Source organism: Bacillus cereus group sp. BceL062, assembly GCF_051780025.1.
Classification (GTDB): domain Bacteria; phylum Bacillota; class Bacilli; order Bacillales; family Bacillaceae_G; genus Bacillus_A; species Bacillus_A toyonensis.
Genome location: NZ_JBPWGY010000017.1, coordinates 1 through 57,671, shown reverse-complemented (window position 1 = coordinate 57,671; position 57,671 = coordinate 1). Strand labels below are relative to the sequence as shown.

Genomic DNA, 57,671 nt, shown 5'->3' with positions numbered 1-57,671 from the left:
AACGTGCTTTTATGACACCTGCAATCTTTTCCCCTTCATTCGGTTCTTTCAAAGCTCTAATCACTTTTGTGTACTTCTTAGCTATACATAACATGCGTTGCACTCCTTCCTATTTTATTTTCCACTTATGACTAGTACTGAAACTAAAAATACTCTCTCTGCTTCTCTAATTTCTCATGTTTTTCTTGCTGCCCAGCTAAAATTCGTAAAAGTGTATTGATTGTGCCTTGCCTTGTTTCTTTTGCTGCTAAGGCTAACACGCTAAAGATTTGATAGGCCGGATGATCTTTCTTCAATAACTCCCTTAACTCTAAAAGATAGTTATCTTTTTCTTTTGCTTGTTGTACAAATTCCCTAACCTTTTCTAAATCTGAATAGTATAAATCTCCATGTCGTTGATTTAAATACAAAATACTTCCTGCCAATAATTTTGTAGCGGATTCTATCCAGAAATCATACCTTTCTTTCGGCTTGATTACCGTTTGAGCGATTGAAATTGCTTGCATCAATTCTTCAGGCAACAAAGCACTCTTGCGCCGCATAACGTCTTCCTCAAGTTTCCCTAAATTCCCCATTTTATCGACATAGATTTCTGACATCTCATATCATCTCCCTCTTGCTTTCTTATCTCTTGCTCCCTATCCAAAAACAACTGTCCAAATGGGAATTACGAGTATACATGCATTTTGAAATCCGATAGTAAAGCTCAGTGGATTTCCATCTACTTCATTGAAATGAGCTTCATATTCTTTCACATCACAATTGAAATTTTTTATGGTTTCTTACTGCAAATACGGCTTCAAATAAACCAAGTATGATACACGCAAGACCAATCCATTTTATGTATGGATTTTCGGCTTTACCTCCTGTTGTTGGAAGAAACGTTTCGATTTTCTTTGGGGTTTGTTCTAGTTGTGGTTTCATAGCAATCTGTTGTGATTTCTCTATTTGTGGAATGACAGGTTTTCCGATTACTTTTGGTTGGTCTGGTACCTGTGATTGCGGTGCTTCTGCTTGTTCTGGTTGTGGTGTCTCTGGTGTAGGCGGTGTCGATTCCTTCTATTCCTTCACTGTATGCTTAATGAATTCAAAGAATATATTTTAAAAAATAATTATAAAATTGTACCTTTTATAGATTGTTCATTTACAATATAAATGTATAATTATTTTTCATGAAAATAATTCATTCCAACTTTGCTCGATAATATGTTGCCAAAAAAAGCTTTTCGACTGGTTCTCCCAAAAAATCCGATATACTTTTTGCCCGACTAGAAATTAAACCCTTTCTACCCGACTCAACATCATACAATGTACTTACTGGAATTTTAGAACCTTTTGAAACCTCATTAATCGTATAACCTTTTGATTCACGAAATTCTCTTAAAACTGTCAAGTGTCTCACCCCCTATATACAGTTTATTAGTCTTTGAGCCTAAAGTCAACACCTTAAGTTCTTATTATCAACACTTTAAGTGTAATTTTTCCGAAAATCTTATGTTACTATGCAAAATTATATAATTGGAGTGATAAATAAAATGAAAATCGATGAAAATATTGTTGGGAAAAATATAAAAAAATTAAGGGCTATAAAAGGAGTAAGCCGAAAAGAAATGGCCGAAGATTTAAATACTACATATAGAACTGTATCTAGTTGGGAAACTGGAGAAAAAACACCACGCTTAAATAAATTAGAGGAAATTGCTACTTATTTAAATGTCAGTGTCTCTTCTTTATTACAAAAAGAAATTCCGGATGAAGACCTCTTAAAAAGTATTAAAGGTGAAGATCCAGTTGAGCGTTTAGCTAGATTACTCTATGAACGATACATGAGTGTACCAGATAAACATAAACCCCGTATTGAAGAAGAACTATTAAAATATGCTAGCCAATTAAAAGCGCAAGTTGAACAAGAGGAATAGGGAATCTCCTATTCCTCTTGTTCATAGCTCGCACATAAATCCACAATTTCACTAAAAGTTTGTAAATCAATTGTTTTCACAATCTCCAATAATTCATTTACGCTTAATCCCATTCTCCGCATTGTTGCCCCTCCCTTTTTTGCTTTTATATTGTGAAAATTAATACATAAATTTCATAATTCCCCGTCTAGGGATTTATAAAACAGTTTATAAAATCACAAAAGACACCGTTCAAAACGATGTCTTTTGTAAAAATATATATTTTAAATAAAATATGAAAAAATTATCCACCACCGCCGGGATCGACCATCATTCTATACACCATATACTGATTCCCAGAACTTTTAGCTTTTTGGGAGTACTGTTGTGTTTCCATTTTACCTAGTGAACTATTCACTATGGTTAATAACAGTATAGCGGCTACTATTAATACATATAACTTTTTCACCATTTTTTCACCATCCCTTGACAACTAAATTATATTTTCTGCATATTCATCATATATTACTTCAGCAAATTTTACATACAGAAAATCATTATTTACTTTAAACATATCAATAGACTGTTTAATTAAATGTATATCTTGTTTAGCCATTCCCAAGTAACACGTTTGAAGTGGTGTTAACATTTTTCTTTTTGATCTAATTTCTTCAAGTATATTTATTGCTTGTTGATATTTTCCCTTTTTAATTAAAAACAAAGCGTATTCAGCTGGGTGTAATCTATCGAAATCAATTTTATTTAGATCTTTCCACCAAAAGATTCTAATAAAGTTAATATCATTTAGAGCTATATTGTATTTTAAACTACCTTTGGCGCCTTTCAATACATTTAACGCTTCTCGAAAGAAATATAAAGATTTTTTATAATCAGAAAACATAAAGTTTTCTCCACTCCTAATGTTCAACAAAGCTTCCATAACAGGGAAGAAATCAATATCCTTATATGTTCTTAATTCACCATTTTCTATTACAAATTGTAGAGAGTTATTTTTTCTTAATATTGAATAACTCCAAAGTTCTTTTACCCAAAATCCGTATAAACTCTTTAAGAAAGTATTGGTTACTAATTTATCATCTCTAATATTCTTCTCGACTCTTTCCTTATACCCTTGCATTAGTCCAAAATCCCCTAAATCACAAAGAATTAACATACTGAGTATATCACAAAAGATTTCTACATCCGCATTAGAATTTCTAGCTTTTTGGATATTCAAGTACACTTCTCTGACATTTTTACCTTTCAAACGATCAATATATAAATTAAATATATCTGCTAATCGTCTCATTTCTAAATCCTTACTCTCTTTACATATTCCAGCGAGATATTCAATTAATAATACGTGATCGTTCAAATGAGCAAGGGCAAATGCAACTTTAACATTTATGTTTAATCTATCCTCTAAAGTACCTAAATAATCAATTATTTTTTGTTCTTGTTTATCTTTATCATTTTCAAAAACGACATAGGCAATTTTTGCAAATGTATATACAGATATTTCTTTATCCCTGTTAATCCAATTAGAGATAGTAGATTTAGCAACTCCAATTTCTTTTGCAAGATCAGTATATGTTTTGTTTTTAGAAGATAAATAATTATCAATTTCCCTAGATAACTTCTTCATGTATTTTCACCTCGTCTTTTTTCGCGAATATCCAGAAACGTACATATAAGTAAGAAAATTATACCACAGTACCTAGAAACACTTTCTTGCTCAATTGTTAAGTGAATATTCTGATATTTAGGTGAAAATAAATGTGAATTACTTCTATATTTTGTACCTATTCTTCAAATATGAACTTAGAGTGTTGATATTATGTACATACAATTGTAAAATAAAAATAAATTACCTATGAACGAAAGTTTTTTAGAAAACAAAAAAAATAAAACCCCACCGCCCAGTTTTTAATTGGCTTCTAGTTTGGCGACCGGAACCAATTAAAAACTTCTAAGATAGGGTTTTAATTCACACTATAAATATATGTGTTTTTCTTTAGTATCATACTTGATATTAAAATTATATCATAATGCATATACAATGTGAATATAAAACCTCTGTTCTTCCTTTTTATTTACGGTGGGAAAAATAGGAGGTTTTTTCAGTGTTGTTGCGAAACTTTTTGCTTAGTCGAGCAAAAGCGGAACTAAGTCCCCACATCCATCACTTACCCAAAACTCCTGGAGCTATCAATCAAGCAATCAAGAAAATAACTTCTTATATTGATAGTGTTGTCCTAGAGTGTGAAGGTGCTACCACTAAAGATTATCTTACCAAAAAGAAATACGAAGCTTTAGAGACTGTTTTATCTTATTTAGTACAAGAAGGCTATAGTCAAGTTAGACAAGAACACATCAGCAAAAAATCTGGAATTTCAAAACCTATTATTAATTACGTTTTTAATTGGCTGCAAGATTTAGGAGTATGCCAACAAATAAAGGTAAGACGGCATGGAAAGATTGCTCCCTCTGTTTACATCTTAACAATACATATTAACTATTTAAAAATCGTTGAATATTTCAAGATAAAATGGGCTGTAGCAATTGATGTTTGTGCTACTTTTACTAGATTTTTAAAGAACAAAATTAGTAAAAATTCTGATGTAACAGATCTTAAATTTATGCAAAAAAACAATTTTAAACCTTCACCTTCCTTAGATTTTTTTGGCATTGAAGAGCAATCAAAACCTGCTGTCAATCATGAGGAACAAGGAAAAAATAATAGATTACAAGACTTAAATGATTATTTGAGTGAAAATCAGAAAAGAGCGTATTACTACATGTTGAGTCAAGGGCTAACATACCTATCTGAAAGTGATGCATACACAATTGCTTTAAGATTGCCACCGGATATTGATCGCTACACAAGATGGGATTTTGAAGAATGTGTGCAATGGTTCCAGTTTAATAAAGCTGAAAACAGTAATCCTGCACATTTCATAAAAATGTTTAAACAAAAATCTAAACAGAATCAAAATCGTAGAAAACGTAATGCACAAAATACAAGCTCACTCTTAGATACAAATAATACTCACACATTTGTTTTCTACAATTTTTTAGAAGAGCACAATTAAAATCAAAAAAATACAGCTACAAATAGCCTGGCTGAAAAAAACATATACAGCAAGGCTATTTGTAATGTCATCCTATAGTTCTCTATCGCCTTATTGATCTTCAATAAAATAACTTCAAAAATCATATGCATTTTCTATGAATTATAATTATTTTTCTTTTAATTCAACCAAAAAAATTACACCTTAAGAATATAGTACATTAAATTGTTTACTAAACTATTTGCTTAGAAATTTACTAAGAATAAATCTCTAATACCTTGATACACTTAGCGTCACGCGCCAAAAATTAATTTTAATGTTTTTATTTATTTTAATTTCTAAAACAAGATTTATTAAATATAGTACTTTACATCTCTTTGTAACTTTTTAGGGAGGCTTAGCATATCTTCTAAAAGATTCCCTAATTTTTTTATTTAATTTGTCATAATTCATAGTTTAAACACTCGGTTAAACTATGATTCTACCAGTTGGGTAAATGCAGTGGCCTTTTGTATTCATCAAACTGTTCAATAGTATCTAATTAATTTGTTCTAAATTATCTATGTGCTTTTAAAGCTTCGTACGCATTGATTTCACTCTTTAAAATGTATAATAACTTGTTTCATACATTTTCTTAACAACTAATTTCATTATACAAGCGTCTTCGTCCCCCTCTTCCACTATTGTACAGTCTACATTTTGTTCCAACATCTGTTCTATTACTTTTAACGAATCTTAAAATCTCTCATCCTAATCATTATTTGGTAAAGTAAAACTAACGAGACGAAATTTCACTTTAATATGTTTATAGTTTATAGTTTTTACTTTTTTTAAAACAGAATTTATTTACTGTAAGCATCAACAAAATAACATTAAATTTTTCCTTATACTTTTTCTTTCAATATGTTTTAATCACAATTATCCTTGTCAAGTTAATAAACGTCTAGATCTATTACCCCCTTTTCCTCTCATTTCATATCAAATTATTGGTGTATATTATTCAGAAATCTGGTCCATACTAATACAAATGAAACCCTAAATTAAGTTTTTTAACTATAACTATTTAATATTCAAACAACACATTTTACCTCCAAATAATCCTCATTACTTTTCACTTATAAAAATAACCCCGTTTGAGATTCAAAATCTAACAAATAATATCAGTACCTTTTTAAAATTCAAGTAATACATACTATGCAAGCTTTTATACAACAGTAAAACGCTACTTTAACGCATAGCGTTCACATATAAATATAGCTTTTTGTTTGCTTTTTAGACATTTGTAATTAAAAAACAGTACTTAATTGCTAATTCTATTAATGAAAGCTTTGATTCTATTGCAAATATCTAGTAAAATTCTTATATCAGCAACAAACTTCTAATATTAATAGTTAGTTTTAAAATAATTTCCTACTTACATTAATGTTGTATAAATACTTGTTTACTTCCAACAATAAACGCTATTAGAACGAATAGCGTTTATTATTGGAAAAACATTAACGCTAGATGTATAGACTGACTTAATATATAAGTATGTATACAAACACACTGATATGAGTACAAATGATTAGGTGGCTGCCTATAAAAATTTTTACTCTTAAAGGAAAGATCTTTTCAAGAACGAATCAATATCTAACACACAAATAATGGAGGTGTGAAGTTTGGAATATGGATATTTTGCACAAGAAGTAGCAAAACAACTAGATATAAACACCAATACACTTCGCAGATGGTCAATTGAACTAGAAAAAATGGAATATATATTTGAAAGAAATGAGCGTAATCAACGCATTTACTATGAGAATGATATAGATATCTTAAAGCAAATGAAAGAATACTTAAATCAAAACTGGAAACTAGAAGAAGCTGCAACAAGAAGCATGGAAAACACTGAAGAGAACGCTCAGAAAACGGATAGCGTTCATAAAGAAAATGAAGTTCAAGTAACGCTCAGAAAACGTTCAGAAACAGATATTTTGATGATTCAAGAAAAATTCTCTTACATGTTTGAGCAACAAGATAAAATTGTACAGCAGAACCAAGATATCATTAAACTATTATTACAGGAACGCTCAGAAAAAGAAGACAAGGATTTACAGATTCAGTTATTACAAGAAAAACTGGATAAAGCAATTGAACTATTGAATGAAGATCGCCAAGAACAGCAAGATAACACCAAAAAAACGTTCATTCAACGTTTTTTTAATCGAAATTAAATCAGATATTCGTTTTTTATCCAATACATATCTAATTGAGTAAAAAGAAGCGGTAGCTACCGCTTTTTTTTTACTCATCCTCACAACATGAATACGTACTTTTGTAAAAAAAATTTTATAATATGTTTTTTATTTCTTGTTTAATTTTGAGAATGTGCTTTTTTATAACTTATGTTATTAACTCTAACTGGAATAAACAGCCCGTGATAATTGCATGAATCTATGATCATGATGCGAGTATAAGGGCTTATTACTTACAGAAACTTTCTACTGAAATCATCAAAAAGCACGATCTCATTGGTAAAGAATACGTACGATTCAGTGGCATGCTCAAAAATAGAAAACTTGCAAAAGCTCATGGTCACAATTTCAAACAATGTTGGCATATAAAGTAAAGTGGTATGGCAAACAATTAGTTGTAGTTCCAATTGGAACTACAAAAACAAAGATGCTAAAAATCTAACCATTCGCGAGTGAGAATGTCCTTATTGTGGCACACATCATAATAGAAATCGTAACACAGTGCTCAATCTTAGAAATAAAGCAATTCGTCTCTTAACCGTAGGAACTCTGGGGATAGGCCTACTAAATTAGAAACCGTTAGGCTTCTGTACATAGGAATCCCTCACTTCAAACAGTCTGTAAAGATGTTAAGTACTGAGTGGTTCAACATATTTTGCTTAAAGGAATTCCAAGATGACCACAGTTACATATCTTATTGGACCTTTCTTATAAATTCCAAAAACACTCTATATTGCTAATATGAACATGTTAATCCTATTTTCTAAAATTATTTAAGTGTATTCTTTGCCGATTTTTAGGGAGGATTGACTAATCCTCTAATTCTTCAATTATACATAATAAATCCATATAGGAAACCACATGCTTTTTCTAGTACTCTTTAATTCATTTTGCCAGATTAGATTTTTTATATAAATTGTCATCAATCACAGCATTCATTATTACTAAATCCTACGCGTTATAAACGCTATTAATAAAGACCATATCTTTACTTCTAAAATTTCTTTAGTTCCTTAAAGGAAAAGTATTATATTAATGCACTGAATCTCTAGTGAATGCTATGCGTTCACCATTTACAAAACGTTAATTTAACGTTTTGTAAGCGCTCATCTCGTTTTTTTCGTATTGTATTAAACTACTTGCCATTTAATATCCTTACAGCTTGTTTCGGGTTCAAAACACTAAACACAGAAAATCTTCCATTCTCTAATTTGTTAGGTCGCTATCACATCGCTCTTATGATTTAAAGATATGTACCACAAGAAGAACACGCCCATTAATGTCTATGTTTCCGTAATCATACTTCGAACATAGTCAGCTAACATCTTCTGTTTTTAAATGTAACAACTACTTTTTTGTCATACCACTTCGCTTTAAATTCTTCATAACATATATATAACATTGTGAAGCTCTATACTTCATTTAGTCAGGATCGTTATTATAACGTTCATTAGTTATTACAACATAGAAACATACAACTTTATTATTGGGCTATTAATTGATACACCTGTTATCAGATTTTATATATTGCTTTAGCATAAATTGCGTCCTTTAAACAACACGGAATATTGATATTAAAGGGATAGACGCTAAAATAACGGGTAGCGTTCACGTTAAAACACTCGATAACATTTAAGTTAAAAACAATTTCAGTATAACCACAACTACATATCTTTTTGTCCTTTCTTATTGATTCCAAAGATACTCCATATATCCCCAGCCTACTTTAATATATTTGTCAGATTGTATTTGTTATATTAAGTGTAGCATTCAATTAAGATACATCTTAAGATCTGTAATAATAAAACAGCATTATACAATCGCAGCATTCATTATTACTAATTCATACGTGTTATGAGCACTGTTAAATAAAACATATCTATTCTAAAATCACATGATACCTTTAGATGTAAATATCTCTAAAAGTATCATATTAATGAACCGAATTCCTTGTAAACGCTATGCGTTCACGTTTCACAAAAGCGTTAAATTAACGTTTCTCAAGCGCTCATCCTATTTTATTTCTTCCTAATGTATTAAACATCTTGCGCCTCAAACATTCTTACAGGCTGTTTGAGGCGCAAGATCACTAAGTAAAATGAAACTCCATTTCTTAATTTGTTAGATGACTATTCTCGTAATTCTTACGCTTTATAAATGAACCACTTCGTTTTTATGATATAAACTTTTGTTAATACCTTTATCATAATGTGTGTTATAAGAAGGAAACTCTCATTAACATCTATAACACGGATAAACTTAGGGAATTTCTTAAAATATACCCTTGGAAGATTACACTTTGCTTCTTGCAAGTTGATTCCTGTTTAAAGAATTTAATACGATATATTTTCACTTCATTTAGTTGAAATTGTTATTATAACATTCAGTACTATTTATAAAACACCTAATATATTTATAGATATATTTTAGATTGTTTTTATCATTTAAATGGAACAAAACATCATTTAAATACTTATTTTATTAATTGATACGTCAGTTATGAGTAACGCTCTTTAAACAACTCCTAACGTTGCAGTTAAAGGATTAGTCGGTGGAATAACGGATAGCGTTCATGTGACAATAAACACTAAAATAACACTTCAATAACGTTTAGATTTTATAAGAATCCTGATCCCTTAAAATATCCACTTAACCTTTATAGATTAAAGTTAGGATTAATATTTTAAATTTATAACGTCTTCGATTTGGTGACATCATTTAAAAGAATAGTTGCTTAAAAATAGCATTCTCAAAATTATTGCATAAGTTTTATCAATTTCTGACAAAGGACTTCTTCCTCAAAAATGTGAAGGTGAGAGATGCATACCGATTGGCTTGTTACGATATACTTGTACAGATTGCTTTTTTACGAATACTTTAGATAGGATGTTGGTTGCAAAAAACTGATTGCAATTGTAAAAGCTTCAACGTTCTATCGTCCCACACTTGACGAAATTACGAAAACCAAGATAAAGCAGGAATCTTATATATTAAATAGGTCGCAACATTGTTAAATGGGCGTAGTTCAATGTTAATAGTATTCTCATATTAAATACATCTTATGCAAAAAATGATTAGTAGTGTTAAAAATATATTTTGATAGCAACATGACCGTTTTTATACCGTTCATGAAACCCACAATGTATGATAGTAACTTTCATTACATTCATAAATATGAATTATACTTTTTTCTATTTCTTTATAACTGTACTGTAAAGTTAAGAAATGAATTGATTTGTTTTTTAGTTAACCTTAGATTAATATATCTATTATGATATAAGAATAAAAAATTCATTCGCAAAACTTCTAAAATAAGTGACTAGAAGCATGCGATCAGATACAACTATAACTTTCTCCTCATTCCATTTTGCTTTGGATTCCAACATTCTTAAAAATTGTATCTAAGATAATTCAAAAATTATTGCCTTCTTTATGCTACATATGCCAGTTCGAAGAATCTTTCGTTCTTCTGAAAAGAATACGCCTTGCTTTTGCTAGCTAGTTTCTACTGTCCGAACGAATTTAGTTTTTTTATAAATAGAAAAATTCTTTAATTCCTAATCACATATCATTTCCAACAGAAGTCCCAACTTTCATTAATTCTTTTATGTACCGTCTAACAGTTATACTAGATCATGACCTTCGCAAACTACGTTCTACTATAGATATTTTTGTTTGGACTAGAGTTATTCAATTCAAAAAAGCATATGCTTACGTCTACCGTACTCCTCTCCGAACTATGTTTGATATTCCACATCTTCATATGTTTAAGAAAAGAAGCTTCTTTTAAATTGCAATCATATTATCTCTTAGCCAAAGTTTCTGCTCTCCCCATCAAAAACATCGAATTAATAACTATATAAATATGCCATTAAAAATTGATTCAAGAACGCCCCATCACCAAATAACAACGCCTAAATAACACTTCTAAAACGTTCATAAAATAAAACTTTTGCATTTACTTCAACTTAAGAAACTTAAATATATACTCCAAGAAGAATATCAGATGATATAAAATTTTTGTTAAAGAATTTAGTATCTTATCATACAATTTTAGAGTTAATTTCAAAAACAAAACAAGAACAATAAAGGTTATTCATTGTCTATTTAAATATCTTACTTTTAAACTTTAAAGCAGCCTTCCCACGATTAGTATAATTGATTCTCCGTGAACGCTATGCGTTCACGGAGAATCAATTACTACATTCCTACTAAAAAACAATAAAAGTATGCAAACCGAACAACACCTTAGATATATACCCAATTCCAAATCTTATTATATTAATTGCTTCAGAAAGAAGTTTTACTTTTAAAAGTATGTTACCAATGGATTTCCTAAAAACACCTTTTCAACATAGCTTTATATTGCCACTATGATCTAAGTATGTAGAAACTATTATGATATCTATGTCATTATTTATATAGAAATATTTCAATTGAATTTCTTTTCAACATATACCAAACTACTTTTTTTAATATCGAACTCGAAAATTAAATTTATAGATTTTATCATTTCGTACACTTTTTTCTCTTTAAAATCCACTTTAAATGTTGCTATTACAATGTTTAACGCTTTGAAAACGCCTAGTGTTCATCTGCTAAGTTCGCCAAGTAAACACCATAATAACGTTTGTTTAGCAAATATATATGAATCTGTAATCAATCCTGTTCAATTTTTATATTCAAATCAAATTTCATAGATTCTCTATTCTTTTAAAGGAGTGCTACAGATACAAATAGAACATATACAACAAAAATACATACTCAAGATATTTTTTCTACATATTACACTTGATATGTAGAGGGTTCATTTGCATACTACTTTTTTAGTCTTTTTGTTATAGATATCATCAAAATAGCCAAAAACAAACTTATATAAAAAAGATCTCAATTTAAAACCGTCTTTCAATGCGTTATTACACAAAAAAACATCTAAACTTCCAATCTCATTTCCTTATCAGCAACTTGTTTATAAAAAACATTAAAAATGTTGATTTAAAGGGGTTTAACGCATTAAAAACGCCTAGCGTTCACACGATATCAAACACCGAAATAACACTTTTATAACGTTTATTGGGCTAACCATTTTTACTATTCAAGTATGTATAAGTCATATTCGCAATTAATCTTATTTGCATTCTAATTTTCTTTCTCTCGATTAAAATGTATACCTCATTCCACTAGATATCCCTTGGATTCCCGAAATATATCATCAATAGTCTATCCATAAATCACAAAAATAACTTGATATTTAAAAAGACATCTTCGACAAATGTATCCCTCCCGCCAATAACACACTTTATATATTCTAGATATATTTAAAATATATCTAGAATATATAAAGTGTCAAAACCGCCCAGAAATAACTCGAATATATTAATTAAACATCTAATTTATATCCAAATTATATTTATTTTATATTTTTATTATATTTATTCTTCAAAAACCTTATAAAATCCTTGTCGATAAGGATTTTATAGGTTATAATATATTTATTAGATATAAATTAGAAATAAAATTCCTAGAGGTGATGTATAATGGCAAGTTTAAAAGGAAAAACTCTTCATATAGACATAGAAGGTGATATTGGAAACGATTCGTTTAAAGGTTACATCAATGGTGAATACATAAAAATGAAAAATGTATATCAAAGTGTCTACTCAATGCCTAATGTTACTGAGACAAACATCCAAAAAAACGTGGTTAATTTAGTAGATAATATGTTCGTGAATATTGCTAGTAAATCAATTCGAAGATCTGGAATGTATTTCATTGGTAATCGTGCGATGTTAACAGGGAAAAACCCTAAAAACATGAACATTAAAGTAGGTCAAAAATATAATGATGATTTACCACTAATTAATATGCTAGGATTAATTGCAAACAAATCTGTTCAACTTGAATGGGAACACACAGAACAACTACCACAATCAATCAATGTGACTGTTGACCTTATTTCAGCTATCCCAGCAAGCCAATGGACACCCGTAAACGCTAAACATTTAGAACAACGTTTTACTAATTCAAATCATGTTGTAGTGGTTTATGTAGGAGAAGAGCAAGTAACAGTTAGCTTAACATTTAATAGTGCTAACATTACACAAGAGGGTGTTCCTCCGTTATTTGCAATTCTTGAAGGGGAAGAGGAGATGTTTACTGATTTCACTAAACTATATGCAAAAAAACTTGAAATCAAAAAAATTGACGGCTCTTTCTTTAAAAACAAAAAGATTTTGCATTCTGATATTGGGGACGGAACAACTGAGTATATCTACACAGTGGGCGTCAATCCAGTAATTGATGCTTGTAGCGGTGAAAGACGAGGTGTCGGTCATGCTACAGAAGAAGCTGTAAAATTATTAAATCAAGAACGCGGAACAAACATTAAACGCCAACAATTCTCTCAAATTCTTCAGGATATAGATCATAAATACCATGAAGAGGCAACAACACACTTTAATATTACAAAAGTGGAACAAGCAGAACTAATCCTAGAAGATACAGATGAAAAATATGTAAACAATACAGCCAGTGAAGCTGAAGTATTATGTGTGTATGGTGGGGGAAGTATTACTTTTAAAGATGAATTATATACTCAATTATTAGAGTATTGTGAGCGAGTTGGAATGTACTTATTATGGATTCCGGAGAAATACGCTGTAGATATGAATGCTAAGGGGATGCAAATTATCAAGAAAATTCTTTCTCGAAAAAAGGTGAAATAGTATGTCCGACAAAAAAAGAGAGTCCTTCTTCTGGAACCTCAAGAAGATTGAGAATGAAGAATTCTTTAAATGGTTCGAGTCACAAAGCAATATAGCCGATTCTTTATATAAACTTGTATGTTATTTTATTGATAAACACGGATTACAAGACGTGGCTGACTATAAGATACAGCAACAAATGCAAAAAGAAATTTTACTTCAAGATAAAGATTTTTTAAATGATGTTAAGCGTATACTATTAAATAATTCAAATCTTACTATTCAAAAAGAAAACCAAGCAAATGAAGAAGAGGCAGCAGATCAAAATAAAATAGTCTCATCTCTTGAAAAAAACTCTACTCCTAAAGATACACATATAGAAAATGAATCAACAACTGAAAAAGCGGTACTAAAAGATGAATATGAAGACCTGGATACAGCCAATTTATTTGGTAACTAGCGTTATGCATCCATAATAAAAAAGAGTCCCTAAAATAGGGACTCTTTTTTATTATGAATGCAAGCTTTTTCTACATCTTATCAATAATAATTTGTCTTTTATACCACTGAGTTAATTTATCTTTAGCCGTGCTTGAAAGGCGTTTTGTTTTCTTATTATAGAACCTAGAAAGGGTAGGTTGTGATATACCTATTTCTTTTGAAAGATCTCGCATTGTTATATTTTTATTCATATGGAAGAATGATATTTTTTCTCTAATTGAATTTTCATACTCATCAACATCTAAATTGTTATTTTCTATTTTCACAGAAGACTCTTCTTGTATGATATCTACTGTTTTTTTCTTCACTATTTTTTCTATCGAATTCATTAATTCTTTCGGCGGTAAAATTATTATACCTAACTGAGCATAATAGTTCTTAAACCAATTCTTCTTTGTTAACATTTCCTCTTTTAAATCTTCACTGTACTCCCAATGTGATATTACCTTTTCCTTCTCTAAATCAATAAGAACATTTTCTAACTGTTCACGAATACGATTTGGCTTTTGATTTTGATTTACACCCATGACTGCCAGTAAACCCTTATCTCCTCCTATAGAGTAAGGCCTTTTTAAACTAGAGAACATTTGACGAATTCTCCATTGCCAAGTTAAATAACGAATCAATCTCTTATGATATTTATGTCTATAACTATTATATTCCAATGCTTTTTTTGATAACAGTGCCGTTGTACTACTAGAACCATATAAATAACTTGATAAGAAGCTCCCTGGCTTAATCCTGCAAGATTCTATCCCCATATATTCGTTAGTGTTATTATCTCTCCAGAGCACCACGGAATCTAATACAAAAAGCCTCTTAATAACTTCTCGCTTTACTTCATAATGTTTACCTGCTTCCGCTCGATCATTTAATACAACTACCTCATTATCATCATTTAAATAGATAAAAATACTTGCTAAGGCAGCAATACGTTTGGCAACCTTTATTTTATCTTCTGCTCGATAATATTCTGTGTTATTAGCCTTTGCTTTCGGTATGCTACACATTTCTAATACCTGATTATATGAAAAGTCTATAAATTCATCAGGGGACTTTGCCTCATTTAACCATTGTATAGTAATTGCATCTAGACAGTCAGCAGTTAAATCATCCATATTACTCATTACACCATCAACCAATGTATTCCAACGAGCGGCTTCTTCAATATTTATTAATCTTAAATCTTCATCTTTATGTGAAGAAAGTTGTGCAACTCCACTACTATCTTTCGTTTCAATTGGATACGATTTCAACTTTGTATTTTCATCTTCTTCAAATTGATTCTTTGCTATACCATCTCTTAATTTATAATAAACCGCAGAATTATTTACTTCATAATAATTCTCGTGCTCTAAACCTGTATTAGATTCCTTTGGTTCCTGCAAGGTTTCATTTTTATATCTTGAAAACTCTTGCTCCACAAATAAGCCTATCGCCACATCAATTTCAGTTTGGTAAGTTTCTATATTAGTGAATATTTCCAAAGAGGAGATTCCCTTTTTTTGCTGCTGTTCAAGCCACTGTACAAGCATTGAAAATGATGGAGATAAATAGTCCGACGTTACGATCCTACTAGTATCTTCCTTAACTTCTAAGTAATAAGCATTCCATTTATGCCACACTTGTTCATTATGCTTATAGATAGGTGCTGATATTACTAATGCATCTTTAAACAATTGTAGAACATTATCCATATACATCCTTCTCCTTATTTAATTTCCATTTGAGAATGATTTAAACTTAAATCTATATAGCCTTATGATGTTCCTATTCATGAAAATAAAAAAGAATACAGTAAGTTCTATCCAACCATCCCTTAGTGATAATCTAGCACGTATGCTTATAACCACCTCTTTTACTGATTATACAAGACTGTATCCATTTGGAAAAGGTATGACGTTATAAGAAACCTAATATTTTTCAAGGCATTAGCTGAAACATGAAATTCTTTTGCTATATCATGTCCCTTTTGAGTAAACATGAAAAAGCTAGGTTATTCATGCTTTAACAGTCCCTTTTTATATATGGTAAAACTCATTAAAGTTTGCATACAAAGTGAAAATCTATAGCGATATCATGTCCCTTTTGACTAAAACATGAAAAAAATCCACTCTTAAATGTTTCATGAGATTAAACTATATTTTTTTTTTGTAATCCTTTCTATCCTTGATACAAAAGGGGGTCTTCTATATTCAAGGTATGAAACAAGAAAATTCATAGCGGTATCATGTCCCTTTCTCGTTTCATAAATCCACTAAAACCCCCTATATACCCTGCATTTATACAACATCTTCTCAAATTTCAGGGATATATGGAACATGAAAAATTCTAGCGGTATCATGTCCCTTTTTATCTGAAAAGATGAAACACTCCTAGCGGTATCACGTTCCTTTTATAAATACTAAATTTCATATAAATCCCTTTAATATCAATGTCTATCAACGATTCCCATGTGAATTCTAATAAATAGAAACATGAAAATTCACAGCCTTATCATGTCCCTTATATTTTTATAAAAATAAGCTTCAAATCCCATTAGAGCAAAGTTTATTAGCGGTTTATAACTCATTTTCTTGTTTATTCAAAACATGAAAATCCATAGTGATATCATGTCCATAAAAAAAATAGAACAAATCCTTAAACCCCTTGATATGAAAGGGATTAACGTACATTTCATTTTTTCATGTTCGCTCTTAAAGGGGCCCATTTCATCCGATTTTGATTTGCTATAATTAAAATCGGTATATTTTATATTGTACGGATATGTATATTTTAATTTGTATAGGAGGTGAAAAAGATGAGCAAATCATTTGTTATTCGTAATCAACGTAGTCTAAATGGACAATCTACTAATGCAGTTATAGTTACATTAAAATCTTGGCAAGCACTTGTTGATGCATTAGAAGGAAAATACTATAGCTATAAAGATACATACCTTGAAGATATTATTAATCAAATGTCGTACGAAGAACGTATTGCGGATATCGATGGATTTGTTGCACAAGCAAAGCCATCTTTTTCACGACATACTATTTCAAAGACAATGGGAAGAAAACATAAATTGTACGGTATTACAAATGCAGATCTTGAAGTATTTCTTTACCTACATAAAAAATGCTATACGAATGGTATTATTCCAAACGTAACAGTACATATGCTTTGGGAAGACTATAAACAATACAAAGAAGAATTGGCATGTATACAGCATTCTCAATTCTATATTGCATTAAGAAAATTAAGCCTACATAACATTATTACGATTGAAAATGAATTAGATAGTCGATACACAATTAAAATAAATCATTTTATGAATGAAGAAACAGAAAAAGCAAATCCTTATGTTTACATTAGTCCTATAGTCTTTACAAAGGCTTTCTTTGAACTTTCAATAGCATCTAAGAAGCTATTCTTAGATATTGCTATGCAACAGCATAGAGAAACTACATTAAAACGTTCTTTAGACAAACAGGATGAAAGGGGTAATCAGACTCACTTTGGTGGGATGTACCGCTTTTTACATAAGAAGTATCCACATCAGATTCGTGCAGTTATGAAAGAACTAACCACTGTATTATCTTGTACAGGGACTCCACTATTCAAAATCTGTAAACTACAAAAAGGGGTTCAAAACAAGAAAAAATACACGACTTTATTTTTATCTATTCATGCAGACTTCTTGTGTGGAAAAGAAGCAGGGGAACTACAGTATCGTGATCCTTTTACTCCAAAGGTTACGTATGCCCGTAAGGCTCGATTTATTGAATCTACACTACAAGAAATGCATATTGGGGAATTTACACGAGACATGAATAAATTTATTCATGTACTTAAAAATACCTGTCATCGACAAATTCGTAGTGTAATACATAGTTTGCGTGACATGATTGATCGCACTGAAAAATATCCAAGTAAATTAGTATATACATTGAAAAAATTACTAAATCAAACATCACAGTATCATATTCTTGATACCGCAGCTAAAGAAGGGATTTATCCTCTTATTACACAGCACGTCCCAGCAAAACAAAAAGAACAAGCTATATTTGATTTCGGATTGCATTTCTCTATGTACTCTCGTCGAAGTATCAAGAAGCTGTTCCGTAAAACATTTGAGTTATTAAAGTACAAATTTGCCGTGCCTGTTACAGAGGAATCTTACCATCGTAATTATCTAAGATATCAAGAAGAAACATTATTTAGAAAATACGCTTATGAACAAGGTGCAAATCTAAATGCTTATATGGCGCTAGAAATAGAAATGCGTGAACTTCTAAAAGCTAAAGGACATAAAGAACGCATTATTCCTAGTGATGTACGTGAATTGTTCATTGAAAAGATAGATAAATTACCAAAAGAAAAGCTACGAGTAATTGAAGTACCTGGTAGCATAAATTTAATTACCTTTATACGTGCCTTGGAACAGTTGCTACGTGCTGGAATTCAAGTAACATCAACTGAACAGGTATTAAAAGTAATGGAAGAAATGTAATCATTTTCAGCTCTCTATATTTGAAAAAAATCAAAGTAGAGGGCTATTCGTGTTGGCTCTATCATTCAAAGTCTTTCTATTAGATACGTTTATATACTTTTCTAAAAGATTCTATTGAAAATAGAATCTTTTTTTATGCACTTCTATACAATAAATGTTATTCATCATTCTTAATTTCCACACTAGTAACTTGAAAATACATCCAATTCTTATATAAATAGAGAATTTATTCTACATAAAATCATAAGAAAAAGAATATTTTTAGTGGATATGTTTATAAAAAGTATCATTTGTGAATAAAAGTATCATACTATTGTTGCTATATAAGGATTCTATAAGTAAATCTACTAAATTTCATCAAGTATTATGTGATTAAATATGAATAACTGAATTAAGTGGATTAAATAGTGATCAATGTGTATAGATTGTGTACAGATGACTATAAATTGGGGACAAATATCGAGAATATCTTCTTATTTACAAATGAATAAATATACTTATTACTGAATTATTTTCCTTCATTTTTTATGTAGGAATAGTGGTATCATTTTATGATTTTATGTAGAAAAGATAGTACAACAAAGTCTATTTTTACACTCCCATTACATACCATTTATGATTTTTTACAGTAGGACATGTTAAAAACATTGTCATAGCAAGCTTTATTCTATATTTTATGAACCTATATAAGTTTTATCTTTATATTTTTAATATATATAAGATATATATTTATATAAGATTTTAAGAAAAAGGAGAATATTTCAGATAGAATGGGGACAACAAATATATTTTTAAATACAAAAATTATTTATATTATATATACTATTGTTCTAAAAATTTATTAATAAAAATTTTAACTACTATACACATTGAATAATACTAGATAAATTACATATAAGTATTAAATATCTTCTTTAGTAGAGTTACCATAACAAAGCGATTTACGTACTATAACAACTTAATATCCCTTTACAAGGAGATGAATTACTGTTACCTTAGGAAATTAATAGTTATAGACTTATAGGCAAAGTCGAGATCATAGTTATAAATTTGTAAAAACAGATTACACATTATTTAATTTTTTATACATGAATAGGAGTGATATTGATGCAACTAAAAAATGTAACACCTATGGGATTAAATGATGAGGTGTTCAAGACAATTATTAATAAAACTGAAAATACATTTCCAACATTTTTTTTATTAACCCATCAGGTAGTGTTGTCATACCAAAATATTTGAACAAGGATATATGTATGCAGTTTTTGGTAAAACAATGGTTATAATTGATAATGAAATCGAGATATTAAGGCATCAACAAATATTGTATTTCAATGCAGAGGTGTACATAGAATTGAGAAATAATACAACTGAGAATGTAAATGTATATATTGATTGCGTAAATAAGTAATTATTGATTATAATCATTATAAATATTTGTGAAACAATTCACAAATATTTAAGCTTTTACTTAATATGCAAGACGAAAACAATAAGTTCCAACATTTTAAATCTATTTTTATAGTGATCTGGAGGCTTTAATATAACAAACAAGACAGATGAAAATGGAAAAGAAGCGCTAAAAGCACTAGAATCTTATACGTAAGAGCAAGTGGATCATATTGTTCATGAAATGGCACTATCTGGATTAAATTAACATATGCCATTAGCCAAAATGGCGGTTGAGAAAACTGGTCGAGGTGTGTATGAGGATAAATGTACAAAAAAATATATGCGACTGAATATATTTGGCATAGCATAAAAAAAGATAAGAATGTAGGAATTACCATGAAGAACCACATGAAGAAGTCATTGAAATTGCTGAACCAGTGGGTGGAGTTGCTGGAATGGTGAAATCAGCATATTCTACAGGGAAACCGGCCTTAGGAGTAGGACCTGGGAATGTAGCTTGTTATTTAGAGAAATCAGCACATTATATTGCATTATTAGTAGGCATTAAGGTAACAGAAGATACAAAAATACTTGTAGCTGAAATTAAGGGAGTGGGTGCAGAATATCCACTATCACGTGAAGAAGGATTTAAATACTGTGAAGAAATGTTAAATTTGGGTGGCTTAGGTCATTCAGCGGTTATTGATTCCACAAATAAAGAAGTACAAAAACAATTTGGTTTAAGAATGAAAGCTTGTCGCCTTATTGTAAATTCACCGTCAGCACAAGGGGGGATTGGTGATATATATAACGCATTTATTCCATCTTTAACATTAGGTTGTGGATCATACGGTAAGAATTCTGTTTCTCAAAACGTAACAACTACACATTTAATAAATGTAAAGCGTTTGGCGAATAAAAAAAATAATATGCAATGGTTCAAATTACCACCTAAGGTTTTTTTAAAAAACATGCGACACAATATTTAGCTAAGATGCCAAACATTTCACGAGCATTCATTGTAACGGATCCAGGAATGGTAGAACTAGGATATGTAGATATAGTTACACATTACTTGCAACAACATTTAAATGATGTAAAAGTAGCTGTTTTCTCAGAGGTAGAACCAGATCCTTCAGATGAAACAGTTTTCAAGGGTGCTGAGATGATGAGAACTTTCAAACCTGATGTAATTATTGCGTTGGGCGGAGGGTCAGAAGTAGCACCATTCGCGGTTATTACAGATAAAAAAATAATATAAAATAGCCACTTGCTGATTATGAATTAACACCAGATGTAGCGAGTATTGACCCACAGTTTGTAATGACAGTGGCACCTCATGTAACAGCAGACACTGGAATGGATGTATTTACACATGCGATTGAAGCATACGTGTCTATTATGGCAAATGACTATACAGATGGATTGGCCTTAAAAGCTATTGATCTAGTATTTAAATATTTACCGAGAGCATATAAAAATGGAAATGATGAAGAAGCACGTGAGAAAATGCATAATGCTTCTGCAATTGCAGGTATGGCTTTTGCAAATGCATTTCTTGGTATTAATCATAGTTTGGCGCATAAGCTTGGACCAGAATTTCACATTCCACATGGACGAGCTAACGCGATCTTAATGCCGCATGTAATTCGATATAATGCTGTTAAGCCGAGAAAACATGCATTGTTCCCAAAATATGAGCATTTTGTGGCAGATGAACGTTATGCACATATTGCAAGAACATTGGGGCTGCTAGCAAGTACAGTAGAAGAAGGTGTAGAATCTCTTGTACAAGCAATTATCAGTCTTGGAAAAGAATTGAATATTAATATGAGTATTGCAGGACAAGGGGTAAAACAAGAAGCATTTGAAGATCAATGTACACCAGCAAATCCGAAACTGCCATTGATTTCAGAATTAAAAGAAGTATATAAACAAGCATATAAAGGTGTGTAATAAGTTAAGTAGATATAACTTTTTAAGTTCATAGATTTTGTATTTGATATTTGTAAATATATTGTATATGGGTGTTAAGGGGAAATACATCTTATAAACAGCTGTGTTCTAAATAGAATATCTAACAAAAGTGCTGCCCAGATGACCTGTATGTAGGTAAGAAGGGAGTGTACAAAAACTATGTCTAATTGTAAGAAGTTAAATCAAGTAATTGAAAAAAATAGAGGAATTAATATCGCTTGTTAAGCAGTATGGATTCACTCACGAAAAGGTACTTTGTTATAGTAGAGAATTAGATTGATTACTATATGATTTGATGAAATCTAATAGAAATAATAAATAAATCAAATTTATATAAAAAAGAAATAAAACGTAAATATTTAAGATATATTTTAAATGTAAAGCACTCTCCTATTTATAGGTGAGCGCTTTATTATCTCCATTTCATCTATGAACCAGTAAGTATCAAGCAAAAAGATTTAGTAGCTTTATGTGTATGGATGAGTCAAAGTGTAGCTATGACTTCTTTAACTCAGTTATTTAGCTGTTTAGAAGCATCAACAGCAGTACTTATCAGTCCTGAGGGACTGAATCAACGATTTAATGAGGCGGCCGTCCAACTTTTACAACGCCTACTAGCCGAACTACTAAACAAAAAAATGGATGAATCTATTCCGATTTCTTCTCCATACACTTCTGTTTTCAAGCGTAATCGTATTTTAGATTCAACAGTATTTCAACTCCAAAATGTATTTTCATCGGTTTATCCAGGTGCAGGAAGATGCAGCCATACAGCTGGGATAAAAATTCAACTTGAGTATGATTTGTTAAGTGGACAGTTCCTACATATTCATACAGACCCAGGTAAACAACATAATCGCACTTACGGCTCTCTGTGTGCCTCAACTGTAACAGCGAGTGGTTTATGTATCCGAGATTTAGGGTGTTTTCATTTAAAAGACCTTCAATATATGTAAGATAAGGAGGCCTACTATATCTCTCGTATCAAGTCGAATACACGTATTTATCAAAAAAATCCTACTCCTGATTATTTTCAAGATGGAAGAATTAAGAAAGGTACAGAGTATATACAGATAGATATGGAGACGGTAATGAACTCCCTTCAACCAGGACAAACATGTGAAATAGCAGATGCTTATGTAGGAATGATTGATAAAGTGTCAACTTGTGTGATTCTTTATCGATTAACAAAACAACAGCAACAAAAACGATTACAAGATCAAGCTGTAAGAGAAAAAAGAAAGAATCTCGCCTAAAATTGATGTATTTGTTCATCTGACTGAATATGAATTATATCTAGTAGTCCCTCTCCTTTTTTTGTCAAAAAGAGAAAGTTTTTTCTGCTGTCTTTTATTGAGCTTCTTTTCTCTATTAATCCTTCCTTCTCAAATCTACGTAAAATTCTGCTCATATAGCTTCTATCAATATTAAGTTCTTGCACAAGATTATTCGCAATACACTCTGTTCTTTCGCTTATTTCAAATAGTATTCGTGTTTCGGTTAATGAATAATCTGTATCTAGAATCTGGTTATTAAATAGACCAAGTACCTTTGTATAAAAACGGTTGAATTGTCCGATGTCATAAGTAATTTTTTTATCCATAGATCCTCCTTTAGTTGACTAAGTCCACATTTAATATTAATATAACTGTCCCCTTAAAATGTGGACTTAGTCAATGTTTTAAGGATGCCATTTTCAAAAATCTGTCGCAATCTTTATTAAAACCTAATTGAAGGAGATCGTATATGATTCTTCGAAAAATGAAAAAAGAAGACAATGCAAAAGTAAAAGAAATTATACAAGATTCATTAAAATCACTTGGATTAGCGCTTCCTGGAACAGCTTATTTTGACCCTCAACTTAATGACCTACATCAATATTATAATAATCTAAAACATGCGAACTATTGGGTAGTAGAAATGGAAGGAGAAGTTGTTGGTTGAATTGGTATAGCACCGTTTAACGAACATGATAAAGTTTGCGAATTACAAAAGCTATACTTAAGTCCAAAAGCACAAGGTTTAGGGATTTCTAAGAAACTAATGGAAACAGCTTTGTCATTTGCCTCTAAACATTATGAAAAGTGCTATTTAGAAACAATGCATGAATTGAAAACTGCATGTCTATTATATAAAAAATTTGGATTTATACTTTAAAATGAACCCCTACCAGGCTCTGAACACTCCACTATGAATGCATGGTATATAAAATCTTTTTAAAATTAGGTGTATTAAACGCATCTATTAAAAGGAAAGTATTGAAGGAGCTTTATTTTGACACAACTACAAACATGAATTTCAACGAAGTAATCAATTGCTTCTCTTAAACTGGCTATTTAAAAGTGATGAAAAAAAGTTCAAATGTAGCGATAAAAGTTTCGATAAGTCTACAGAATGTAGTGATAAAACGAAGGGAAAACCATAAAAAATAGGCGTATCAAGCAAAGTGTTGATACGCCTTAAAACTACATTGTTAAACAACATGTGTCTTTAAATGTGTCGTTGTGTAGTAATAATGATATTTATTTAATTATCTTAGTTTCAGTATTACAAATAATGGCTATCTTCTTTTATAAAACATATATAATTTATTCAATTATTTTTTCGATAACAGGCATAACAGCGATTGGTGGAATAGAGTGAGTCCATCCTACGGAAAATATATTTAGTTTTTCACCTACGCAGTAGTTATCTTTGTTAGTAATAGGAACACGTAAAATTTTATTCTGAGAGGCTAATTCCCACCAATCATTTTGATAAGAGAGTGCCTCCTCTTTTGTATTAGTGTCAGCTACAACTAAATAATTATCATCTGCTGAAATAACATATCCAGTGAAAGGTATCTGTATTCGTACTTGTTCTTCCTTAATAGTAGTAGGGTTACTTATAGAATCTGCCGAAGTAGGAGTTAATCCAAAAGTTAATCCACATCCTAATGTCAAAGTGGTTACCACTGTTACTAATTTTTGTTTTTTTGAAAACATAATATAAATCCTCCTTATATTTTATCCGTACACCATCACCTTTCTATTTTTATATATAGAAAGCCTTTTTTGTATTCCTAAATTTAACAATTATGTCACAATTAATCCATTGTTTTTTCAACTGGGTATTATTTAAAGATAATATGTGTTATAATTCACCAAATTAACTATTAATTGTACCTTTATCTTTTAGTGAATATCTATTTTTGAAGAGAATGATAGCGTTATCTTTTTATGAAATGTTCCTATTTGCATGATTACCTAATTTTTATGTACAATAAAGGAAAGAGAGTTTCTTAGACAGGAAGAGGAAAGTCATGACCATGTCATTAGTAAATTTAAGAATTGATTTTGCTTTTAAACAATTATTTGGGACAAGTGGTAGTGAGGATATTCTTATCACATTTTTAAATGCCATGCTAAAGGATTCATTAGAGTCACCTATTATGTCACTACAATTAGAAGATCCACATTTACATCGAGAACACGAGGATGATAAATTATCAATTTTAGATGTCTCAGCCACATTAGACACAGGTACTAAAGTAAACGTAGAAATTCAGCTGAATAATAATCACGACATGATTAAACGAAGTTTGTATTACTGGGGTAAATTATATACTTCACAGTTACAAAAAGGGATGCCTTACAGCTCTCTTAGTAAAACAATTACTATTAATTTGTTAAACTTCGTACTTTTTCCCGAATATGAGGAATTTCATACAACGGGAAAGCTATGGAATGTACAACAGCAAAAGCAATTTAGTGATGATATAGAGATTCATGTTATAGAACTTCCTAAATTAATGGAACAATGGCGGGAAGAGAAAGTTAATCCGTGGGAAGATTCATTTGTTCGTTGGCTGTTATTACTTCCGGCAAATGAAGATGAACACTTAACTCAAACATTGGAGGACATTGCGATGAATCAAGATCCGATTTTACAAAAAGCAATGAATAAGTGGGAGCGAATGAGTCAAGATTCGACATTCCGACAAGCCTATGAGGCGAGGGAAAAAGCCCTAATGGATGAAGCTGCAAAGTTTGCTCATGCAGAGGAGCAAGGAATCAAAAAAGGTATTGAAAAGGGTATTGAAGAAGGAAAAAAAGCCGAACGTATACAATTGGTATGTGGTATGTATAAAAACGGAATGTCTGTAGAGGATATTGCGAAATTTACGAAGTTACCTATAGAAGAAATAAGAGAAATTATCCAATTATAAATAAAAAAGAACGCCTACAGTATTTGTAGGTGTTCTTTTTTTATGACCAATAATGCCCGAAGTATAATTATTAGTTGATGTATCGTCAGGAAAATAAGAATTTACAACATTAAATATTTTTTTAAGAATTATACATGGATTCTACCTTACATACATGCTTTATATTCCATCATAATATTGTTAATAATTGTTTTGACGGGCAAAATTTCTTTGACTTCATTTACTCGTGCGCCTGCGAAAACAAGGCCGTTTTCACAATCACCATCCATAGAGGTTATCAAAGAATCTAGCGTGCAGAAACGATAAGAACAGTTTTTTAAGCAATTTATACACTTTTTTATTTTTATCTTTTTATCATCAGCTATTAATTTAGTGAAGCTATTCTTAACCGCACGACCTTGGAGACCGACAGTTGTTTTGACTAATATAGTATCTTCTAATCGAGCATTTATATATTTTTCTTTAAAGGATAGTGGTGCGTCACACTCATTACTTGCAACGAATCTTGTACCCATCTGTACACCAGAAGCACCCATTTTTAAGGCATGAGCAATATCTTTTCCGGTCATAATTCCTCCAGCAGCAATTACGGGAATATCCACCGCTGCAACTACTTCCGGTAATATATCGAATAAAGGTCGCTCGGTACCAAGATGTCCCCCTGCTTCATGCCCCTCTACTACAACAGCGGCCGCACCCAAGCGTTCAGATAATCTAGCGAGTTTGGCTGAGGAAACTATTGAAATAACTGGTATACCGGCATTTTTCCCCCAAGTATACATATCTCGTGAAATGCCAGCACCAGATATGATGAAATCAACTTTTTCCTCAATGGCTGCTTTCATTTTTTCAGCAAAATCATTCATTGCAAAAAGAACATTTACTCCAATATAACCAGTATTCCGGATCTTTTCTTTTGCCTTCCTAATATGCATTCTCATTTCATCTATGGAAATACCAGTTCCTGAAATAATCCCAATTCCTCCCGCATTTGCAACTGCAGATGCAAGTTTACTTAATGAAATGCCTACGCCCATTCCTCCCTGAATAATTGGGACCTTTGGCATCATATGACCGATTTTTAATTGTGGAAAGTTCAAGTAAATACCCCATTTCATTAATGTTATTAGAGTAGATCTGTTAAATCAACTCAGTTTAACACAGTGTTTGGAACAAATACTAGGAAATTAATACCTACTACTAGTAGTTTGTAATGTTTTTTGCTAATTTTCACAAAATGTTCGAATAGTGCGCTATAAACTTTATATGTATATTTAGGATTTTGGATAAGAATAACGAAATTTAGATTTGCTAATAAAAATTTTCTTTAAAGAATAGATTTGTAAAAATGAAATGGGATGTATGCATTAATTATTTTGAATAGGGATAGGAACACATCGTCATCAACTTAAAAAATTAATTGTTCCCCAAAATGAAAAAATAAGGTGTTTTTGTATTTATAAAGCTTTTTGTTGAGGAACATAATGAAATCTAGTTAAAATTAACATGACTCAACCACTGAACCACATTAATTATGTTGTTTAACAATGTAGTTTTAAGGTGTATCAGCAATTTAGCTGATACGCCTATGTTTAACAATATACCTGCATGTTCAGGTTTAGCCTTAAACTTCACTTTCCGTGTCTATCAATAAAACTATTGATAGTTACTTTTTACTTTGTTGTATCGTGAATATCATTTTTTTACTTACAGGTGGAAATGGTTCCATGATTAATGTGTTCTAGCAATGGAAGATTGATTCAATTATTGAAGTAGAAGCCATGAGGAAATATGAGATTCAGCGTTCTGTATTTTATAAAATTATTAGACAGTATAAAGGTGATAAAAAAGGGGAATCTAATAAATAATTAATAATGATTAAGGGGGGCAAAATGGAACATATAGCAAAGGTAACAATTGGAGAATACGTTCAATTTTCATATCGTAAAAATCCTAATTTAAAATTGACGGGATATGTAATAAGTGTTTTGCAGAACACAATTGTTGTGGAAATTACAGAGATTATGGGAATTGAAGTAGACGGTGTTAGGCAAGTAGTCAAACATGGTTTTTATAATAAAGTAATTCGTAAACAAATAAAAAATTATGTTTCATAAAAAATGCTCCTAGATTTATCTGGGAGCATTTTTTATGAAAAAGAGCGCATTTTTATATGCACCCTTAGTAAGGTAGGTGAATGTCTCATGAGATATAGAAATTTCAAAAACTCGTAATCAGATTTTCACGAGTAAATTTTTAATATTGTATGCCTTACTTGAAATTATGGAGCCTGTCATAAAAGAATAAAGGTAAGTGGAAAATTTAACGAAATCTTTATTTTGTATTGAAATAAAAAACATGTACAAAAATTGTACATATCTATGTGAAGCTCTAATCAGATGGTGACAAGTTAATAAAAACTTCATTTAGCACAACAAAGCAGCTAGCTGAATTTGCTAACTGCTTTATTGTGAAATTTTAGAAGTTTCACTGGATACAGATATAAGTTGTAACGAAAAGTTACAACTATAGTATAAACAAATATAAAAATGTTATGTAGGAAAGAAAACTAAATAAAAACTTCATAAGGAGAAGCTTAAACAAAGTCGTTTGTTTTATGGCAAGGGTGAGTCCTATGAAAAAATAAAAAACACCTTAAAAGGTGTTTAATGGCTGATACTGAGGTGACTATAATTATTGTATGTATCTTAGTCGATAAAGTTCTCCTGAGAACAAGATTACTCTTGCTGGTAAAAAGTATGTTATATTGTATGCTGTTTTCTTGAAACGTGAAACTTTTTATAAAAATACAATTTTAGTAGTAGAAGTTTTTTAGGGCCTGTTGCGAGGGTAGGCCCTTTTGAGAAAAAATTAATAGTAAAGTTTACGTTGAGATTACTTATATAATACTAAATGAACCTTATTAATTCTATACGTCCAATGTTGAGAAAGAATTTTATGGAAAAAGGAGCAGCTAGCAAAAGCTAACTGCTCAATACAGAGAAGAGAAACTGGGACGGTTTAAATGAGTTTTGGCTTATAGCCTGTGTATAGTATTTGTTTAATATTTAGAAATATTCGGGTGCGTCAAAATAAAAAAGAGCACCTTCGAACAGTGCTCTTTTCCGGAGTGTAATTTGTGTCTTAAAAGATGACTCATATCCTTAAAATAATATATATGATTTTAAAATGAAAGGTGCATAAACAACAAAAGAGCAGCTAGCAAAAGCTAACTACTCAGGTTAAGAAATGGGTATCTATATTATTGACGGAATATTGAATTTTATTCATTCTAAACAAAAAGAGCAGTCAGCTTTTAATAGCTACTCCGTTTTAAATTGGTTGGTTGCTGTTCATTTTGACGATTTACTTGCGTGCTTAGCTTAATTAGCAAAATCGCGGTCTATAAGCAAAACATCGTTAGAGTCAGCTAATTTACGTGCTGGCCTAGTGTAATAGTTATTGGTAACCAACCAGGCATTGATTAGCACTATAGTAGCCTTTTGCTGCGACGATTTCTTGAACCGCTTGGATGCTAACTTAACTTTAGTAGCGCTTTGCTTGCACAATAATCGTTTCATTATTATTTGTTAGAATTAAATAGGCTCTAAAATCACCAGAACTTTTTGTAACTTCTGCTCGGTACCCGAAGGATTGATAAAGAAAACTTAAGTATTCCTCGAATTGTCTGGCATCCATTAGATCAATTTCATGAATGCTAGATTGACGGAGGTCTTCCATAATGTACGTAATTGACTATATTCACTTTTTCTAGAAGAATAAATGAATACGGTACAAATATTATAAAAGATCCTAAACTTTTTGAGAGGGTCTAAAGAATTTCTCGTCATGCTCGTCAGCTTTTGGTTCATTATGTTTCTCATGTATGGAGAACTTCTGTTAAAATAGAATAGAGTCGAAAGTCTAAATACCCTTAGATAGCTCTCATAGGTGTAAGATCTATGGGGCTATTTTAATAAGGTAATGTATAATTTCACGTACCATAATGTTTAATAAAAAAACACCCTAATTATAATTGATTAGGGGATTATCGTCCATCCTTTACGAAAGTACAATAGGCGAAGAAATCTTGTTGGATTACTTATTAAATTTTTTAATCTAACACTTTAAAATCATAAGCATGAATCGATTTCCCTCACCATACATATTTGATAATTTATTCCATGTAACTAATTTCAGTTTCTTTGATTTGCTTACCATTTTTCAAAGAATAAATTTCTATATAATAATTATATTTTCGATTTTTATCATACCTTAAGACATGTAATTGATCTCCTTGGTAGAATATTTGCTCATTATATCTAACTCCATCAGTTTCGTTATAATCGACCTTAAACTTAGCAATTACTGTATGTGTCTGTGTATTAAACGTAATAACATTTCCTAATCCATTTATAAAATATATTTCGTTGTTATGTAGATATGCGGAATTATTTTTGGTAAAAGGTATTGAAGCTGTAGTGTTTTCTTCAGATGACAACAAAACGAATTCCTGTGTTAATGTTGTTTTATTGATACACAACAAATAGACGTTATCTTTAATTGTATTATCATTTTTAACTAAAATCGTATAGTAAGAATTCATATTTATTCGTAAATTTGACACAGCCTTTCATGATATATACATGTTATACTTAATTGCGTAGTAAATAAATTGTATCCCAGTACATTACTTACTATTACTAGTACCCAAATAATTTAATATGATACGGTAAAAAGCCTCTTTTCAACGAGAAAAGAGGCTTTTTTTCATTAATATTTAGTTAAGTATATACTATGAATTAAAAAGGAAACGTTATATTAATTTTGTGAATTTTAAAGTCATAACTACATTAAAAACCTCTAATAATCATAATGTTCACGAGAAAGTTAGCACCAACAATAACCGAATTTCTTTCGCTAAGCCTATAACTAAATTTCTTTATTAGACTCGAGCTTGGTTAAATTAAATTCAAAATATCTTTGGGTGTGTTTAATACATAATCAGCTTTTTCATTCGAATCCATGTCTGATATCTAGTTTTATTTCGCATTAGCACCGTTCCTTTTTATTTTTCACATACGGACTTATTTGTTATAAGATACTTCTATTGATCCTCACCTATAAGATTATTTTTTTAGCTATTAACAAATAATTAGTTATGGGTTTTAAGCAATGCTAAAGCCACCTCAATTCATTTTCATAACTCCAAATGTTGTCCGGGCCTGAGCTCTGCTGAATTTTTTGTATTTTCATAGCATTAAATATTATAAACAATATCATCATAATTTAGATTATTGGAAGATTCAATTCAAAAAAATTTGCAAATTAGCCCTAGGTTGTAACTAAACCTAAGAATCTTTGTACTAGAATTACCTATTTACACAATGGCTGAGTGAATATATATGAAATTGGCTGGTTTCTATTCTAAATATATACTCTATTATATAGATAAACACAAATAGATTAGGGAGTTACTAGTAATATGAAAGAAATAGAAATTATAAAATCAATCGAAAAAATAGCCATTACATGGCAAGGCGCAACAGTTAATATTCCATTAGAAGATATAATTGAGGTTAATAAAAATAATACGTTAGAAAATACTACCAAAGTAGTAGAAATTGGTAATAAATTCAAACACTCAGAAACTATCTTGATTAGAACAAAAAAATTGGATTATATATTATATACAACTAATAGATTAATACTTATAAATAAAATAAAGTTTTAACTTACGAACAGTTCTGGTGTGAATCTTTCTAATTATTTTATAACAGGGCATGCTAAAAATAAAACATATTTATAGGGAAATTTGGAGAATAACTAATGGACATTTATCATTTATGTGGATTAACAATAATAGATGGACAATAAATCGATTTTAATTATGTGAAAAATATATAACTATAAGTAATGTTATTGAACCGTTTTAATATTAAAGTAGAGGTTCAATTTAAAATTCATCTTCCAAAATTAAATTACCGGCATCATTATCTTTCGTCAATCGCTGATTCAAATAATTTTCTTTCGTAGTCCGATCATCTTTATGACCTACTGCCGCTGCGATAATATGAGGTGGTAATCCTTTGTAATCATATAAGTACTGTACATAAAAACGTCTAAAGAAGTGGGGAGTAATTCCCATATTCTCTGTAAAGGGTAGCTGAGTATCCTTAATGATTTTAGAAATATATTGTGACAAATAATTCTCTCTATAAGCAGTATGGTTTTTAGTTTGAAATACTGTCCCACCACTTCTATTCCCAATGTCTATAGGTAATCTTCTTCGCATTCGAAATGCGGCAATCCGATTAAAAATCTCCTTATTAATGGAAACAATCCGCTCATTATCTCCCTTTGTATCAACCTTTAAATAGTATCGTCCTCGTATAGCGTCATACTCAAGATCATCCCACTTTGCATGTGCGACTTCTGCAACACGTAACCCTGTAGTAGCTAGGACTGACAATAAAGCGTAATTGAATTCATTATCCTTGCAGTAATGAAGTAACTGTTTTACTTCCTCATATGATAACTCCCGTTTAGGTTTATGTTGTTTATTTACAGTTGTACTTAGTATCTCAACATGTAGAGGGTCCTGAATATATTGGATTTCATATAGCTATTTCAAGTAGGAACGAATAACACCAAGTTTTCTACTAATTGTAGATGGCTTGTATTTATTTTTAGATTGATAGGAGATGGCCTCCTGTGACAACCATTTTTGATAATTACGGATACGTCGTTTTCTAAGGTTTCTCCAGATTTGACCAACTTTATAATCTTTTCCATCTTTCTGTAGAAATTCCGCACTTTGTTTAATAAAGAAATAAAACTGACTTAGATCACGTGCATATAGGGTTCTTGATGTAGCCTTACTCCGTTTTTCTTGGTCAAAATGTGTTTGTCGATTCAAGTAGTAGTACAATATCTCTTCATCTGAAAAACCTTCATATGTATATGAAATGACTATGACTACAAATGAAGTAAAAGGTTACTTAGACATTAGTTACTTTATTTTTAATAATTTAATGAAGCAAGGAAAGCTAACGCCAATCAATAAGGATACATGGCGTTTAGATGGAAGTTTCTTATTTAGTAGAGAAGAAGTAGAGAAAGTAAACGAAGAACGTAAAATTGAGGGTATTACTTTATACCAGGCAAGTAAAGAGTACCATATTAGTAAGAATCAACTTGAAAAATGGATAGAGGAAGGAAAGTTAGTTTATTCTTTAATAGAACATCGTAACCGACAAACGAAATCTGTGAAGGAGGATATTCGTGAAATTGTTCAGCAAGTAGAACAAGCTAATCCTGTATATACATTTTCGCAGAAACATAATGTAGTATTATTTCAAAAGTTTGTAAAGGGAAATACATTGGCACGTGTTATTTCTATTCCAAAACGTGGTGATATTATAGTGCTTGATGAATTTGGGACTAATATGACACTTAGTAAGGCATTAAAAGAAGGATATGAGTCTGCTTATATATTATCGGATAAACCTAGAAGCCATCATCAAAGGTTTGTTAAGTTTCGTTTTCCAAAATTTTAGCGATTACGAAACAATATTTTTCACATAATCGATAATATATTGCAGTACGTATCTCCAAGAAATATACAAATTTCAGAAGAAGAGACATTTTGGTATTTTGAGATTCGTCAATCATTAATTACATTACCACCAGGAATTCAAATGGAATGGATCGAAGAGTTAACGCCCTATATAGAAGGGAATAATTGTCCCAAGAATGAATCAAAGTGTATATTTGGATAGTAACACAGTAACGAAGTCTGTCATACTTACAAGTAAGGAATACAAATATATGAAAGAAATTACAAGTGAAACAAATAGCTCTATCGAAGAATTTATAGCAGTTGCTATCAGAGACAAAATTAATCAGCGCTTACGTAAGTGAAATCGAATTTTTTAATGAATTAAAGCTGAATCTAGGTATTTTTCTCTTTTCCTTTTATTATAACGTTTTGAGTGGAACGGAATAAATGCTATACATTACTATTGCTAAAATGTTATTTAGGATATAAAATCTGAATATCTAGTTTTTATCTGTAATACTTCCTATAAAGTCTGCCATCAGACTTTTGGAAGTATAGAGATAGAAAAATACAAAAATAATTGTATAAATAATGTAGCGACAAATTACCTCTTTATGTATTAAGTAAATATATCTATTGTGTATGTAAAATAAATTTATATGTATGTATTAATCATTAGTTCTTGAAAATCACCCTATAATTTTTTGATATTATTTATATCTTCGTTTTAATCCAAACTGCATTACGGCCTTTTGATTTTAGCTCAATTAATTTTTCTTCTTGTAAACAAGCAAATGCTTTATTAATCGTGCTTGGTGAAACATCAGAAAATACCATTCGTATTGCTTCTTTTGTAAAAGGTAGTTCTTGTTTTAATATATACTCTTTAATTTTAAAACTTTTGTTCCCTTTTAGTTGGTAACTTGTAATATGTACATCTAGTTCTTTATACGCTTCTAGAATAATATGTAATAGACATTTTAATATAAAGGATACATTATGTTCTTGAAAATGCCAATTTGCTGAAGATTTATAAAGGGCATCATAATAATCTCTCTCATATTTTTTAATTATTTTATCTAGTGAAATATATTTCACTAGTGAATGTTTACTTTGTAATAGTAATAAAGATATAAGTAGACGTACCATTCTTCCATTTCCAGATTCAAAAGGAAAAATACATATAAAATTAAGTACAAAATTACAAATTAAAAGTAGTGGATCAATTTCTTTTTGATTTAATAAATAATTGTATTCTTCACATAAATCTTTTACTGCTTCTGGGATTTCTTTAATCGTTAAAGGACGATAGCAATAAAATGAGAAATTAAGTTGCGTATGTTCTTCAAGTAAGATGTCCTGTTTTCTCCACGTTCCACTGTCCGAAGTAGCATATTTAAAAAGTTGAAAATGTATTTCTAAGATTGTGTTTGGATCAATAGTAAGCCTTTCATAGTTATTATGAATGAGTGATAGCGCATCAACGTAACAAGATATTTCATCTTCAATCATTGTTTTTGGCGACAGATCATATGAAATTAATTCTTTCAACCTTTTATTTGTTATTTTTAAGTTTTTATACATTGCAACAAAATCTTTGGTATGTTGAAGCTGAGTAGATTTTTGCAACTTTTCTAATGTACAAGGAAATTCCTTCTCATAGACCTCCAATCTCCCTTGGTATTGCTTTATTTTTCCAATTAGGCTTACTACATCTAAATTTACCAATAAATTTGTGAATTTTTCGCCAAAAAACGACATATTTTTCCCCTCCTATAATATAAAACTATACAATAATTAAATGGATTTAAAGTGTTTTTTGAATAGTTTTCTAAAAAAAGCTAAAAATATAGTTTTTCGTGTGTGAAAATTACAATAATTAAGGTCTTTTTGCCTTATTTTGTGACAAGATTTAACATCAGATTAAATAGTTACATGTTAAAAGATAGAGTTTTATATTGTGTAATTGTTTTTAATTAATAAGTGAGTCACTGCATATGGGGAAGGGGGGGAAGTCCTTACTAATGAAGGCTATTGCTTTTTACTTACCACAATTTCATGAAATACCTGAAAACGATTTATGGTGGGGGAAGGGTTTTACAGAATGGACCAATGTAAAAAAAGCAAAACCACGTTTTCTGGGACACTATCAGCCTAGAGCTCCATTAGGGAATTATTATTACAACTTGTTAAATTTAGACGTTCATAAGTGGCAGATAAACTTAGCACAAGAGTACGGTTTAGATGGTTTTTGCTATTATCATTATTGGTTCAAAGGGAAAAAACTACTAGAGAAACCAGTAGAACTGAGAAATCAATGTAAGGAGATCGATTTCCCATATTGCTTATGTTGGGCAAATGAATCGTGGACAAGATCTTGGGATGGGAAAGACCAAGAAGTATTAATACGACAAGAGTATGGGGATGAGTCCGATTGGAAAGAACACTTTAATTATCTTTTGCCATTCTTTAAAAAAGAAAACTATTTAACTATTAAAGATAAACCGATATTTGTAATTTACCGACCAGCTTCTATACCGAACCTTAATACAATGTTGAGTCTATGGAATGTATGGGCTCAATCTGAGGGACTTCTAGGAATACACTTTGTAGAAATGTTAACGATTTTTGAAGATAAATCAGATTTTCCTTTTGATGCTGCCATAGAGTTTGAACCTATGTACACTTTAAAAAAATTAATAGGTAATACAAATTCACTTCAACAAGAAAAAAAAGATTTTCATTTAAGTTATGATTTTGTATGGAAAAGAATATTAAGCCGTCAAATTAAAGAACGTGAGAACATTTATAAAGGGGCTTTTATAGATTGGGATAACTCTCCAAGAAAAAAAGAAAGCGCTTTAATTTTGAAGGGAGCTAATCCCGATAAGTTTAAGAAGTATCTTCTACAACATAGTAAGGATACTGATTTTTTATTTATTAATGCTTGGAATGAGTGGGCAGAAGGCACATACCTAGAACCAGACTCAAAGTACGGATATAAATACCTTGAAGCTTTAATGGATATAAAGAAGAGGCACTTTTAATAAATTGTATTAGCAATATGGAGGAGGAAACAATATGACTGATATAAATAATATGATTTCCATTCGGAACATTAAGAAATCATATGGAGATTATACAGTTATTAATAATTTAAATCTAGATATTCGTAAAGGTGAAATTATAGGATTACTAGGACCAAATGGAGCAGGGAAGACAACACTTATTTCAATTTTATCTACTCTTATCCTGCCAGATGAAGGGTATGGCACAGTATGTAGCTACGATTTGTATACTGAACGGAATAAGATTAAAAAAAATGTGAGCGTAGTACCTCAAGATTTAGCGCTATATCCGACTTTAACCGCATATGATAACTTAGCTTTTTATGCCGATATATACGGATTAAAGGGAAAAAGGAAAAAAAGGCGGATAAGAGAAGCATTGCAGTTTGCACAGCTTGAGGATTGGGCGAATAAAAGAATCGATACATTTTCTGGTGGTATGAAAAGAAGAATTAATTTAGTGGTTGGTTTGCTAAATAAGCCAAAAGTTATTTTCTTAGATGAACCAACAGTTGGGATTGATCCACAATCAAGAAACCATATTTTTAATTGCATACGCCATCTTGTAGAAGAGCTAGGGATTACTGTCATATATACAACTCATCATATGGAAGAGGCAGAGATGTTATGCCATCGTGTAGCAATTTATGATAAGGGGGAAATATTAGATGTTGACACCCCAAAAAATTTAATAAAAAAATATGGGAAAAATTATGTAGAGATTGTAATATCAAATATTCCAGAAGAATTTATACATAAAACAAAAATGATTCCAGATGTGAAGTCCTGCACATTGGTAGATAAAAAAATCATCATTCAATGTGTAGATAGCTTTAATGTTACAAGAGAAGTTATGAAATTGATTCAAAAATATAATCTGAAAATCGATTTATTTAATGTTAATAACTCTAATTTAGAAAATGTATTCTTACATCTAACGGGGAAAAACTTAAGGTCGTAAATGAAAGGAGATGATAAACATGAAAGCATGGTATATAGCAAAGAAAGATCTGCTTATTCTTTTAAAGGATATTCCTGGTCTAATCTATTTATTTATTACACCCATTATAGTAATTGCAGTTGCTAGTTTTGCATTATCCAATGTTTTTGATAGTAAGACAGAAAAATTCAAGATTCCTATAGTAGTAAATGATAGTGGAGAACTTTCTAAAAGGGTTATTGAAGAGTTAAAAAAAATACCTGCTCTTGAGCTAGAAGAAACTTATGAATTAAATGGTAAAAAGAAAGCATATACAGAAGAACAAGCGAAAAAGGAAGTTCAAACTAAAAAAGCGGCAATCGTTATCCCTAAGGATTTTACACAAAATGTCTATTCAGGGACAGAGGCTAAAGTCATCATCATAGAAGATAAAGTTGATCGTATTATTCCAAGTGTTGTTTCAAATGCTGTAACTCAAATTGTTTCAGAAATACAAAAAGATATGACTAAAGAGATTGTAAAACAAGCCTCTGCCCAAATGGAAGTAAATGTGAAAGTAGAGTTTAAAGAATTAGCATCAGATAATGAACATAAACCTACTCCATTTGAATCTAATGTACCAGGATATGCCGTAATGTTTGTACTCTTAGGTACTGCTGCAGCTGCAGGTGCATTAGTAGAAGAAAGAGAGAATGGAACGTTAAGAAAAATCCTTACTTTACCTATTAATACATTATCAATCATTTTTGGAAAGATGCTCTCATGCTTTATAACAGCAATTGTTCAATGTGCAGTCCTTTTTAGCGTAGGACATTTTATATTTGGAATGTGGCTTGGAAAAAGTGTATTAGGAATTATGTTGCTAGTAATATGTACTGCATTCGCTGCTTCAAGCCTGGCAATTTTATTAGCTTCTATATGTCAAACAAGATCACAGGCAAATGGTATTTCTATTTTAATCGTGTTAACTATGTCTGCTTTAGGTGGATCTTGGTGGCCGCTCTATATAGAGCCGGAATGGATGCAAAACATAGCCCATATTACGATTACAGCCTGGGCAATGGGAGGATTTAACGATTTATTAGTATATAACAAGGAGTTCTCCTCTGTGCTTATTCCATCAGCTGCATTAATTGGCATGGGAATTTTATTTTTAACAATCGCCATACAAAAATTTCGACGTTCTTATGAAAAGTAGGTGAAATAAGTGTACATAGTAAAAAATGAGGTGAATGTTCGTTTTGGGGAATGCGATCCCATGGGAATTGCTCACCATTCTCATTATTTTCATTGGTTTGAGCTGGGTAGGTTTAAAACACTGGATATGACTGGAATAAACCAATATTTAAAACAGGAAAAATTATATTTTCCAATAATCGATATAGGATGTGCCTATAAAAAATCAGCTCGATTTCAAGATGACTTAATTGTAGAAACCTATCTTAAGAATGAAAGTAAAGTTTATATAGAATTTGTGTATAAATTATTCCGCAAGAGATGCAGAGTTTTGTTAGCGGAAGGATTCTCAAAACATGTTTTAACACGGTCGAATAATCAATTAATCAGTAGATTACCAGAAGAAATTTTAAAAAAGGTTCAATTTGAAAATAGCGGGGGTGTCATATGATTACATTTATTTTTCCAGGACAAGGGTCTCAATCAGTAGGGATGTGTAAAGGGTATTTAGATAAATACCCAGATATATTTGTCCCATTATTTGAGGAAGCAAATGATACGCTTGGATTTGATTTAAAGCAACTATGTTTATATGGGCCAAGTGAAAAATTAATAGAAACAAGTGTTACACAACCAGCTATTCTTACGGTAAGCACAGGAATATCAAGACTTTTACATTTGAACGGTATAAGGCCATCTAAAGTGGCCGGTCATAGCTTAGGACAATTCTCTGCCCTAGTAGAAGTAGGTTCTTTACAATTTTCGGATGCGCTATCCATTGTTCGAAAGCGTGGTCAACTGATGAGTAATGTAAAGAGAGAGGGATACATGTTAGGGGTTGTGTCGAATACATATCAAACATTATTTGAAGTTATAGAGGAATCTAAACAATATGAAATTGATATTGCTGCCTATAATTCCCCTACACAGGTTATTTTTTCTGGTGAGAGTAAGAGTATTCTTAAATTTCAAAAGGTATTAGATCAAAAAAACGGTATAAAAACTAAAATACTCTCAACTAGTCATGCATTTCACTCGCGTTTAATGGAAGAAATGGTTCTTGAGTTTAAAGAGTATTTAAATTTATTTCAGTTAAAAAGTGCTCAAATTCCAATTGTTTTAAACTGTTCAGGAAAAGCAACTACAGATAAGATCAATATTTTACAAGATATAGAAAGACAATGCGTAGATCCAGTTATGTGGCAAGACACTATCTACACTTTATTGAATAAGGGTACAAAACACTTTATAGAAGTAGGTCCCGGAAATACTTTAACCAAGTTATGTCGTTCCTTTAAACAGAACATATCTGTATCCTCTACAGAAACACCGATGTATTTAAAAAGAAGTCTTACTATGATGGAAAAAGAATTTAAGGAGGAACGGGTCTATGTTTAATGGAAATGAAGTGGCATTAGTTATCGGAGGATCAAGAGGAATTGGTAAAGCAATAACAATGGACCTAGCCAAACAGGGCATAATTGTTTACTTTACGTTTCAGAGTAATCAAAAATCTGCAAATGAAATAGTAAATACTATAGAAGAAAAAGGTGGAAAAGCATTTCCTATTCATGCGGATGTCACAAATGAAGATTCTATTCATAAATTGTTTCAACACATACGTTCTAAAGAAAAAAGAATAGATATTCTAGTAAATAATGCAGGAGTAGTAAATGATGGATTTGCTGCAATGATGAGCGAGGAAAAATGGGACCATGTGATTGATTTAAATTTAAAAGGAACATTTCTTTGTTGTCGACAAGCATTAAGAATAATGATGAGACAGAAAAGAGGTTCTATAGTAAATATCACGTCGACAAGTGGAATAACGGGTGCAAGAGGGCAATGTAATTACTCTGCTTCAAAGGGAGGGGTTATTTCTCTGACCAAAACCTTAGCATTAGAAGGCGGTGAATTCGGCATTCGAGTTAATGCCGTTGCACCTGGTTTTATACAAACCGATATGACAAAAGGCATGAACCAACAAACTTTAAAAAGGATGTTAGAACTAGTGCCACTTGGAAGAATTGGGGATCCTAAAGAGGTAGCGTATCTAACAACATTTTTATCTTCTAACTATGCAAGTTATATCACTGGGAAAATTTTCACAGTGGATGGTGGATTAGTAAATGGTTAAACATTAAATGACGAATTTTGATTTGAACAAGGAAAAGGGGAAAACAGATGTTTACGTATGTAGAAACAAAAATAATTGCTGAAAAAAGAAAACAATTAACTACAAGAATTAAAGAAATTATTACTGAGCGATTAGATTTAGAAATAGAACCGCATTACATCACTGATGATCAGCCATTATTCGGAAGAGGTTTAGGAGTTGACTCTTTAGATGCATTAGAGTTATTTCTGTCGATTGAAGAGGAGTTTGGAGTTGCCGTGTATGACGAGAATATGGCAGTACTTGGTTCTATTAATAAAATTGCTGATTTTATTGAAGAAAATAGGGAGGATGATGTGCAGTGAGACCGGTATTAAATGCAGATCAAATCCGAAATATCTTACCTCATAAATGGCCATTTCTTTTCTTAGACAAAGTGATTCAACTTGAGCCAGGAAAGAGAGGAATTGGTATTAAAAATGTAACTGTAAGTGAACCTTTTTTTGAAGGGCATTTTCCAAATGAATCAATTATGCCTGGGGTGCTAATTATTGAAGCTTTGGCACAAATGACAGCTGTTGTTTATGTTACAGGGGAACTAGCAAAAATAGATGCACATGGTGCATGTTCACCTAAAGTAGATCCGAGTTCATATGTGGGTTATTTAGTTTCTGTACGTAATATGAAATTTTTAAAACCTGTAGTACCAGGAGACCAGCTAGAATTACATGTCCAAATTGGAAGGTCTCTTGGATTAATCTCACAAGTGGAAATTACGGCTTATGTAGATAAAAAGAAAGTTGCTACTGGTAGTATTCAAGTTTCTAAAAGAGTTGAGGAAATATGATCCATGGTATGGATGTTCAAGTTCGTGAGTGTACAGCGGCAGATAGTGAGAAATTAGCTCATTTTTATAATAAATATCAGTATGGTCCCATTAAATATGGATATCCCTTAAATAAACAAGACATCAAGCAATTATTTCGAGAGCGTAAGATACAGTTATATTTAATTGCTGAATATGAAAATGAAATTATAGCCAGCTTATTATTTTCTAGTTTATCAGGTCAAAGAGCAGCAACTTCAGATGGAACCTGGGCAGGATTCTTTTTAATTCACCCAGAATTTCGTTCGGGAAATATACCCGATAAATTATTTGCTTATGCGATTAAAAATCTTATCCAACAAGATATTAAGTATATTGATACAGAAGTAAATCCGGAAGATAAAGTAGCCATGGCACTCTATAAAAGAGTGGGGTTATATCAAACAAGTAGGTCGTATATAGACTATGATGGCTACTTAAATTTAAGAAGCTATTTACCTTATGTTATTACTTATCTATTAGATGCATTTGAACCAATTATTTCAAAAAGTGACCAAGATATATGGCTATCTAGAGGTTGGAAAACAGTTAGGGGATTGAAATCCCTACGTTCTATTCAAAGTAACGCCATAACAAGAAATGGAATTGAAGTTGTAAAGTATGCTATTAATCTTGGAGCAAAAGATGTAAATTGTTGGGTTGATATAAAAAGTGAAAAAATTACTGAAGTAGAAACAGAACAAGTACGATTCACTAGTTATATTTTAGAGGGAAACAATTTAATTGTTGGAGAAAAGATTCGCATCTGTTATGTATATGAAAACCATTTTTCAAATCCCATTGAAGCTAGTATTACATCGAAGATAGGGGAAGATTATTTAATTGATTTAAAGAAAACTTTTTACCCAAATAAAAAGTACGAGTGGGAAGAAGTTATAACAGTAACTAAGGAAATTGAGGGAGAGCTTGTTACTAAGTTAAAAGCAAAAGAACTAGAACTAACTGTTCATTTTGGAGTAACCATAGCAAATCCGTTAGAAATAAATGTTGCTAATTATCCTAAGTTAATTAATGGAAAAGAATCTGCATGTATCGTTAATGTAAAAAATAATTCTTTAGATAAATTAATTTACAAACTATTTATTCAACAAGGAAACTCGAAAATACTAGATTTCAAACCGCTAGAAAAACACCAAATCTGTATCATAGAGCCGGGTGAAATAAAGGATCATCCTATTGTATTGAATCCTAAAAAAATTGGTATCACTAATATGACACTTTCGGCTGTTAGTCATCAAAATAAAAATATTGGGGAATTAAAGGAAATAATTCCGATTCATGCGCATGGGAAAAATCATGTTTATGAAACAAAAGAATACTTAGTTCTAGAAAATATGTATATAACTGTACAAATAAGTAAAAGTACTGGTTGTTTATATATATATGACCTTAGAAAGCAGCAATTATTGGCAAAAGAAGCATGGCCAGATCTAGATTATCCATTTTTAAATGCAGTAAAAGAACCGAAAGTAAATGAGCTGTCATGGGAAATAAAATCTGATTCATGTTTTGAAATTATTCATGAGGCCACAAGATTAAAGAGAAGCATTTGTTTTTTGTCAGATAAGATAGTTCAAATAAATGATTTCGCACAGGAAGGAAAATATATAAAGATATATCCTTGGTGCATGTTATATGATGCGAAAATGACGGTACCACTAAAGAGTGGGTTAGTTTCTAAACCTATGGTATATGGTGAGTATCCATATGCACTACATGACTATGAATTTGTAAATCAATTCGATCTACCTAGTCATCCAAACATGTATGAGCGAAATTATACATTGATTGAATCGCAAAATATTAATATTGGATTCATATGGAAAGGAAATATAGAGCGTATCCTATTTGGATTAAGATGGATGCCCGCGGTAATATTTAAACGGAATGATAAAGAAAAATGCATAACAAAAACGCACTATTATACTTTATGTTCCCATGATAGCAAAGATGAAGTGGAAGAAATCTATAACGATCTTACTAGTCATACATCCAAATTTATATCTAATAAGATTCCGTACTCAATTGAGACTGACCAATTTCATATTATAAATGAAAACGGGGAATTTCATATTCACGGAAGTCTAAAAAACTTATTTTCTTCCATATTAAAGGGGAAATTAACATTGTTTTTCCCTCAGACATCTTACGAACAACAATTGTTTATACAAGACATAGAATCTATAAGCAATTTTAATTTTGAATTTAGTGGAAAGGTTAATTGGTCAAAAGCACATTATGCCGTACTTACGTATCAAGATGAATTAAATAGAAATGCGATAACTAAAAAAATATATCTTTTCCTTAAAGGAAAAAATAAATTAACATATAGCGAAAAAAAACAAGAATATCTAGTTCAAAATAATGTACTAAATTTAAAAATTAAAGTAGACCAAAGTAGTAAAATAACAAAATTTATGTATAAAGATAAAGAGATTTTAAAAGAAAACTCAGTATTAAGTTCTTATAATTTTTTACCCGGTGTAATGATACCAACAGCTAACTCTTATACCCCAGATTGTAGGAAAGATTTGAGCATTAATTCAATAAATCTCAATAAAAGTAATCATTCAGTAGTAGCAACGGAAAATACATATAAGGAATTTATTAATCAGATTTTCTGTCAATCTGATGAGTGGAAAGTTAAATATACAACTGTATATGATCTACCTGTTTTACAAATACAATTGAAAAGTCTACAGAAAGATAAAATGAAAACTAGTGTCTTTCACTTATTCTGGGAGAAAAAAGGAAAAACAAAAATTAAAAAGATGTATTATTGGCAGAATGGAGAGCAAAACACGTTAATACCAAATGGCAAACAAAGAAAGATTTATTTAGATAATAAGGTAATTCTCGAATTATCTAATGGGTTATTTGTATCTATTTTAGCATTATCACATAGTACAAAATGTTTTATATACGAATGGCCCAAAAAAGGGATACAAATCGGAATATATGGTAATCAGAATGAATTTAATGATGGAGATATTCGCTTTAATATTGCAGTTGGAGAAACTTTACTTGATAGTGAATACTTTTCGCAAATTTTAGTAGAGGGGAATAAGACATGAAAATATTGTTTATTGCACCTAGTCATTTCAGCATTGGTGAGTTACATAATGCCTTATGCCTAGCTAAACAAATTCAAAAAGATGGGGAAGTTTATTTTTTAACAAGCGAAAAATTCTCATGGTATGCCAGTAAATCTGTAGCAAATGTTACATCACTAACAAAGGGGCTAAGACAAAAAGAGGTTATTAAACAAATAATTGATTCTTTTCAGCCTGATGCTATTGTTTTAGCTGATTACCATAATTTATTTTTAGAGTCTCCAATTATTGATCTTGATTATCTATTAAACCTACACATACCTTGTTTCTCTATTGATTCTTTGGCTTGGGGTAGTGAGGATAGATTATTAGAAAATAAACTTTTTAAAAACGCAAACTACAATAGCTTAAAGAAAAGGTCATTGATAAAACTACCTAAAATTCCGTCTCAATTTAAGTTAATTAGAACGTGTCCAGTAAATAGTTATAAAGAAGATAATGAGAAGATTATTTCCGTCAAGTTGTATAAAGAGGCTTTACAAGTAGATGAAGAAAGAAAAATGAAAATACGAGCACAACTTGGTTGTAGAGAACAAGATAAATTAATTATGATTGCAAAATCATCATGGGCCAACTTATTAGTAAAAATGAGGCTCATGGAGAAGAAACAGTACAATGATGCAAAGTTTAGTTATGAATATATATTACAAGAATTATTAAGTCTTTATCTACAGGACTTTCCAAACCAAACAAATATTAAATTAATTGGGGTCTCAGATGAGACAAAATTTGTTTCTATGAAAAATGGAGGTAAAATAGAATTTATTTCGCTACCATTTCTTCATTTGGAAGAATACGAACAACTATTGTTATCGTGTGATTTATTTATCACTGATAATATTACATCTTGTTCAATGGGAAAAGCAGTATTTGGAAAAATACCTGTGATTAGCCTTGTAAATCATATGGGATATGAAGAATTAAAAGCTCAAGGATACAGCCTTAATCCTATATTAAAAAGCATTATAGAAAAATGGAATTATATAATACCTAATGGACTTTATCCATTTCTTGTATTCCCAAACGGTTGGCATAAAGAACTAGCTCCATTGATGGAGAAAAATGAATATTTTAATTGTGTGCATACTTGTGAAATATTTGATTTAAGGAAAACCAGTAAAACAATATTCAATATGTTATATAGCAAAATTGAGATTGAGAAATTAAAGAAAATGCAACAACTATATATAGATAATGTCTGTAATTTACCGACAATAAATGATGTGATAAAGAGAGAATTGGGGGCACTTAATCATGAGTAATCAAATTAATATACAAAAAGAAAAAAATGAAGCATATGATGCAGTACGTAGCGGAATAGGTCTAATAGATTTATCAGAAACAGGAAGAATTGTTGTAAAAGGGGAGGACCATGTAGAGTTCCTAGATCGTTTAGTTACGAAAGATATTATGTTTATGGAAGAAGAAACTACACTCTTTACCTTATTGTTACAAGAAGATGGGTCTGTAATCGATATAATTAATCTATTTAAAAATGAGGATGCTATTACAGTTATTACTACACCGCATAAAAAGGACACTGTACTAGCTTGGTTAGAAAATCAAAAGACAAATGGCATTGAAGTTATAGATATAAGTCAAACACATTCTCTCCTTGGATTTGAAGGCCCTTATGCATGGAGATTAGCTCAACAATTTTTAGATTTCGAAATATCATCACTACCATTTCAATCATTTGTGTTAAATCAATTATTTGGAAAGGAAATTCTATTGGCAAGAACAGGTGTAACAGCAGAGTATGGTTATCAATTATTGTTTGAAAAATCCTTAGAACCAATAGTGGTTGAAACCATTAATTCTTTTAAAGATGACGATATTAACTTAAGAAAAGTGGATTGGGAAACATTAGAGACGTTAATGTTAGAAATTCGACATCCATATTTTGAATTTAAACATTTAGAAGAACTAAATATTTTCGAAGCTAGTTTAGAATGGTTTATTGATTTTTATAAAGATGAATTTTATGGAAGAGAATCCTTAGAACAGCAATCGGAAGATGGAGTAAATAAAAGAATTGTGGGATTCACGACAGGAATAGAGAGCAAAATTACAGTTAATGATGAAATTTTTATAGAGGAACAATTAATTGGTAAAGTTATTGAACTTAAAGAAAGTCCTGTATTAAACATGAGACTCGGAATTGCTTTATTAGAGGAACCATTTGCTGTTTCAGGAATTGGATTTTATGTAAAAAATAATGAAAATGCGTTGTATGAGGCACATACTCAATCCTCACCATATATTCTACCTAAATCATGGTCAATCAAAATACTGTAAAGGTGATGGCATATGAACATGAATAATCAACGAATCGTCGTGACTGGCATGGGAATTATTTGTTCAAACGGAAATAGTGTAAAGGAATTTTGGGGAAATATTAAATCTGGGAAATCTGGTATTAAAGTAATCCAAAATATCGATATGGCTGAAATGGTAACTGATTATGGCGGAGAGATTGAAAACCTTCAGGTAGATGATTACTTCTTTAAAGATGAAACAAAGGATATGGATCGATGTGGAAAATTAGGTGTCATGGCGGCAAGGGAAGCCGTTGAAAACGCAAAATTAAAAATAGAAAACTTAAATCCATACCGAGTTGGAATATCATTAGGCACATCTTTAGGAGGCATGTTGAGCGGAGAAGAATTTCATGAACAGTGGATCAAAGATGGAATTGAAAAAGCAGATGAAACGTTACTTTTGAAGTATCCAATCCATACCCCTTGTGACAATATTACTCGAGACTTAAAAATAAAAGGACCAAAAATGATTATTTCCAATGCATGTGCCGCGGGTACAAATTCAATTGGTTTTGCGCTGGATACAATTCGAAATAACAAAGCAGATATTATGATAACCGGTGGTGTAGATCCCTTATCTAAATTGTCAATGAGTGGTTTTAATAGTTTACAAGCACTAGCACCAACGCCACCATCGCCCTACAGCAAGAGTAATGGCGTGGTAATCGGAGAAGGTGCAGCCATTCTTGTTTTGGAATCATTAGATCATGCGATTGAAAGAGGTGCAAATATCCTTGCTGAAGTAGTGGATTACGATTTATCTTCAGATGCATATCATCAGACGGCCCCAGATCCAGGTGGAGAAGGTGCTTTGAGATCCATGCGAGGTGCTTTAAAAAAAGCCAACATAGATGCTAAGGACGTAAGCTATATTAATGGACATGGTACAGGTACACCAGCAAATGATGTATCAGAGCCAAAAGCAATTCGCACATTAATTACTGAAAATAAGACACCAGTTTCTTCAACTAAATCAATGATAGGACATATGTTAGGAGCCGCAGGGGCAGCGGAAGCGGTAACAAGTATTCTTGCTATTCAACATGGATACTTACCCCCAACTATAAACTTTGAAGTTGAAAGTCAAAAGTTTAATCTAGATTTTGTACCTAACATGGGTAGAGTAAGTGATTTGAGTTATGTACTATCAAATTCGTTTGCTTTCGGTGGGAACAATGCAAGTATTTTATTCTGTAAGTACAATGAGAACCACGAGTTATCCGCGGAAAAGGAAACGCTAATTAAAGAAAAAAAAGTCGTAATTACTGGTGTAGGGGGACTTGCTGGAAATTCTTCAAATCTTAAAGAAATTAAAGATTGTATGTTTAAAGGGAAAAGTGGTACCTCAAAGATTAAAAAGTGGAATGACAATCCTAAGTGCATACAAGCTGGGAAAATACCAGAACAAAACTATCGAAAGCTAATACATCCTAATTTATTAAGGAAGATGGATTCAATTAGCAAACATGCAGTATTGTCAGTGAAAATGGCGATAGAAAATGGGAACTTAAAGATAGATAAAAGTAATAGGGACAAGATAGGAATTATTTTTGCTACAGGTACAGGACCAGTTGGAACGGTAGAATCATTTAATCGGATTGTTATTCAAGAGGGCGTAAAGGCTGCCAATGCTAAATTATTTCCAAACACAGTTATGAACGCAGCAGCTGGACATATTTCATTAAACTTTAAAATAAAAGGTCCTACTTCAACTATTTCATGTGGAGGGGTTTCTGGTATTAGTGCACTATACTATGCTTACGCCATGATTCAATCCAGTGATTATGACACGTTCATTGTGGTAACAGCGGATGAAGTAAATGATCCAATAATAGAGGGACACTCAAAAATAAAAAGGTACTTAACAACTGAGAATATAAGACCTTTTGATTGTAATAGTAGCGGTACCATACTTGGTGAAGGGACCGTTGCCTTTATTGTAGAAAGTGAGGAAGCGGCGTTAAACAGAAGTGGTAATATTTTAGCTGAAATCAAAGGATTTGGGTTAACATCTGATGATAGTAAAATAGGGGACTTAAGCCATCTAGGAAAGGCATGGGAGGAATCTATGCGTTTAGCGATGCAAGAGGCGATGATTTCTCCAGAAGAGATAGAATATATTTGTGCAGCCGCCAATGGTCATACATATTTTGACCGTATTGAAGAGAGAGTTATAGAACGGACATTTGGGAATAGTGTTCCTGTTAGTGCTACAAAATCTATCTTTGGGGAAACACATGCAACTGCGGGTCTTCTTTCTCTCATTAGTGTAATATGTGCATTTGATGGTGAAATTCCAGCTACGCAAAATGTAAAGAGTCATAGAGGAAGAATCGATCTGGTCACAGAAAGCGCTCGTAAGACTCCGGTTAGCAATGCCTTAATTAGTACATATTCTTACGGCGGTAATTATAATTCTGTTGTAATAGGAAAATATTTAAATTAATTATTTATGTAGGAGGCCACTTTTATTAAGTAAGTAGTGGTCTTCTGCATAATAAGCTATATGGTTTTTAAAGATTATGCTCTTAATTGAGCATATCAGAAATACTATGAAGGAGCGCAATGCCATGAAAGGTATCATTCTTGCAGGTGGGAGCGGTACTAGATTGTACCCCCTTACCCAAATTGTATCAAAGCAATTATTACCTATCTATGATAAACCCATGATTTATTATCCTTTATCAGTACTAATGTTGGCGGGTATAAGAGAGATTCTAATTATTTCAACGCCACAAGATATTAATAAATTTGAGCAAATGTTAGGTGATGGTTCAAAATATGGAATTACTCTTTCATATACTGTTCAGCCTTATCCAGAAGGTATAGCACAAGCATTTATTATCGCAGAGAAATTTATTGGAAATGATAATGTGGCTTTAATTCTTGGCGACAATATCTTTTATGGTCATGGACTAACAGAATTACTAGAAAAGGCTGTTAAGAATACAAGGGGGGCTACAGTTTTTGGTTATTATGTCAATGATCCAGAGCGCTTTGGAGTAGTAGAGTTTGATTCTAAAAAGCATGTGATTAATATCATGGAAAAGCCAAAGGAACCAAAATCAAATTATGCAGTAACTGGCCTGTATTTTTATGATAAACGTGTGATAGAAATAGCAAAAACCATTAAACCATCTAATCGTGGGGAATTAGAGATAACAGATATAAACAAAAAATATCTTGAAATGGGAGAATTAGAAGTTGAATTATTAGGAAGAGGCTATGCATGGCTGGATACAGGGACACACGAATCATTATTAGAAGCTGCACAATTTATAGAAACAATTGAGAAAAGACAGAGTTTAAAAGTAGCTTGTTTAGAAGAAATTGCATTTAAAAAGAAATATATTACAAAGCAACAACTATTAAAAATGGCTAATTCGGTAAAGGAAAATCAATACAGCCGATATTTATTAAAGGTTGCCCATCAATAGCATTTAAATGAATGGAGAGAGAAGAATGCGTAAAATTCATACAGCATTAGATGGTGTTTTTATTATAGAGCTTGATAAATGCAGTGACAAGCGTGGTTACTTCATTGAAACATGTAATAAGAAAAAATTTGAACTCTTAGATTTACAGGGAGACTTTGTACAAGATAATCAATCATTATCTGTTCACACAGGCACGATACGTGGGCTGCATTATCAGTTGAATCCTAAAGCCCAAATGAAGGTAGTGAGCTGCATTTCTGGTTCTATTTACGATGTAGTTGTAGATATCCGAAAGGGCTCCCCAACGTATGGCCAATGGTTCGGAACAATTTTAAGTGAGTATAATAATCGTCTACTTACCGTTCCTAAAGGGTTTGCACATGGTTTTTGTACTACAGAACCTAATACTATTGTCCAGTATAAAGTAGATGAGTATTATTCACCTAAACATGAAGGGGGAATTCTATGGAATGATGAAACGATAGGGATTTTTTGGCCAACTAATCAACCAATTTTATCAGAGAAAGATAAAAAACTACCTAGATTAAAAGATACTAATGTCAACTTTGTTTATGGAGATGATTTTAATTGAAATTATTAATAACGGGTGGGGCAGGATTTATTGGTAGTAATTTTATTCGGTACATGTTGAAGAAATATCCTCAATACCAAATTGTAAATGTAGATTTATTAACATATGCAGGAAATTTATCGAATTTAAAGGAAATATCATCAAATCAGAATTATAAATTCATCAAAGGGGATATTTCAAATGAAATATTCATAGATAAATTATTTAAAAAAGAGAAATTTGATTATGTATTAAATTTTGCAGCAGAATCTCACGTTGATAGAAGTATTAAAAATCCTCATATCTTTGTCCAAACTAACATATTAGGTACACAAGCCTTATTACACTCAGCATATAAAGCAAAAGTGAAGAAATTTGTGCAAATCTCTACAGATGAAGTATATGGGACATTATCCCAAACAGGTGCATTTACTGAGCATTCAATAATAGCTCCTAATAGTCCCTATAGTGCAAGTAAAGCTAGTGCAGATTTAATGGTACGAGCGTATCATGAGACATACGGTTTACCTATGAATATAACTCGTTGTTCCAATAATTATGGTCCCTATCAGTTCACGGAAAAATTAATACCATTAACAATTACTCTTGCGTTAAATAATAAAGATATCCCTCTTTACGGTGATGGATTACATATAAGAGATTGGCTTCATGTAGAGGATCACTGTGTAGCTATTGATTTAGTTCTTCATGGTGGAAGAGACGGGCACATATATAATATCGGAGGAGATAATGAATACACAAATTTAGATATTGTACAAAAAATCCTTAAATTCCTCAATAAAGATCAATCGCAAATTACATTTATCTCAGATCGCTTAGGACATGATCTACGTTACGCTATGGATTCTACTAAACTAAAAAAAGAATTAAGTTGGAAACCACAATATTTATTTAATGATGGGCTCACCCAAACAATTAAATGGTATATAGATAACCGTACGTGGTGGGAGTGAATTTCATTAACTAAAAATTACATAAATTAAATGAGGTATTTTAAAATGAAGATACTGATAACGGGAGTAGATGGACAACTAGGACAAACTTTAATGCAAGTACTCAGCAGAACACATCACGAATTATATGGTGTGAATCGAACCAATTTAGATATTACAAATAAAATAAGGGTTTGCTCTTACATTGATAGAGTAAAGCCAGATGTAATTGTACACTGTGCAGCATTTACAAATGTAGATGGGGCAGAGAAAGACAAAGGGTTGGCATATGAAGTAAATGTATTAGGTACCAAGTATCTCGCTCAAGCTGCAGGCAGAATAAAATGTAAATTTGTATACATTAGTACGGATTATGTATTTGATGGCGAAAAGCATACACCGTACAATCTTGAGGATCTTCCTAATCCATTAAATATATATGGAGAAACGAAATTGGCTGGAGAACATTTAGTAACAAAATACACGAAGAATCATTTTATTATTAGAACGTCTTGGATATTTGGGAAGGGTGATGGTCACTTTATCGCTAAGATAGGAAAAATAGCAAGTCTTTACGGTGAAGTCCGCGTGGTATCTGATCAGTTTGGTTCACCTACCTATGCATTAGATTTAGCAAATTTTATTGAAGAAATAATAGATACAGATCAATATGGATTATATCATGTGACAAATGAAGGAACATGTTCATGGTATGAGTTTGCAGTTGAATTTTTTAGGGACTTCAATAGAGACATCAATATCATTCCATTAACGACGGAAGAATTCCCGCAAATAGCTAATAGACCTAAATATTCAGTGTTAAGCAAAAATTGCATAATGCTGAATGGATTAAAACCATTAAGACATTGGAAAGAAGCATTAAAAGAGTATAATAACCAATTAAATAGTAGATAATCATTTAATTTATATAAAATTAGCCAATAAATATAGCTTTATTTATTTTAGTAAGTTGCATTTTAATTATGTAGAACTTTGTCGTTTAAAAAATATTAACTGCAAAATAAAAACCCACTACTTTAGTAGTGGGTTTTTATTTTGCAACTATACATTAAATCGTAACAAAGGCCATTATACATTCGCTGAAAGATTAACAGTACGTTTACTATTTTAGCATAGTTGCATTCAAATAAATGTTGCAATCTAGTGAATTTTCAAGCTTGAATAGATTTAGATAATAATTATTAATTCATCATTCCAAATGGAAATAAATTAATAATTATTACCTGAATTAATTTCCCTCAAAGAGCCAAACAAGATTGCGGTTGCTGGCTGTTACTATTTTCTCTTTGTTATCACGTATACATACATCATTCGGTTGAAGCGATGTTAAACAAGTAGAATCATACCTTTTATCATTGTACTTTCCTGATCCCACATGAACATGTAGAAATTGACTACATAGTAAATCATACTCTAGTTGAATTTTAACACCAGCATTTTGACCGCTACCACCTGAACCTTGATATGTAGAAGTGAATTTATCTGGAATCTGAAAATGTGTAAAATCTAATACACGTATACGTCGAAAATAGTTTGTATACAAAGTTGGAATCTTACTAGAGGAACAAAATTGTTGGTGGAGTAAATATGCTAAGAGTTGTTGTAAAAACTGCATAGTTTGCGAATTAAAGCGTTGATTCAGCCCTTCTAAACTTATAGAAATACGAGTGTTAGCTTCTAAACGACTGCATAGTTGTGTCAATGAAGTATGAGCTATGTATTGACTTAACCAAGTACATAAGGCCACTAAATCTTGTGCGCGGTATTTACTTTTTCGTTTAACAAATCATAAATTTTTAGCTAATTTCTCTAAAGCATCAGGTGACATATATCGTTTCAACTCTTTAGAAAACAATTGATACAGAAATTATTGAGGCACTTCAAGAATTAAAGTTAGAAGGGCATCAAGTGATTTTTGCGTCAGCTAGGGCGATTCGTAATTTAATACCTATCATACCAAAAAGCTTTCATGAAGGTCTATTGGTTGGAGGAAATGGTACATTTACTTATGACTACGGACAAATTCAAGTGACACATTTTGAACAACAACTGTTCGCAACTTTGCGGATGTGTATACACGCTTTTTAAAAAAAATAGTGCCCCGCGTTTCAAATCTAAGAAAAGCAACGTACCTTATACCACAAAACAAATGAAAATATTGCCGCCATAGTAAATAAAGTTAAATTGCCAAAAATAGTTCTTGTTCGATTTGTCAAAAGTCGTGAAGTAAAGGGATGTATATTAAATGTTACAGTTAGACGGAACCCTTCTGGCAGATCCTTTGTGTCATTGCTAATTACAACAGAAGTATAAGAAGTTCCGAAAACACAATCTTAGTTAGGTCACTTGCGTATTATCGTACAAAGGTTAACTCATGGAACGTGGTCTGCTTGGAAGGAACATCGATGTTTGATTCGCTAGGTTCAGGTATCATTCAAGGTGTCGGTAACGATGCTGGGCGTTGGAGAATGTACCAATATGGTAATGGGGGCCATGTGTCCCTAGTATTACATCTGGAGGCTCTGACTAGGATTGGAATAAGACTTTTAGAATTAAGCCGGATGGAACAATTAAACAAGCAACCGATATAGGGTGGATTAACCTCCCGACAACTGAAGCAGATAATGTTGCTGTTAGGATTTTGAAACGTAAAAGAAGTGGTGAACATATTACTGTGATTGGTTCAGTCCGAAATGCAAAAGATGTAACAGTATTTGTGACACTTCCAGTTGCATTTAGCCTTATTCAAGATATTGCGTTTCCGGCTATTATGATAACTGGAGGAGTGAATACAAACCTTTTTGAGGTTACATTGAACAAAGATGGTGGAATTTTCGTGAATGCTGTTCAAAGGGGAAGCGCTTTTCATATTGCCATAAGCTTTTTAATTTAGATATTATAAGTTCAGCTTGCATAAGCAGGCGTTTATTATCTTTATAAAATCCTGCTTTGATGGAAAAGGGCTTTTATATATTCACAGTACAATGATTGTCCCATATTATATAAAGATTGATTTATTAAGATCTTAGAGAGGTGTTAATGTATGGAAGACGTATATGCAAAGATTGATAGACTCAAATCAGAACAAAAAGAATTTATGCGAGATCTTCGTAATTTAGAAACTCGTACAACCATTAATGAAAAAGACATTTTAACAATTAATAAACAATTAGAAAAAATATGCACAAATACAACTTGGATCTTAAGGATTGTGATTAGTGCAATAGTGATGGCAGTTCTCGGGCTAATATTAAAAGGGGGTATTTAGAGCACTTGTTTAAATGTGCCTATGAAAGAGAGATGAGAGTCTCTCTTTTTATTCTGAAGCGAGGTGGTCAAAGTGGACACCTTGTGATTCTATTCAGCACCATCTTGGCAAGATAAAGATGATGGTGGTACTTTAAATGCAGGTAAAGGGTTTATAACTGATACAGAGGTAAGTATAAATGGATTGCTACAATATAAGGTACACAACAGTAAAGGGAACATGTACTATATAACAGTAAATAAGGCCTATGTGAAGTGAAAAACAATAAACTAGTTTCTTCCTGAGAGAAGAAACTAGTTTGTAGAAAATTATAAGATATACTATCTCCGTAATGGTATTCTGCATCATATTTATGTAATGATAGACAAGAATATGATGAAAATAAAAACAGAGCACTCTGGATTAGAGAGTACTCTGTTTAGTCAAAGGAGAATAAAATCGAATGACACTTTATTATATGTGTCATGAAGTGTCAAGATACAAAAAAGAGTATTCCTGGTTGGATGGGAGGAATACTCCTTTTCGTGGTTTCTCTTGAACCATTATATATATATGCATAAGAACCACGTTATATAACTTAAAGAAGAGAAACAGCAACCCAGGGTGGTGATTTGAATTGCTTTCTATGTGTATAAAATGGCATCTACCAGAAGTAGTTTATTATATGTTCCTAAAGTACTTATATTCCTTGAAAACAAAAAGACACCTTCTCCAGTTGAAGAAGCCATAGCATATGAATTTGGTTTCTAGTATGAGTAATAAGATTACGATGTGAAAATTACACAGCAAGTTACCGCCTTCAATATGGATATTATTTTCAGTATAACCGAGTATTATAGAAAAAATAATAAGCTGGATAGCGAAAGTTTGAGAAATATGGAGAAGATTAAAAATGATGGTTTGATGATTACGATAAATTGGCAAATTTCTTAATTGATCTTTTAGTGAATTTAATAATGTTGATTTTGTACAATTATTACTATTTTATATTTGAATTGTCTTTGTTCTAGACGTTCAATTGTTTCTCGTTTCTTCTCATTATTGAGATTCGTATAGGTGCTTGTTGCTTTTACAGAAGTATGGACCAGCTAATCGCGCAGCAAGACCAGGTATTGCTTTTCTTTATAATGATTTGTTGTATATATGATTTTTAGGAATTGAGGATAAAAGCGATTCCTAAATTAAGGTGCATAAGAGATATGAATTTATTAAATATCATATGTTATAAAAAAATAAGGATAGTTTTTAGTTTTTTTGTCTATTAGAAAGTCGAAAATGTATTTTCATTTTATATACTTAGATGTTATAGTTCGGAAAATAAGTATAAAAAACTTCCTGAAATGAAAAATATGATAGCTTACTGTAGAAAAATAGAGAATTTGAATTGCAAATTTCTAAAGTAATGGAAATCAATAATGATTATTTACATATTTGTTAATTAAAGATGTAGCATGTACAGCTATGGTATGACCCTGTAATAGATAGTTACAATGGCTAGAAGTTTTAAAATCTTATATTTCTAAGTACTCCAATAAAAATCAACTTCGTAAGTTTATTTTTTTGAACTACTCACCACTTAACGTCCTAACGGACTGTTTGAAGTGGGAGATTCCTGCGAACACCGATTGATTATCCACCGGTTATCTTAGTAGGCTCTACCCGTAGTCCCTACGGTGAGAACATAAGTATCTTGTACGTTGATTCACCACACTCCCTACTTTAGCTTGGTTTTCGCAACTTCGGCAAGTGTGGGAGATAGAA

The 57,671-nt window shown here is 31.3% G+C and carries 36 protein-coding genes and 15 pseudogenes (1 of these 51 running past the window's edge); 37 read left to right on the top strand and 14 right to left on the bottom strand.

Features of this window, described 5'->3' with window-relative positions; all coding sequences use genetic code 11:
- From ACS2MN_RS28345 to ACS2MN_RS28330, 4 genes and pseudogenes are all read right to left on the bottom strand, one after another.
- Window positions 1-94, bottom strand: partial view of a hypothetical protein gene (locus tag ACS2MN_RS28345; protein ID WP_346994961.1) — the beginning only. It extends 482 nt beyond the left edge of the window; only the first 94 of its 576 coding nucleotides appear in the window; the start codon lies at window positions 92-94; the stop codon falls past the left edge of the window.
- A 49-nt stretch (window positions 95-143) separates the two neighbouring features.
- Window positions 144-599 carry a hypothetical protein gene (locus ACS2MN_RS28340; RefSeq protein ID WP_346994960.1) on the bottom strand — a complete coding sequence of 152 codons (456 nt, stop codon included), beginning with the start codon at window positions 597-599 and terminating at the stop codon, window positions 144-146.
- Window positions 600-756: 157 nt separating this feature from the next.
- Window positions 757-1,089: pseudogene (locus ACS2MN_RS28335) on the bottom strand (adhesin); the annotation flags it as partial.
- 94 nt (window positions 1,090-1,183) lie between these two features.
- A complete protein-coding gene (locus ACS2MN_RS28330) occupies window positions 1,184-1,393 on the bottom strand; it encodes a helix-turn-helix domain-containing protein (protein ID WP_000217388.1) in 210 nt (69 codons plus the stop codon).
- 142 nt (window positions 1,394-1,535) lie between these two features.
- Here ACS2MN_RS28330 and ACS2MN_RS28325 point away from each other — a divergent pair, with 142 nt between their 5' ends.
- Window positions 1,536-1,919, top strand: coding sequence for a helix-turn-helix domain-containing protein (locus ACS2MN_RS28325; protein ID WP_346994959.1), 384 nt, complete (start codon window positions 1,536-1,538; stop codon window positions 1,917-1,919).
- Between the two features lie 472 nt (window positions 1,920-2,391).
- Here the strand turns inward: ACS2MN_RS28325 and ACS2MN_RS28320 are convergent, their stop codons facing one another.
- Complete coding sequence (locus ACS2MN_RS28320; RefSeq protein ID WP_346994958.1) at window positions 2,392-3,543, bottom strand: AimR family lysis-lysogeny pheromone receptor; 1,152 nt, start codon at window positions 3,541-3,543, stop codon at window positions 2,392-2,394.
- A 478-nt stretch (window positions 3,544-4,021) separates the two neighbouring features.
- On the opposite strand from ACS2MN_RS28320, the gene ACS2MN_RS28315 reads away from it, so the two are divergent.
- The 5 genes and pseudogenes from ACS2MN_RS28315 (at window position 4,022) to ACS2MN_RS28295 (ending at window position 14,370) form a co-directional block, all read left to right on the top strand.
- Entirely contained in the window at window positions 4,022-4,990 is a 969-nt protein-coding gene (locus ACS2MN_RS28315; protein WP_346994957.1) for a Replicase RepFR55, read from the top strand.
- Window positions 4,991-6,630: 1,640 nt separating this feature from the next.
- The gene (locus ACS2MN_RS28310; RefSeq protein WP_098640988.1) at window positions 6,631-7,185 is read left to right on the top strand and encodes a MerR family transcriptional regulator; all 555 of its coding nucleotides are present in this window, start codon (window positions 6,631-6,633) and stop codon (window positions 7,183-7,185) included.
- 179 nt (window positions 7,186-7,364) lie between these two features.
- Window positions 7,365-7,779 (top strand): annotated as a pseudogene (locus ACS2MN_RS28305) (zinc ribbon domain-containing protein); the annotation flags it as partial.
- 4,964 nt (window positions 7,780-12,743) lie between these two features.
- Window positions 12,744-13,931 (top strand): ParM/StbA family protein, encoded by a 1,188-nt coding sequence (locus ACS2MN_RS28300; RefSeq protein ID WP_346994956.1) that lies wholly within the window; start codon window positions 12,744-12,746, stop codon window positions 13,929-13,931.
- 1 nt (window position 13,932) lies between these two features.
- Entirely contained in the window at window positions 13,933-14,370 is a 438-nt protein-coding gene (locus ACS2MN_RS28295; protein WP_346994955.1) for a hypothetical protein, read from the top strand.
- Window positions 14,371-14,440: 70 nt separating this feature from the next.
- Here the strand turns inward: ACS2MN_RS28295 and ACS2MN_RS28290 are convergent, their stop codons facing one another.
- The gene (locus ACS2MN_RS28290) at window positions 14,441-16,108 is read right to left on the bottom strand and encodes a helix-turn-helix domain-containing protein (protein WP_346994954.1); all 1,668 of its coding nucleotides are present in this window, start codon (window positions 16,106-16,108) and stop codon (window positions 14,441-14,443) included.
- 1,103 nt (window positions 16,109-17,211) lie between these two features.
- On the opposite strand from ACS2MN_RS28290, the gene ACS2MN_RS28285 reads away from it, so the two are divergent.
- The 5 genes and pseudogenes from ACS2MN_RS28285 to ACS2MN_RS28265 form a co-directional block, all read left to right on the top strand.
- Complete coding sequence (locus ACS2MN_RS28285) at window positions 17,212-18,903, top strand: hypothetical protein (protein ID WP_346994953.1); 1,692 nt, start codon at window positions 17,212-17,214, stop codon at window positions 18,901-18,903.
- Window positions 18,904-20,010: 1,107 nt separating this feature from the next.
- Window positions 20,011-20,314: pseudogene (locus tag ACS2MN_RS28280) on the top strand (hypothetical protein).
- Between the two features lie 132 nt (window positions 20,315-20,446).
- Window positions 20,447-22,251 (top strand): annotated as a pseudogene (locus ACS2MN_RS28275) (iron-containing alcohol dehydrogenase).
- Window positions 22,252-22,431: 180 nt separating this feature from the next.
- Window positions 22,432-22,549, top strand: a pseudogene (locus ACS2MN_RS28270) (Spo0E family sporulation regulatory protein-aspartic acid phosphatase); the annotation flags it as partial.
- A 156-nt stretch (window positions 22,550-22,705) separates the two neighbouring features.
- Window positions 22,706-23,522: pseudogene (locus ACS2MN_RS28265) on the top strand (IS4 family transposase); the annotation flags it as partial.
- 8 nt (window positions 23,523-23,530) lie between these two features.
- On the opposite strand, the pseudogene ACS2MN_RS28260 reads toward ACS2MN_RS28265, so the two are convergent.
- Window positions 23,531-23,875, bottom strand: a pseudogene (locus ACS2MN_RS28260) (MarR family winged helix-turn-helix transcriptional regulator); the annotation flags it as partial.
- Window positions 23,876-24,018: 143 nt separating this feature from the next.
- On the opposite strand from ACS2MN_RS28260, the pseudogene ACS2MN_RS28255 reads away from it, so the two are divergent.
- Window positions 24,019-24,492 (top strand): annotated as a pseudogene (locus ACS2MN_RS28255) (GNAT family N-acetyltransferase).
- A gap of 368 nt (window positions 24,493-24,860) precedes the next feature.
- Here ACS2MN_RS28255 and ACS2MN_RS28250 read toward each other — a convergent pair.
- Window positions 24,861-25,256 (bottom strand): DUF3221 domain-containing protein, encoded by a 396-nt coding sequence (locus tag ACS2MN_RS28250; protein ID WP_098640049.1) that lies wholly within the window; start codon window positions 25,254-25,256, stop codon window positions 24,861-24,863.
- 317 nt (window positions 25,257-25,573) lie between these two features.
- On the opposite strand from ACS2MN_RS28250, the gene ACS2MN_RS28245 reads away from it, so the two are divergent.
- The gene (locus ACS2MN_RS28245; protein ID WP_346994952.1) at window positions 25,574-26,479 is read left to right on the top strand and encodes an Rpn family recombination-promoting nuclease/putative transposase; all 906 of its coding nucleotides are present in this window, start codon (window positions 25,574-25,576) and stop codon (window positions 26,477-26,479) included.
- 146 nt (window positions 26,480-26,625) lie between these two features.
- On the opposite strand, the gene ACS2MN_RS28240 is transcribed toward ACS2MN_RS28245, so the two are convergent.
- Window positions 26,626-27,597 (bottom strand): NAD(P)H-dependent flavin oxidoreductase, encoded by a 972-nt coding sequence (locus ACS2MN_RS28240; protein WP_098640047.1) that lies wholly within the window; start codon window positions 27,595-27,597, stop codon window positions 26,626-26,628.
- A gap of 774 nt (window positions 27,598-28,371) precedes the next feature.
- Between ACS2MN_RS28240 and ACS2MN_RS28235 the strand changes: the two genes are divergently transcribed.
- On the top strand, window positions 28,372-28,596 hold the full coding sequence (locus tag ACS2MN_RS28235) for a DUF2187 domain-containing protein (RefSeq protein ID WP_346994951.1): 225 nt from the start codon (window positions 28,372-28,374) through the stop codon (window positions 28,594-28,596).
- A gap of 1,429 nt (window positions 28,597-30,025) precedes the next feature.
- On the opposite strand, the gene ACS2MN_RS28230 is transcribed toward ACS2MN_RS28235, so the two are convergent.
- The gene (locus ACS2MN_RS28230; protein ID WP_346994971.1) at window positions 30,026-30,178 is read right to left on the bottom strand and encodes a restriction endonuclease; all 153 of its coding nucleotides are present in this window, start codon (window positions 30,176-30,178) and stop codon (window positions 30,026-30,028) included.
- 457 nt (window positions 30,179-30,635) lie between these two features.
- A pseudogene (locus ACS2MN_RS28225) lies at window positions 30,636-31,082 on the bottom strand (hypothetical protein); the annotation flags it as partial.
- A gap of 882 nt (window positions 31,083-31,964) precedes the next feature.
- On the opposite strand from ACS2MN_RS28225, the gene ACS2MN_RS28220 reads away from it, so the two are divergent.
- Complete coding sequence (locus tag ACS2MN_RS28220; RefSeq protein ID WP_346994950.1) at window positions 31,965-32,213, top strand: SunI/YnzG family protein; 249 nt, start codon at window positions 31,965-31,967, stop codon at window positions 32,211-32,213.
- Between the two features lie 222 nt (window positions 32,214-32,435).
- Here the strand turns inward: ACS2MN_RS28220 and ACS2MN_RS28215 are convergent.
- A pseudogene (locus ACS2MN_RS28215) lies at window positions 32,436-33,446 on the bottom strand (tyrosine-type recombinase/integrase); the annotation flags it as partial.
- Window position 33,447: 1 nt separating this feature from the next.
- Between ACS2MN_RS28215 and ACS2MN_RS28210 the strand changes: the two are divergent.
- Window positions 33,448-34,402 (top strand): annotated as a pseudogene (locus ACS2MN_RS28210) (DNA-binding protein).
- A 352-nt stretch (window positions 34,403-34,754) separates the two neighbouring features.
- Here the strand turns inward: ACS2MN_RS28210 and ACS2MN_RS28205 are convergent.
- Window positions 34,755-35,801, bottom strand: coding sequence for a Fic family protein (locus tag ACS2MN_RS28205; RefSeq protein ID WP_438894815.1), 1,047 nt, complete (start codon window positions 35,799-35,801; stop codon window positions 34,755-34,757).
- 263 nt (window positions 35,802-36,064) lie between these two features.
- On the opposite strand from ACS2MN_RS28205, the gene ACS2MN_RS28200 reads away from it, so the two are divergent.
- The 16 genes from ACS2MN_RS28200 to rfbD all read left to right on the top strand — a co-directional run bounded on the left by ACS2MN_RS28200 (window position 36,065) and on the right by rfbD (window position 53,536).
- Window positions 36,065-37,087, top strand: coding sequence for a glycosyltransferase WbsX family protein (locus ACS2MN_RS28200; protein WP_438894814.1), 1,023 nt, complete (start codon window positions 36,065-36,067; stop codon window positions 37,085-37,087).
- 34 nt (window positions 37,088-37,121) lie between these two features.
- A complete protein-coding gene (locus ACS2MN_RS28195; protein WP_438894813.1) occupies window positions 37,122-38,069 on the top strand; it encodes an ABC transporter ATP-binding protein in 948 nt (315 codons plus the stop codon).
- A 19-nt stretch (window positions 38,070-38,088) separates the two neighbouring features.
- Window positions 38,089-39,246 (top strand): ABC transporter permease, encoded by a 1,158-nt coding sequence (locus ACS2MN_RS28190; RefSeq protein WP_438894812.1) that lies wholly within the window; start codon window positions 38,089-38,091, stop codon window positions 39,244-39,246.
- Window positions 39,247-39,255: 9 nt separating this feature from the next.
- The gene (locus ACS2MN_RS28185; protein ID WP_438894811.1) at window positions 39,256-39,675 is read left to right on the top strand and encodes an acyl-CoA thioesterase; all 420 of its coding nucleotides are present in this window, start codon (window positions 39,256-39,258) and stop codon (window positions 39,673-39,675) included.
- Window positions 39,672-40,622 carry an ACP S-malonyltransferase gene (locus ACS2MN_RS28180; RefSeq protein WP_438894810.1) on the top strand — a complete coding sequence of 317 codons (951 nt, stop codon included), beginning with the start codon at window positions 39,672-39,674 and terminating at the stop codon, window positions 40,620-40,622. The genes ACS2MN_RS28185 and ACS2MN_RS28180 overlap by 4 nt, the downstream gene beginning before the upstream one ends.
- On the top strand, window positions 40,615-41,361 hold the full coding sequence (fabG, locus tag ACS2MN_RS28175; protein ID WP_438894809.1) for a 3-oxoacyl-[acyl-carrier-protein] reductase: 747 nt from the start codon (window positions 40,615-40,617) through the stop codon (window positions 41,359-41,361). Before ACS2MN_RS28180 ends, fabG begins: the two co-directional genes overlap by 8 nt.
- 47 nt (window positions 41,362-41,408) lie before the next feature.
- Complete coding sequence (locus tag ACS2MN_RS28170; protein WP_438894808.1) at window positions 41,409-41,705, top strand: acyl carrier protein; 297 nt, start codon at window positions 41,409-41,411, stop codon at window positions 41,703-41,705.
- Complete coding sequence (gene fabZ / locus ACS2MN_RS28165; protein ID WP_438894807.1) at window positions 41,702-42,187, top strand: 3-hydroxyacyl-ACP dehydratase FabZ; 486 nt, start codon at window positions 41,702-41,704, stop codon at window positions 42,185-42,187. The genes ACS2MN_RS28170 and fabZ overlap by 4 nt, the downstream gene beginning before the upstream one ends.
- The gene (locus ACS2MN_RS28160) at window positions 42,184-45,300 is read left to right on the top strand and encodes a GNAT family N-acetyltransferase (RefSeq protein WP_438894806.1); all 3,117 of its coding nucleotides are present in this window, start codon (window positions 42,184-42,186) and stop codon (window positions 45,298-45,300) included. Before fabZ ends, ACS2MN_RS28160 begins: the two co-directional genes overlap by 4 nt.
- A complete protein-coding gene (locus ACS2MN_RS28155; protein ID WP_346994941.1) occupies window positions 45,297-46,601 on the top strand; it encodes a DUF6365 family protein in 1,305 nt (434 codons plus the stop codon). Before ACS2MN_RS28160 ends, ACS2MN_RS28155 begins: the two co-directional genes overlap by 4 nt.
- Window positions 46,594-47,637 (top strand): aminomethyl transferase family protein, encoded by a 1,044-nt coding sequence (locus tag ACS2MN_RS28150; RefSeq protein WP_346994940.1) that lies wholly within the window; start codon window positions 46,594-46,596, stop codon window positions 47,635-47,637. The genes ACS2MN_RS28155 and ACS2MN_RS28150 overlap by 8 nt, the downstream gene beginning before the upstream one ends.
- A gap of 12 nt (window positions 47,638-47,649) precedes the next feature.
- Window positions 47,650-50,106 carry a beta-ketoacyl-[acyl-carrier-protein] synthase family protein gene (locus ACS2MN_RS28145; RefSeq protein ID WP_346994939.1) on the top strand — a complete coding sequence of 819 codons (2,457 nt, stop codon included), beginning with the start codon at window positions 47,650-47,652 and terminating at the stop codon, window positions 50,104-50,106.
- 124 nt (window positions 50,107-50,230) lie between these two features.
- Entirely contained in the window at window positions 50,231-51,097 is an 867-nt protein-coding gene (gene rfbA / locus ACS2MN_RS28140; protein WP_346994938.1) for a glucose-1-phosphate thymidylyltransferase RfbA, read from the top strand.
- A 25-nt stretch (window positions 51,098-51,122) separates the two neighbouring features.
- Window positions 51,123-51,689: a dTDP-4-dehydrorhamnose 3,5-epimerase gene (rfbC, locus tag ACS2MN_RS28135; RefSeq protein ID WP_438894805.1), complete on the top strand. Its 567-nt coding sequence runs from the start codon at window positions 51,123-51,125 to the stop codon at window positions 51,687-51,689.
- On the top strand, window positions 51,686-52,642 hold the full coding sequence (gene rfbB, locus ACS2MN_RS28130) for a dTDP-glucose 4,6-dehydratase (RefSeq protein ID WP_346994937.1): 957 nt from the start codon (window positions 51,686-51,688) through the stop codon (window positions 52,640-52,642). The genes rfbC and rfbB overlap by 4 nt, the downstream gene beginning before the upstream one ends.
- Window positions 52,643-52,687: 45 nt before the next feature.
- On the top strand, window positions 52,688-53,536 hold the full coding sequence (rfbD, locus tag ACS2MN_RS28125; RefSeq protein ID WP_346994936.1) for a dTDP-4-dehydrorhamnose reductase: 849 nt from the start codon (window positions 52,688-52,690) through the stop codon (window positions 53,534-53,536).
- 397 nt (window positions 53,537-53,933) lie between these two features.
- On the opposite strand, the pseudogene ACS2MN_RS28120 reads toward rfbD, so the two are convergent.
- A pseudogene (locus ACS2MN_RS28120) lies at window positions 53,934-54,470 on the bottom strand (IS4 family transposase); the annotation flags it as partial.
- An 80-nt stretch (window positions 54,471-54,550) separates the two neighbouring features.
- On the opposite strand from ACS2MN_RS28120, the pseudogene ACS2MN_RS28115 reads away from it, so the two are divergent.
- The 5 genes and pseudogenes from ACS2MN_RS28115 to ACS2MN_RS28095 form a co-directional block, all read left to right on the top strand.
- Window positions 54,551-54,604, top strand: a pseudogene (locus ACS2MN_RS28115) (hypothetical protein); the annotation flags it as partial.
- 83 nt (window positions 54,605-54,687) lie between these two features.
- Window positions 54,688-54,952 (top strand): annotated as a pseudogene (locus tag ACS2MN_RS28110) (IS200/IS605 family element RNA-guided endonuclease TnpB); the annotation flags it as partial.
- A 331-nt stretch (window positions 54,953-55,283) separates the two neighbouring features.
- Window positions 55,284-55,535, top strand: a complete 252-nt coding sequence (locus ACS2MN_RS28105) for a hypothetical protein (protein ID WP_346994935.1) — start codon at window positions 55,284-55,286, stop codon at window positions 55,533-55,535.
- A gap of 150 nt (window positions 55,536-55,685) precedes the next feature.
- Window positions 55,686-55,910 carry a hemolysin XhlA family protein gene (locus ACS2MN_RS28100; RefSeq protein ID WP_346994934.1) on the top strand — a complete coding sequence of 75 codons (225 nt, stop codon included), beginning with the start codon at window positions 55,686-55,688 and terminating at the stop codon, window positions 55,908-55,910.
- 87 nt (window positions 55,911-55,997) lie between these two features.
- A pseudogene (locus ACS2MN_RS28095) lies at window positions 55,998-56,168 on the top strand (N-acetylmuramoyl-L-alanine amidase); the annotation flags it as partial.
- Window positions 56,169-57,671: the final 1,503 nt, after the last annotated feature.

Excerpts from the sequence above, each read along its gene's own strand:
- ACS2MN_RS28340 (WP_346994960.1), bottom strand. The coding sequence starts at position 599 with ATGTCAGAAATCTATGTCGATAAAATGGGGAATTTAGGGAAACTTGAG.
- ACS2MN_RS28325 (WP_346994959.1), top strand. The coding sequence starts at position 1,536 with ATGAAAATCGATGAAAATATTGTTGGGAAAAATATAAAAAAATTAAGG.
- ACS2MN_RS28320 (WP_346994958.1), bottom strand. The coding sequence starts at position 3,543 with ATGAAGAAGTTATCTAGGGAAATTGATAATTATTTATCTTCTAAAAAC.
- ACS2MN_RS28300 (WP_346994956.1), top strand. The coding sequence starts at position 12,744 with ATGGCAAGTTTAAAAGGAAAAACTCTTCATATAGACATAGAAGGTGAT.
- ACS2MN_RS28295 (WP_346994955.1), top strand. The coding sequence starts at position 13,933 with ATGTCCGACAAAAAAAGAGAGTCCTTCTTCTGGAACCTCAAGAAGATT.
- ACS2MN_RS28290 (WP_346994954.1), bottom strand. The coding sequence starts at position 16,108 with ATGGATAATGTTCTACAATTGTTTAAAGATGCATTAGTAATATCAGCA.
- ACS2MN_RS28285 (WP_346994953.1), top strand. The coding sequence starts at position 17,212 with ATGAGCAAATCATTTGTTATTCGTAATCAACGTAGTCTAAATGGACAA.
- ACS2MN_RS28250 (WP_098640049.1), bottom strand. The coding sequence starts at position 25,256 with ATGTTTTCAAAAAAACAAAAATTAGTAACAGTGGTAACCACTTTGACA.
- ACS2MN_RS28245 (WP_346994952.1), top strand. The coding sequence starts at position 25,574 with ATGACCATGTCATTAGTAAATTTAAGAATTGATTTTGCTTTTAAACAA.
- ACS2MN_RS28240 (WP_098640047.1), bottom strand. The coding sequence starts at position 27,597 with ATGAAATGGGGTATTTACTTGAACTTTCCACAATTAAAAATCGGTCAT.
- ACS2MN_RS28235 (WP_346994951.1), top strand. The coding sequence starts at position 28,372 with ATGGAACATATAGCAAAGGTAACAATTGGAGAATACGTTCAATTTTCA.
- ACS2MN_RS28230 (WP_346994971.1), bottom strand. The coding sequence starts at position 30,178 with ATGGATGCCAGACAATTCGAGGAATACTTAAGTTTTCTTTATCAATCC.
- ACS2MN_RS28220 (WP_346994950.1), top strand. The coding sequence starts at position 31,965 with ATGAAAGAAATAGAAATTATAAAATCAATCGAAAAAATAGCCATTACA.
- ACS2MN_RS28205 (WP_438894815.1), bottom strand. The coding sequence starts at position 35,801 with ATGTCGTTTTTTGGCGAAAAATTCACAAATTTATTGGTAAATTTAGAT.
- ACS2MN_RS28200 (WP_438894814.1), top strand. The coding sequence starts at position 36,065 with ATGAAGGCTATTGCTTTTTACTTACCACAATTTCATGAAATACCTGAA.
- ACS2MN_RS28195 (WP_438894813.1), top strand. The coding sequence starts at position 37,122 with ATGACTGATATAAATAATATGATTTCCATTCGGAACATTAAGAAATCA.
- ACS2MN_RS28190 (WP_438894812.1), top strand. The coding sequence starts at position 38,089 with ATGAAAGCATGGTATATAGCAAAGAAAGATCTGCTTATTCTTTTAAAG.
- ACS2MN_RS28180 (WP_438894810.1), top strand. The coding sequence starts at position 39,672 with ATGATTACATTTATTTTTCCAGGACAAGGGTCTCAATCAGTAGGGATG.
- fabG (WP_438894809.1), top strand. The coding sequence starts at position 40,615 with ATGTTTAATGGAAATGAAGTGGCATTAGTTATCGGAGGATCAAGAGGA.
- ACS2MN_RS28170 (WP_438894808.1), top strand. The coding sequence starts at position 41,409 with ATGTTTACGTATGTAGAAACAAAAATAATTGCTGAAAAAAGAAAACAA.
- ACS2MN_RS28160 (WP_438894806.1), top strand. The coding sequence starts at position 42,184 with ATGATCCATGGTATGGATGTTCAAGTTCGTGAGTGTACAGCGGCAGAT.
- ACS2MN_RS28155 (WP_346994941.1), top strand. The coding sequence starts at position 45,297 with ATGAAAATATTGTTTATTGCACCTAGTCATTTCAGCATTGGTGAGTTA.
- ACS2MN_RS28150 (WP_346994940.1), top strand. The coding sequence starts at position 46,594 with ATGAGTAATCAAATTAATATACAAAAAGAAAAAAATGAAGCATATGAT.
- ACS2MN_RS28145 (WP_346994939.1), top strand. The coding sequence starts at position 47,650 with ATGAACATGAATAATCAACGAATCGTCGTGACTGGCATGGGAATTATT.
- rfbA (WP_346994938.1), top strand. The coding sequence starts at position 50,231 with ATGAAAGGTATCATTCTTGCAGGTGGGAGCGGTACTAGATTGTACCCC.
- rfbC (WP_438894805.1), top strand. The coding sequence starts at position 51,123 with ATGCGTAAAATTCATACAGCATTAGATGGTGTTTTTATTATAGAGCTT.
- rfbD (WP_346994936.1), top strand. The coding sequence starts at position 52,688 with ATGAAGATACTGATAACGGGAGTAGATGGACAACTAGGACAAACTTTA.
- ACS2MN_RS28100 (WP_346994934.1), top strand. The coding sequence starts at position 55,686 with ATGGAAGACGTATATGCAAAGATTGATAGACTCAAATCAGAACAAAAA.